General features: G+C 45.2%; 49 protein-coding genes (2 of these 49 running past the window's edge). 35 read left to right on the forward strand and 14 right to left on the reverse strand.

What is annotated here, in order from left to right:
• The 6 genes from MH215_RS13975 to MH215_RS14000 form a co-directional block, all read left to right on the forward strand.
• A protein-coding gene (locus tag MH215_RS13975; protein ID WP_239290932.1) for a xylulokinase crosses the window boundary here: on the forward strand, positions 1-444 show its final stretch. 1182 nt of this gene lie to the left of the window's left edge; 444 of the gene's 1626 nt are visible here — the last part of the coding sequence; its start codon lies beyond the left edge, outside the window; it ends in the stop codon at positions 442-444.
• 213 nt (positions 445-657) lie between these two features.
• The gene (locus MH215_RS13980) at positions 658-1353 is read left to right on the forward strand and encodes an L-ribulose-5-phosphate 4-epimerase (protein WP_239290934.1); all 696 of its coding nucleotides are present in this window, start codon (positions 658-660) and stop codon (positions 1351-1353) included.
• A gap of 308 nt (positions 1354-1661) precedes the next feature.
• On the forward strand, positions 1662-3086 hold the full coding sequence (araA, locus tag MH215_RS13985; RefSeq protein ID WP_239290936.1) for an L-arabinose isomerase: 1425 nt from the start codon (positions 1662-1664) through the stop codon (positions 3084-3086).
• A 263-nt stretch (positions 3087-3349) separates the two neighbouring features.
• Positions 3350-4411, forward strand: a complete 1062-nt coding sequence (locus MH215_RS13990) for an ankyrin repeat domain-containing protein (RefSeq protein ID WP_239290938.1) — start codon at positions 3350-3352, stop codon at positions 4409-4411.
• 47 nt (positions 4412-4458) lie between these two features.
• Positions 4459-5223, forward strand: a complete 765-nt coding sequence (locus tag MH215_RS13995) for an AAC(3) family N-acetyltransferase (RefSeq protein ID WP_239290940.1) — start codon at positions 4459-4461, stop codon at positions 5221-5223.
• Between the two features lie 439 nt (positions 5224-5662).
• Entirely contained in the window at positions 5663-7357 is a 1695-nt protein-coding gene (locus MH215_RS14000) for a histidine kinase N-terminal 7TM domain-containing diguanylate cyclase (protein ID WP_239290942.1), read from the forward strand.
• A gap of 205 nt (positions 7358-7562) precedes the next feature.
• Here MH215_RS14000 and MH215_RS14005 read toward each other — a convergent pair whose 3' ends face one another.
• The gene (locus MH215_RS14005; RefSeq protein ID WP_239290944.1) at positions 7563-7988 is read right to left on the reverse strand and encodes an SMI1/KNR4 family protein; all 426 of its coding nucleotides are present in this window, start codon (positions 7986-7988) and stop codon (positions 7563-7565) included.
• Between the two features lie 617 nt (positions 7989-8605).
• Here MH215_RS14005 and MH215_RS14010 point away from each other — a divergent pair.
• From MH215_RS14010 to MH215_RS14050, 9 genes are all read left to right on the forward strand, one after another.
• A complete protein-coding gene (locus tag MH215_RS14010; RefSeq protein WP_239290945.1) occupies positions 8606-10000 on the forward strand; it encodes a WXG100 family type VII secretion target in 1395 nt (464 codons plus the stop codon).
• Between the two features lie 17 nt (positions 10001-10017).
• Positions 10018-10509, forward strand: a complete 492-nt coding sequence (locus MH215_RS14015) for a hypothetical protein (protein WP_056703024.1) — start codon at positions 10018-10020, stop codon at positions 10507-10509.
• Between the two features lie 228 nt (positions 10510-10737).
• Positions 10738-11109 carry a hypothetical protein gene (locus MH215_RS14020; RefSeq protein WP_239290946.1) on the forward strand — a complete coding sequence of 124 codons (372 nt, stop codon included), beginning with the start codon at positions 10738-10740 and terminating at the stop codon, positions 11107-11109.
• Positions 11110-11394: 285 nt separating this feature from the next.
• Complete coding sequence (gene nikA, locus MH215_RS14025; protein ID WP_239290947.1) at positions 11395-12945, forward strand: nickel ABC transporter substrate-binding protein; 1551 nt, start codon at positions 11395-11397, stop codon at positions 12943-12945.
• Positions 12945-13892 (forward strand): nickel ABC transporter permease, encoded by a 948-nt coding sequence (gene nikB, locus MH215_RS14030; protein ID WP_239290948.1) that lies wholly within the window; start codon positions 12945-12947, stop codon positions 13890-13892. Before nikA ends, nikB begins: the two co-directional genes overlap by 1 nt.
• The gene (gene nikC / locus MH215_RS14035; protein WP_239290949.1) at positions 13889-14743 is read left to right on the forward strand and encodes a nickel transporter permease; all 855 of its coding nucleotides are present in this window, start codon (positions 13889-13891) and stop codon (positions 14741-14743) included. Before nikB ends, nikC begins: the two co-directional genes overlap by 4 nt.
• Positions 14740-15540 carry an ABC transporter ATP-binding protein gene (locus tag MH215_RS14040; RefSeq protein ID WP_239290950.1) on the forward strand — a complete coding sequence of 267 codons (801 nt, stop codon included), beginning with the start codon at positions 14740-14742 and terminating at the stop codon, positions 15538-15540. Before nikC ends, MH215_RS14040 begins: the two co-directional genes overlap by 4 nt.
• A complete protein-coding gene (locus tag MH215_RS14045; protein WP_239290951.1) occupies positions 15537-16328 on the forward strand; it encodes an ABC transporter ATP-binding protein in 792 nt (263 codons plus the stop codon). Before MH215_RS14040 ends, MH215_RS14045 begins: the two co-directional genes overlap by 4 nt.
• Positions 16329-16721: 393 nt before the next feature.
• Positions 16722-18227, forward strand: coding sequence for a malate:quinone oxidoreductase (locus MH215_RS14050; RefSeq protein WP_239290952.1), 1506 nt, complete (start codon positions 16722-16724; stop codon positions 18225-18227).
• A gap of 185 nt (positions 18228-18412) precedes the next feature.
• Here MH215_RS14050 and MH215_RS14055 read toward each other — a convergent pair whose 3' ends face one another.
• Together MH215_RS14055 and MH215_RS14060 are read right to left on the reverse strand one after the other, a co-directional pair.
• Positions 18413-21562 (reverse strand): ATP-binding protein, encoded by a 3150-nt coding sequence (locus MH215_RS14055; protein WP_343224582.1) that lies wholly within the window; start codon positions 21560-21562, stop codon positions 18413-18415.
• An 85-nt stretch (positions 21563-21647) separates the two neighbouring features.
• A complete protein-coding gene (locus tag MH215_RS14060) occupies positions 21648-22736 on the reverse strand; it encodes a hypothetical protein (RefSeq protein ID WP_239290954.1) in 1089 nt (362 codons plus the stop codon).
• 429 nt (positions 22737-23165) lie between these two features.
• On the opposite strand from MH215_RS14060, the gene MH215_RS14065 reads away from it, so the two are divergent.
• The gene (locus tag MH215_RS14065; RefSeq protein WP_239290956.1) at positions 23166-25280 is read left to right on the forward strand and encodes a TerD family protein; all 2115 of its coding nucleotides are present in this window, start codon (positions 23166-23168) and stop codon (positions 25278-25280) included.
• Between the two features lie 393 nt (positions 25281-25673).
• Complete coding sequence (locus MH215_RS14070) at positions 25674-27299, forward strand: rhamnogalacturonan lyase B N-terminal domain-containing protein (protein WP_239290957.1); 1626 nt, start codon at positions 25674-25676, stop codon at positions 27297-27299.
• 163 nt (positions 27300-27462) lie between these two features.
• Here the strand turns inward: MH215_RS14070 and MH215_RS14075 are convergent, their stop codons facing one another.
• Positions 27463-28080, reverse strand: a complete 618-nt coding sequence (locus MH215_RS14075) for a hypothetical protein (protein ID WP_239290958.1) — start codon at positions 28078-28080, stop codon at positions 27463-27465.
• Between the two features lie 199 nt (positions 28081-28279).
• Here MH215_RS14075 and MH215_RS14080 point away from each other — a divergent pair, with 199 nt between their 5' ends.
• The 6 genes from MH215_RS14080 (at position 28280) to MH215_RS14105 (ending at position 32310) form a co-directional block, all read left to right on the forward strand.
• The gene (locus MH215_RS14080) at positions 28280-29152 is read left to right on the forward strand and encodes an AraC family transcriptional regulator (RefSeq protein WP_239290959.1); all 873 of its coding nucleotides are present in this window, start codon (positions 28280-28282) and stop codon (positions 29150-29152) included.
• 182 nt (positions 29153-29334) lie between these two features.
• A complete protein-coding gene (locus MH215_RS14085) occupies positions 29335-29949 on the forward strand; it encodes a hypothetical protein (protein WP_239290960.1) in 615 nt (204 codons plus the stop codon).
• Between the two features lie 45 nt (positions 29950-29994).
• Complete coding sequence (locus MH215_RS14090; RefSeq protein WP_239290961.1) at positions 29995-30300, forward strand: hypothetical protein; 306 nt, start codon at positions 29995-29997, stop codon at positions 30298-30300.
• A gap of 149 nt (positions 30301-30449) precedes the next feature.
• Positions 30450-30710, forward strand: coding sequence for a hypothetical protein (locus MH215_RS14095; protein ID WP_239290962.1), 261 nt, complete (start codon positions 30450-30452; stop codon positions 30708-30710).
• A 15-nt stretch (positions 30711-30725) separates the two neighbouring features.
• Positions 30726-31244 (forward strand): hypothetical protein, encoded by a 519-nt coding sequence (locus MH215_RS14100; RefSeq protein WP_239290963.1) that lies wholly within the window; start codon positions 30726-30728, stop codon positions 31242-31244.
• Positions 31245-31329: 85 nt separating this feature from the next.
• Positions 31330-32310 carry an SMI1/KNR4 family protein gene (locus MH215_RS14105; RefSeq protein WP_239290964.1) on the forward strand — a complete coding sequence of 327 codons (981 nt, stop codon included), beginning with the start codon at positions 31330-31332 and terminating at the stop codon, positions 32308-32310.
• Positions 32311-32550: 240 nt separating this feature from the next.
• Here the strand turns inward: MH215_RS14105 and MH215_RS14110 are convergent, their stop codons facing one another.
• Positions 32551-33048, reverse strand: a complete 498-nt coding sequence (locus MH215_RS14110) for a DinB family protein (RefSeq protein WP_239290966.1) — start codon at positions 33046-33048, stop codon at positions 32551-32553.
• A 329-nt stretch (positions 33049-33377) separates the two neighbouring features.
• On the opposite strand from MH215_RS14110, the gene MH215_RS14115 reads away from it, so the two are divergent.
• The 6 genes from MH215_RS14115 (at position 33378) to MH215_RS14140 (ending at position 40119) form a co-directional block, all read left to right on the forward strand.
• Positions 33378-34079, forward strand: a complete 702-nt coding sequence (locus tag MH215_RS14115; RefSeq protein ID WP_239291345.1) for a dihydroorotate dehydrogenase electron transfer subunit — start codon at positions 33378-33380, stop codon at positions 34077-34079.
• Positions 34060-34992: a dihydroorotate dehydrogenase gene (locus MH215_RS14120; RefSeq protein WP_239290968.1), complete on the forward strand. Its 933-nt coding sequence runs from the start codon at positions 34060-34062 to the stop codon at positions 34990-34992. The genes MH215_RS14115 and MH215_RS14120 overlap by 20 nt, the downstream gene beginning before the upstream one ends.
• A 277-nt stretch (positions 34993-35269) precedes the next feature.
• Positions 35270-36424: a response regulator gene (locus MH215_RS14125; protein WP_239290970.1), complete on the forward strand. Its 1155-nt coding sequence runs from the start codon at positions 35270-35272 to the stop codon at positions 36422-36424.
• A 245-nt stretch (positions 36425-36669) separates the two neighbouring features.
• Positions 36670-37983, forward strand: a complete 1314-nt coding sequence (locus MH215_RS14130; protein WP_239290972.1) for a sensor histidine kinase — start codon at positions 36670-36672, stop codon at positions 37981-37983.
• The gene (locus MH215_RS14135) at positions 37958-38854 is read left to right on the forward strand and encodes a response regulator (protein ID WP_239290974.1); all 897 of its coding nucleotides are present in this window, start codon (positions 37958-37960) and stop codon (positions 38852-38854) included. Before MH215_RS14130 ends, MH215_RS14135 begins: the two co-directional genes overlap by 26 nt.
• Before the next feature lie 134 nt (positions 38855-38988).
• Positions 38989-40119: an SGNH/GDSL hydrolase family protein gene (locus MH215_RS14140; protein WP_239290976.1), complete on the forward strand. Its 1131-nt coding sequence runs from the start codon at positions 38989-38991 to the stop codon at positions 40117-40119.
• A 220-nt stretch (positions 40120-40339) separates the two neighbouring features.
• On the opposite strand, the gene MH215_RS14145 is transcribed toward MH215_RS14140, so the two are convergent.
• On the reverse strand, positions 40340-40879 hold the full coding sequence (locus tag MH215_RS14145; RefSeq protein WP_481857437.1) for a dihydrofolate reductase family protein: 540 nt from the start codon (positions 40877-40879) through the stop codon (positions 40340-40342).
• An 82-nt stretch (positions 40880-40961) separates the two neighbouring features.
• Here MH215_RS14145 and MH215_RS14150 point away from each other — a divergent pair, with 82 nt between their 5' ends.
• Entirely contained in the window at positions 40962-41867 is a 906-nt protein-coding gene (locus MH215_RS14150) for a helix-turn-helix transcriptional regulator (RefSeq protein ID WP_239290978.1), read from the forward strand.
• Between the two features lie 28 nt (positions 41868-41895).
• On the opposite strand, the gene MH215_RS14155 is transcribed toward MH215_RS14150, so the two are convergent.
• Together MH215_RS14155 and MH215_RS14160 are read right to left on the reverse strand one after the other, a co-directional pair.
• The gene (locus MH215_RS14155; protein ID WP_239290980.1) at positions 41896-42282 is read right to left on the reverse strand and encodes a winged helix-turn-helix transcriptional regulator; all 387 of its coding nucleotides are present in this window, start codon (positions 42280-42282) and stop codon (positions 41896-41898) included.
• Between the two features lie 201 nt (positions 42283-42483).
• Positions 42484-44541 (reverse strand): CAP domain-containing protein, encoded by a 2058-nt coding sequence (locus MH215_RS14160; protein ID WP_239290982.1) that lies wholly within the window; start codon positions 44539-44541, stop codon positions 42484-42486.
• A 257-nt stretch (positions 44542-44798) separates the two neighbouring features.
• Here MH215_RS14160 and MH215_RS14165 point away from each other — a divergent pair, with 257 nt between their 5' ends.
• Complete coding sequence (locus MH215_RS14165) at positions 44799-45026, forward strand: hypothetical protein (protein ID WP_239290984.1); 228 nt, start codon at positions 44799-44801, stop codon at positions 45024-45026.
• Between the two features lie 43 nt (positions 45027-45069).
• Here MH215_RS14165 and MH215_RS14170 read toward each other — a convergent pair whose 3' ends face one another.
• Positions 45070-45636 carry a GNAT family N-acetyltransferase gene (locus MH215_RS14170; RefSeq protein WP_239290986.1) on the reverse strand — a complete coding sequence of 189 codons (567 nt, stop codon included), beginning with the start codon at positions 45634-45636 and terminating at the stop codon, positions 45070-45072.
• Complete coding sequence (locus MH215_RS14175; RefSeq protein ID WP_239290988.1) at positions 45633-45932, reverse strand: hypothetical protein; 300 nt, start codon at positions 45930-45932, stop codon at positions 45633-45635. Before MH215_RS14175 ends, MH215_RS14170 begins: the two co-directional genes overlap by 4 nt.
• Positions 45933-46187: 255 nt before the next feature.
• Here MH215_RS14175 and MH215_RS14180 point away from each other — a divergent pair, with 255 nt between their 5' ends.
• The gene (locus tag MH215_RS14180) at positions 46188-46796 is read left to right on the forward strand and encodes a flavin reductase family protein (RefSeq protein ID WP_239290990.1); all 609 of its coding nucleotides are present in this window, start codon (positions 46188-46190) and stop codon (positions 46794-46796) included.
• Between the two features lie 190 nt (positions 46797-46986).
• On the opposite strand, the gene MH215_RS14185 is transcribed toward MH215_RS14180, so the two are convergent.
• The 3 genes from MH215_RS14185 to MH215_RS14195 form a co-directional block, all read right to left on the reverse strand.
• The gene (locus MH215_RS14185; protein WP_239290991.1) at positions 46987-48855 is read right to left on the reverse strand and encodes an AbfB domain-containing protein; all 1869 of its coding nucleotides are present in this window, start codon (positions 48853-48855) and stop codon (positions 46987-46989) included.
• A 358-nt stretch (positions 48856-49213) separates the two neighbouring features.
• Positions 49214-50659 carry a DEAD/DEAH box helicase gene (locus MH215_RS14190; protein WP_239290992.1) on the reverse strand — a complete coding sequence of 482 codons (1446 nt, stop codon included), beginning with the start codon at positions 50657-50659 and terminating at the stop codon, positions 49214-49216.
• Positions 50660-50898: 239 nt separating this feature from the next.
• Complete coding sequence (locus MH215_RS14195; protein ID WP_239290993.1) at positions 50899-53199, reverse strand: 5'-nucleotidase C-terminal domain-containing protein; 2301 nt, start codon at positions 53197-53199, stop codon at positions 50899-50901.
• A gap of 245 nt (positions 53200-53444) precedes the next feature.
• Between MH215_RS14195 and MH215_RS14200 the strand changes: the two genes are divergently transcribed.
• Entirely contained in the window at positions 53445-54407 is a 963-nt protein-coding gene (locus tag MH215_RS14200) for an endo-1,4-beta-xylanase (protein WP_239290994.1), read from the forward strand.
• Between the two features lie 173 nt (positions 54408-54580).
• On the opposite strand, the gene MH215_RS14205 is transcribed toward MH215_RS14200, so the two are convergent.
• Positions 54581-55912: a glycoside hydrolase family 30 protein gene (locus MH215_RS14205; protein WP_239290995.1), complete on the reverse strand. Its 1332-nt coding sequence runs from the start codon at positions 55910-55912 to the stop codon at positions 54581-54583.
• 124 nt (positions 55913-56036) lie between these two features.
• Between MH215_RS14205 and MH215_RS14210 the strand changes: the two genes are divergently transcribed.
• Positions 56037-56951 (forward strand): AraC family transcriptional regulator, encoded by a 915-nt coding sequence (locus tag MH215_RS14210; RefSeq protein ID WP_239290996.1) that lies wholly within the window; start codon positions 56037-56039, stop codon positions 56949-56951.
• A gap of 329 nt (positions 56952-57280) precedes the next feature.
• Positions 57281-57671: the 5' portion of a Fic family protein gene (locus tag MH215_RS14215; RefSeq protein ID WP_239290997.1), read on the forward strand. The gene runs 752 nt beyond the window's last position; the window shows 391 of its 1143 coding nt (coding positions 1-391); its start codon is at positions 57281-57283; its stop codon lies beyond the right edge, outside the window.

Consider the following 57671-nt stretch of genomic DNA (forward strand, 5'->3'; position numbering starts at 1 on the left):
AACCTGGCGAACTTCATGCGTACGCATCTGTTCAGTGCCTTTGGCGCACTCAAGATCGGTATGGATATTCTGACCGAGAAGGAGCAGGTAGCCATTGATAGCATTTTGGCACATGGCGGTCTGTTCAAAACGCCTGTGGTGGGACAGCGAATTGTAGCCGCAGCGATGAACGTTCCAGTATCCGTCATGTCCACAGCTGGCGAAGGCGGCGCATGGGGGATGGCATTGCTCGCTTCGTATCTGATCAACCAAGGTGAGCAGGAGACATTGGATATTTTCCTAGAGCAGAAGGTGTTCAAGGATGTAGAAGGTGTCGAGGTGGCACCGGAGGCAGCCGATGTGAAGGGATTCGAAGCATTTATCGAACGCTACCGGAGTGGACTCGAGATTGAGCACGCAGCTGTAGCGCATCTGGTAGAGAACGTTCAAAAAGACCGCTTTTGATTACGAAGGATGCCTAGTAGCATCATCAACATCGAATATGGGATTCAGCCGAAATAAGTGGATGCTTACGAAGCTTGTTTCTTCCAGAAACAATGTAGTTGCTCACGTAGCTCTATCTACGCTCTGCTACTCCATTTCTAGCTTCATCCCATCTTCTCGGTACTGAAAACCGACTTTTTGAACACGCACTGTTAGAGAACGGGAGGGAATAACATGCTAGAGCAACTGAAGGAAGAGGTATTTCAGGCCAATCTGGAACTGCCAAAGCACGGGTTGGTGAAATTCACTTGGGGTAACGTCAGCGCGGTTGATCGGGAAAGCGGTCTGTTTGTCATTAAACCAAGTGGAGTCGATTATGAAAAAATGAAAGCCAGCGACATGGTTGTCGTCGATCTCGACGGTAACGTAGTTGAAGGGGAGATGAGACCTTCCTCGGATACCGCAACCCATGCCGTTCTATATAAGCATTACAAGGAAATTGGCGGTATCGTACACACGCACTCCACATGGGCAACCATCTGGGCGCAGGCGGGTCTGGACGTACCCGTTATGGGAACAACGCACGCCGATACGTTCTACGGAGCTGTACCCTGTGCACGTTTCCTGAACCAGGATGAGATTGATCGTGGATACGAAGCGGAGACCGGACGCGTTATTATTGAGACATTTGAACAACGCGGACTGGATGTTATGGCAATTCCGGCTGTCCTGCTGCATGGTCATGCACCGTTCACATGGGGCAAAGACGCGAAGTCAGCTGTTGTAAACAGCGTAGTGCTAGAGGAGGTCTGCAAAATGAACCTGTACGCGCGCCAGCTGAACAATTTTGCGAAGGAACTGCCACAGGGCATTCTGGATAAACACTATCTGCGGAAACACGGCAAGGATGCGTACTACGGTCAGAAGTAATGTGGTTATAAGGGTGATTGGAAGTGTGTTCTAACTTCCAAGTGGTTTATTGTGGGAATGACTTGTGTTCAACTATACTTTTTACACGATAACGGAGAGGGCAGAAATAACCTGAAGAAGCGGAGCTAAAAGCTTTTATAAGAAAGCTACTTCGGAAGGATATGCTTCGCCTTTATCCCCGGATTTTCCCCTTTGGAGAAGGGAATCAAAAAATCTGGGGATAACAGCGATAGGAAGGTTGTTCTGACATCGGAGTGGCAAGTGTAAACCCATATGTTCAACTATAAAAATGAAATGAGGATGATTACATGTCAGCAACAGCAGCGAAAGAATTCTGGTTTGTCGTAGGTTCACAGCACCTGTACGGAGAAGAAGCACTGGGTGAAGTTAAAGCGAATGCACAGAAAATTACGGATGCACTTAACGCAAGCGGCGTGCTCCCGTACCCACTCGTATTGCAGGATCTGGCTGTAAGCGCAGATAAAATTACGAGCATTATGAAAGAAGTGAACTACCGTGACGAAGTAGCCGGTGTGATCACATGGATGCATACCTTCTCTCCAGCAAAAATGTGGATTCGTGGTACAAAATTACTGCAAAAGCCGCTGCTTCACTTGGCAACTCAATTCAATGAGAGCATTCCATGGGCTACGATCGACATGGACTTCATGAACTTGAACCAAGCGGCACACGGTGACCGTGAATATGGCTTCATCAATGCGCGTCTGAGAAAACAAAATAAAATCGTTGTTGGCTACTGGGAGCGCCCAGAAGTACAGCAACAAGTTGCCGATTGGATGGACGTAGCGGTAGCGTATAACGAAGGGTATAACCTCAAAGTTGCTCGCTTCGGTGACAACATGCGCAACGTGGGTGTAACTGAAGGCGATAAAGTTGAAGCACAGATCCAGTTCGGATGGACAGTGGACTACTTCGGTATCGGTGATCTCGTTCAGTATGTGAATGCTGTAACCGAGCAAGAGATCGATGATCTTATCGCTCAATATGCAGAACTGTATGAATTCGACTACGGCACGAACAGCAAGGAAGCATGGGAAGCAAGTGTGCGTGTGCAAGCAAGCTACGAAATTGCGATCAAACGTTTCCTGGACGAAGGTGGATATAGTGCCTTCACAACGAACTTTGAAGATCTGCATGGTATGAAGCAGCTTCCAGGTCTGGCGGTACAACGTCTGATGGCACAAGGTTATGGATTCGCTGGTGAAGGTGACTGGAAAACAGCAGCACTTGACCGTTTGCTGAAAATCATGGCTCACAATGAAAACACAGGTTTCATGGAGGATTACACATACGAGATGGCTGCAGGTCAAGAAGCAATCCTGCAATCTCACATGCTTGAAGTTGATCCGACACTTGCTAGCACGAAGCCAAGAATTATCGTATCACCACTGGGAATTGGCGATCGTGAAGATCCAGCACGTCTTGTATTCGACGGTAAAGCAGGCGAAGGCGTTGTGGTATCGATGGCTGACTTCGGTACCCACTACAAATTGCTGATCAACGAAGTGTCTGCATTCGAGCCAACGGTTCCAGCACCTAATTTGCCAGTAGCGCGTGTGCTTTGGAACGTGAAGCCTAACTTCCAAGACGGAGTGAAGGCATGGATTGAAAATGGTGGCGGTCACCATACAGTTGTATCCTTGAACCTGACAACAGACCAGATCATCACGTACGCGAAGCTCGTTAACCTGGATTATGTTGTTATTAAATAATGTGGTATTTATAAAATTATGAATTTATAATCGATCAACTATATTGGAGCCGGGGGTTAGCCTCGGCTCTTTATCATGCTATGACTTCGTTTAGTAGGTGGCTTAGGATTGGTTTAGTGTTATGTTGAGAAATCTAGTTAATTTTTATTCCCCTACGGCTAAGAGCACTAGGATGAGTTCGCTATAATAGTTCCTAGAAGGTAGTTTACTTGGAATGATTCGTGAAAAAGGCACAATACAATCGGAACGGAGAGTTATTTTCGATGGAGGATATACAGGAGTTAGTCAATGCGATAGTTAATGACCCAATATTAAGTGAGAAAACATATACATATTTAATTTTAGGTACTCAAAATGCATTTACGAGTGGGTACTATCGCATGATAGAAGATCAGTATTTCTCGTATGACGGAGATATGACGATCCATTTATTTGATAAGTACATCAACAAGAATACGGACATTATGCAAGGAAAGGGTGTTCTCTGTATTAAGGTGAGCAAGGGCATCTTGATGGAGTATGGATTAGTGAATGACATGAATCCTGAAATTTATGACATGGATGCTTTGGAGTTAACTATGTATCAGAGATATGGTTTGAAACCTGTAGAAGAAGATCGAAAGGAAGTCCTGCAACAATCGTTAAAGGCGGAGAAAGTGAAAGACACGTTAGTATTCGCATGTTACATGAACGACATGGAAGGAATCAGAACCTTAGCAGCTAATGCCAAGAAGTCCCATCTAGATAAAGTGCTTAAGAATCGTGGTACTTCATTGCAGTTTTGTAGTAGGCACAATAATATAGAGGCATTTCGGCTGTTAGCTGAGAAAGGGGCAACTGTAGGTAAACGTGCACTTACGCGGACACCTCTTGAAATTGCTTTTCAATATTCACAAGATATTGTGAATTATATTCAGTCTGATTTTCCAGAAGTTTATCAAAAAGAGGTGGGTAAAAAGGGATTCACTATTGCACGCCATTGTACTGATGAATATCTGTTAGAAGGCATTTTAAGGTCAGGCGGTGATGTGAATCAAGAGGGAAAGCCATTTCCGCCGCTCCATAATTTTGCTGATTATAATAATGTGGTCGCGATGCGATTTCTTTTAAATAACGGTGCTGATCAAGAAAGTAGAAACGATTGTAAGCAAACGGCGTTACATAGAGCTGTAAGTGCAGAAAATGCCGATGCTATCAAAGTGTTATTAGAATATGGTGTGGATCTATATGCTAAGGATCGAGATGGAACAACGCCTATAGATCTGGCTCAAGTATGTGTAGACCAAACAATCTTCAAAATGATGAGAGGTGCGCAACAAGCATAATTAGTTGGGTAACCATGAGAGTTATACCTTAATGAAGGAGGAAGGATATGCATACGAAAGAAAGTTTGTTGAAACAGCTAGGACAACTCGGTATTGATAAACAGGGAACACTGCTCGTTCACTCTTCAATGAAAAGTATGGGAGAGGTGGAAGGTGGCGCTGATACTGTGCTGGATGCGCTGAGTGAATATATGAAGGATGGATTGCTCGTTTTGCCTACGCATACATGGTCTACCATTAACAAAAGCAATCCATTGTTCCACGTGGAAACGTCTTCCTGTTGTGTGGGGATTCTACCAGAGTTGTTCCGCAAACGTCCTAACGTGGTTCGTTCTTGGCACCCTACACATTCTGTTGCAGCATTAGGTAAGGACGCACGGGCGTTCACACAGGACGATCATCTCTTCGATACGCCATGTGCGCGGGGCTCGGCATGGGGGAAGTTGCTTGATCGTAAAGCGACCATTTTGCTCGTGGGCGTGGACTTGAAACGAAATACGTTTATCCATGGTATCGAAGAGTGGGTGGACATTCCAGGCAGAATGACCGATGAGCATGAGATGTTGTACACCGTTTTGCCAGATGGAACTAAAATTTCGGTGCCTTCCCGCAGACATTGCGGATTATCTTGGTCAGAGCATTTCTGGAAGGTGGATGAGGTGCTGGTTCAAGAAGGTGCGATGCACAAAGGAAGCTTTGGCGATGCGGTCGCCAGCGTATGTGATGCTGCCAGAACAACCGAGGTGCTGACGGAGATATTGAGAGATAACCCGGATCTATTCTCGGACAATGAGCCGTTGTCACAAGGATAAATCCTTAATGAGGGAGGGCTGATCACCGGATTTTGCATGGGTAGTGGAAGTGCTTTGGTGAGCAGTGTTCAGATCTTTCCGAATTTATTTTGAAGCCTCTAAGATATAACAATAGTAAGGGTGGCCGCTCTGCTGAACTGGGGCGGTTTTTTCATGGAGCAGTCAGATTCATTCACAAAAGTGCAAAATAGATCAGCATTTCAATCAGAGGTTGGTCATACTTCCAGCGACTGGGCTACTCACTCTATCGACGGTGTGATAAAATATGGTTAATTTAACCAGTACATAATAGAAGTATTGTAGATGTATCTAACATAGATGTTTTTATTGAATTAATGAAGTTTGGAAACATATATTATGAAGTGTTTTTCAGATCTACTGCTAAATCTATTGCTGATTAACGATGTAGTCATTGTCGCATCCAAGAAGGAGAAGGCTCGTGAACCCACTAGTATGGTATGATCTTTTGTTATTTGTCCTATTGTTTGGTGTAGGTGTGTATGTATTTGCTACAGTTAGAATTACGAACTTACATAAGGTGTACTTTCTGTTTCACGGGTTGATGATATTGTGGCCATTCTGTCAGTTTGCGATCACGTTAACCGATGATCCCGGCTTGCAATTGTTTTACGTTACGTTGTCTTTCGTCGCTGTCTCTCTACTAGGGAGTGGCTGGTTATTGTTGACGATTTTCATTACTGGCTACGCAGAACGATTGAGTACCAAAGGGGCGTATCTGCTTTTTGTCCCAGCTTTAATTGGAGCAGTAGGTGTGGTCGCTAATCCTTGGCGTGAGTTTGTTGTTCCACTAGAGGGCGGTTATATTGAGCGGGCATACGGTCCTTGGTTTTGGGTCGTGATGGCTATTCTGGTGAGCTATTTCTTAGCATCCCTCGTCATTTTATTCCGCGCGCTATCCTCAGCTAAGACACCTTCTATGATCAAAAATCAGGTAAGAATCACCCTCAGGGGTATTCTGGTGTTAGCTGTTTTTGCAACGATTGATGCTATTCTGAATGTGATCTTGAGTCCTTGGTTGCCGATCATTCCCGGAATGACCTCGCTTGGCATTTTCCTATCCGATCTGTTCTTCGTCTATGTTATCAAAAGGTATAACGTGTTCGATCTGGTCTCCATCGCCCATGAGGATGTGATTAACACGATTCCTTACGGCATCCTCGTTCTGGATGAAAATGAGATTATTGTTGAAGCGAACAAAGCTTCCAGGTCTTTTATGGATATGCATGTGGGCGACTCATTTGATATGGAGGTATTTCTAAGTGGTGTTCGTGTAGAAGGCAATTACCAGAAGTTTCTGTATGAATATAGAGCGAAGAAAATCGTTCTATCGCAGCTAGAGGTGATTGTAGTGGGGAATAACCAGGCACACCATTTTATTATGCAATCGTCTCCAATTGTTGATTCGATGCTTGTGCCCATTGGTCATATTCTTACTTTTCAGGACGTCTCGCAGGAGCGCTATTATGTGAAAGAATTGAATTGGCAGTATGAGACACTTCAGGAGCGTAATCATTCGCTGGATCTGATCCGTCAGGAGTTGTCTGAGGCCAATCGTAAGCTGGAAGAACTGGTGCTGACCGACAGTCTGACGCAGTGTTACAACCGTCGTTACCTGACTCAGCATCTGAATCATGAGGTCATCACTAACATTCAGTACCGGATGCCATTCTCTCTATTACTGCTAGACATTGACCATTTTAAGGCAATCAACGACCACTATGGGCATGTGATTGGGGATGAAGTGCTCGTACGCACAGCGGAGGCCGTTAGACAATCCATTCGGAGTACGGATATCCTAACCCGCTATGGTGGGGAGGAGTTCATGATCTATCTTCCGCACACTGAACATGACTTAGCGAATGTTATCGCTGAACGCGTAAGACTCGCGGTGGAGTCGAATCTAGTACTGGTGAATCATGGGACTGCACAGGTGTCCACAACGATTAGCATCGGTATTCTGTCGATTGAGGATTTTGCCTATGCGCATGTGCCAGAGAATGCGGAGGGGTATCTGACGCAGCTCTTTGCTGCGGTAGACAAGGCGTTGTATCAGGCAAAGCAGAATGGGCGGAACCGGGTGGAGTTTGGGGTTTTGGAGCGGGGAGCGGTTTAGGAAGATATGTAAAAGACAAATGTCAGAAGACATTGTTAATGCTGTACTAATGTTTCAAAACTATAGACTATCTTTGAGGCTGCCTGTGATGATATTAGATCGTAGACAGCCTTTTGTTTTTCTCATGTACTAAATAAGTAATCTTGTACTTCCTTATGGCGGATTTAAAACAAGAGCCATACGTGTTACTAAAAAGCTTGATTATTTAATTAAATTGTTGGACGAACTCAGTAAAATTACTTGCCACATTATATACCGAAGGTTCTGAAGAAGATATCGTTTCTACATACACAATAGACGGTTGCCTAGTGTCATTGAAGTTGAAACAAAATAAGTTACTCTCTTTATCCATAGCAAAAGGAAAATGTTTAGAGAGAAGATTACCCTTTTGCTCATTATGTACATCCAAAATATCGAGTTCATCAAATGCGATAAAAGTTAAAAAGGAAGAAAACACCGCTTCTTTTTCACCAATATTTAACGTCGGCTCGATAGGCTCTCCACCGTGGTAATCTTGTATAAAGCTGATATATTCCGAAGGGAATCGAATCCCCCACTTCTTCTCAACGGACCTTACTGTATTAATATTAACGGGAGGATAATCTGTACTCCAGTTGTTTTGTTCTGCCAATTGCATCACTCCTTATAAGAGGGACAATAGTATTCCTTTACTCAGCTCCATTCATTGGACGCAGATAGAGCTAAGTAGCTCTATAGAATAGAAAAGTACTGCCTTATTAATAAATAGACAGCACATATATTAATTTCTAATTATGTTTATTCGCATTCAGGAAGAATAGGTTTTCTATTAGTCACGTCAAACCAATCTTCAATGTGATCACTTAAATATGGAATGTCTTATAATATATTCATGCATAAGAAGAGTAATGTCTAGACTAAATTAGTGAGTACTCTTCTTTCTTTTTTACCAAGAAACCTTAATGTAGCTTCGTTTACTCCAGAATCTTAAGGTTCCATATTTCAAACTTCTCCTTTTGAACCTTTGCAGAGAAAGGCGACTGTGGATCCAAGTCTAGGTATCGTGTGAGGAGGTGGCGAAGTCAAAGAGATGTCTACTGAAACGTTAGAGGGTTCCTGGAAGTAGTTATATGCATATAGGACCATAGAACCGATGAGAATCGCAGTTTGTGCTATTTTATTGGTAAAATCAGGATTTTAGCTGGATGTTTTACATACTCTGCTTCTGATAACATAGGATAATCCTACTTTATATGGGCGGAGAAGCGTATGAATACAATTAAGGTTACTCCTGAGCAACTACATTACGTATCGAATCAGGTGGATCAGGCTAGACAACAATTGGAAAGTATACGAGGTGAACTGACAAGACAGATCATGTTCATTCGGATGATGTGGACGGGCGCGACACAGGAGCAGTTTTACTATGAGTTTGAACGATCAAGCTCTACACTGGACAGAGCCCTAGAGAGAATGGTTCAGACCTCCAAGGAATTAAAGGATATTGCAACGCGTTTTGAGGATGCAGATGCTCAGAAGGTGAATCTGGGTGGTACAGCTGGAGCTGTCGGTGTAGCAGCTATGATGACCAATTCAAGTGGTACTACTTCAGATGACAAGGGCTACCGGATGGCACAAGTTAATATGTATGGTAGATTGGTATGGATGCCTGTCAATGAGAACGGTGTTACCGACCAAGCTTCCCTTCAGGCTTATCAGAAGGATCAAGGACACTTGGATTTTAATCAAATGCAGGCTGTTAATGTTGAACCACCTGGAGAAGATATTTATGCACTTCAAATTAAGGCGTTTGAGCTCGGTATTCATCCATTTTCGGGTGAGCCTGTTTCAGAGAATTATGCACAGCTTATGGTTGCTTCTCTGAAAGTAAGTCAGATATTCATGGGGATTCAAATGGTTCGTGGAAGTATCCCTGGTGGCAAAGGAAAGTATCGATTGCCTTCAAATAGTAAAGTTGTAATGGATATGAAGAAGAATATAGAGGCTGCCAAGGCGAAGAGAGAAAACCGTTTAAAGAAGCCCTCAGCTGGTGTAACTGATGAAGCCGAAGGTACTCGTTTAGGCAAGTATATAACTGACCCAGTTAAAATGAGAAAATATATAATACCTCCAGAAGATGGATTTCAAGCTTTTATTGAGAGAAAATACATTGATATAAGGAAGATAGGCCTAGATGATGTAGAAACAGTATCCAAAAACACAGGACTGACACAAACGGAAGTTTCAGCAATGAAAAAACACTTGTTTTTGACTGTTCACGATTTATCTGTAGAGGGTAAGCCTTATAAAAAGTTATACATGCAGGGAGATCAAGATATCGCTTTCGGTTGGCAGCAGGCACAGGTAAGAGAACTGACAAAAGCAGAAAAGGACTGGTTTAGGCAAACTGCGAATCATGAATTAAAAGAAAGCGATATAATGGAATTCGGTGTTAGGAACAGTAAGGGAGAAATTATTTCTGATCCTTTGCCTTTAAGAGATAAATCTACGTGGGACTCTGACAATAAGACATTTAAAGTTGTACCCTCAAAGAATGCACATGATAAGGCCGATGAAACTGACCCGAATCCTCGACCATTTCCAGAATATGATCCTGGAAATGATGTCAGAAAGCATCTTTTTGATGATCCAGATAAATATTGAACTTGAGGTGGACTATAATGAACTTACAAAAAGCAATAGAAAGAATTAATAATATAAACTGGGGGCGGGTAGGGAGCAACTCTTCAGAAGTAGTAGCTGATCTAGCACGCGAATATTTAAGAAGATTAGCTCTTTTTTACAAGGGAAACTCCACTACACCGGTACCTCCTTTTATAGCTAACATTGCCACTGTTTTGGGAGACGCGGAAGAAGTGAAAATTTCCGATTATTGCAACGTAGAAGCAATGGGGGCGCATGGCACTAATATTTACGTCTATAAAGTATTTGAACACTATGTACAATTAGCTAAGCTTGCTGATAAGAATCAAGCATATACACAATATCTAAGTGTATATGAACCATTCATACAAATTTTTGAAAAAGAGGGATTGGTCATACTTAAACCAAGAGAACTGAATGTAGTAGGGAGCGCTCATATTCCGTTAAATAGTTGGTATGATAAATTCCTTGAGATGAAACCGCTAGATTTAGAAGGGTTGAACACTTAGGAAATATTGTGGAGATACCATGAATACTTTTTCCAAAGGTATAGCAAGAATTAATAACACAAACTAGAGCAAGTGTTAGTAGATGAGTGACAAAAGAAGCGTAACATTGCCAGCTCTTCTGGAGGGAATAGTATCGACTTATCATTATACCTATCTTATAAAAATGACACTGAACAAGTAGCAGAATTATTGTTGAGTTCTCTGAAAGAATTTTCTCAGGAGACTCACATGAAATACAAAGAGGATTATTACTCAATTACGAACCCTAATTTCTCGGCGAGTGTACAAGACGATGATGAATTAGTGAGTTTTACGAGAGAAGAGCTTAATTTAAATATTAACTACTGTATCACTATTTCTGTTTTTTCACGTTCACCTGAAGAGGGGTTACAAGTCCTATTTCAAGCGATCAATACTCTAAAAGAGAGTTTAAACGGGGATATGGCACTGACTGATAGTGAATCTGGCGTAATCTTTCTCCGGTCTAACGGTCAACTTATCATTAATTCGCATTGCAGAGAGAACCCGGATATCTATGATTGGCCTTATGAATTACTAGATGGGAATTTTATTGAGAAGGATATGGCAGGGTTGATTTGAGAATTTACAAAAGGTTCTGCCCGATGCCTTCATTACTGAAGATACGGTACTTCATATATTCTAAAATCGTATCAAGTTATGGCTGAAAGTTAATAGGTGTCTTTTAATCACCCCTCAACCCCTCATATGTAACAAAAAACATGAAGAATCCGCTCTCATTAAAGAGACGGATTTTTTGGCATTTCACCACCAAACTATCGCTTGTCAAAACGTAATCATTACGATATGATAATACTCATTGTTTACAAATCATAATGATTACGATTAAGAGAGAGGGGCATTACCTTGAATATAAAGTCACCCTTGCTGGTGCTAGTTTCCCTGGCCTTGGGCGCTGGATTGTTGAGCGCTTGTGGATCATCTGAGTCTAGCCCTGCTGCACAGTCATCATCCATCGACAAAAACGTACACTTCCTATATAACTTCTCTACCCGTTCACTGGACCCTCATGTGGACTCAAGCTATGTACCGCTTCGCGCGGGTATTACGGAGACGCTGGTGCGTCTGGATGAAGAGAATCTGACGGTTGCCCCATGGCTCGCGGAGAGCTGGGAGAGTGAAGATGGTCAGCACTGGACGATTGACCTGCGAGATGATGTGACGTTCCAGAATGGTAAGCCAATGACAGGGGAAGCAGTGAAAGCCTCGCTTGAACGCGCGTTAGAAGAAAATGTAGCCATCCAGAATGCGCTCAAGATTGATACGATCGTAGCAGAAGGCGACAAACTGGAGATCACGACAACGCAGCCATTCCCGGAGTTTGCTTCCGAGCTAGTGAATCCGAACACGGCCATTATTGACGTGAGTGAGCCAGATATTGTGAACAAGCCGATGGGTACAGGCCCATTTAAACTCACTTCATTTACGCCAGGCAGTAAGCTGGAGCTAGACCGTTATGATGCATATTGGGATGGTGCTTCACCGCTCGACTCCGTGACATTCTCGTTTAATGAAGATGCGAATGCTCGCTCTCTTGCACTGAAATCCGGACAGGTTGATATCGTATATCGCCCAGAGGTGGAGAGTCTTGATTCACTGCAAACGATAGACGGCATGAAGGTGGAGTCCACATCGACATTCCGTGTGCATCAGATGACGATGAACATGGAGCGTGAGAGCATCAAGGATCTGAATGTACGCCGTGCGCTAGATGCACTTATTGACCGTCAGGGTATCGTGGACACAATCCTGTTAGGTTACGGTGAACCTGCGATTGGTCCATTCCTACCATCTCTGCCGTTTGCACCAACCTACACGGATGCTACAACAGAGTCTGGAGCAGACGTTGCCGTTAAATATCTGGGCGAAGCGGGATACAGATTACAGAATGGTGTGATGACCAAAGACGGCAAACCGTTGCAGCTTACACTCTTAACCTATTCTTCTCGTGCAGATCTACCCCTGATTGCTCAAGTGTTCCAGTCTGATGCGAAGAAGATTGGCATTGATGTACAGATTCGCCAGATCGACACACCAGAGGATTACATGGCGTCCAACCGTGATTGGGATATTGCTACCTATAGTAATCTAACGGCTCCACGTGGTGACGCTGGGTACTATCTGAACGCTACATACCATCCAAAGGGTGCGCTTAACTTCAGTGGATCGGAAGAGCCGGAACTGACGAAGATCATCGATGAGCTGAATCTAACCGTTGCGCCGGAGAAGCGTGCGGAGCTTGCTGAGAAAGCCGCAAATTACGTGCATGATAACGTACTGAATTCATTTGTATTGCATCCGGGAACTATTGTGGCTTACAACGGCAAGAAGGTTAAAAACTGGGTGACGACGCGCAGTGAGTATTACATGATTAGCAACAAGCTGGATGTGATGTAATGTTTCGCATTGTTCTGAGAAAGTTTCTAGAGGTATTCATCTTTCTATTATTCATCATGTTTGTGAGCTTTCTCTTCATCCGCCTTGCTCCCGGTGATCCGGTACTTACCATCCTGAATGTGGATGAACTATCCGTCAGTCAGGAGCAAGTCGAAGCGATGCGAGAGGAAATGGGATTTAACGACTCACTTCCGGTGCAGTTTGGTAACTGGCTGCTTGATTTCGTAAGGCTCGACTTCGGTGTATCCTATTCCACAGGTCAACCGGTAATGCAGACGTTAATGCGGGCACTCCCCGCTACAGCGGAGCTGACCATTGGTGCATTGCTGGTGATGCTGCTGATCGCTGTGCCGCTCGGCTCTCTGTCAGCACTGCATCGGGGTCGATGGATTGATCAGGTCAGCCGCATACTGTCCATCGTTGGGGCAGCGGTACCTAGCTTCTGGCTCGGCTTGATCCTGATTGACATGTTCGGCGTTCGCTTTGGCAGTCTGCCAACGATGGGTCGAGATGGATTCGCCTCTTTGATTCTGCCCTCTCTGACGCTGGGACTTGCGATCTCCAGCGTCTATGTGCGTCTTTTGCGCTCCAGTTTGCTGGACTCGCTTAGCCAAGAATTTGTGCGTTCTGCCCGGGCAAGGGGGCTATCCGAAGCCCGGATTTTCCTGCTTCATGCGTTCCGACACAGCTTGCCGCCGGTCATTACCGTGTTTGGCGTCAGCCTAGGCAGCTTGATTGGCGGGGTTGTAGTTATTGAAGTGTTATTCGCTTATCCAGGCATCGGCAAGCTTGTGGTGGATGCGATTCGCCAGCGGGACTATCCGCTGATCCAAGGTTATATTTTGATCATGGCGATCGTGGTATTCGTTGTGAATACATTAGTGGACTTATCTTACCGTTATTTGAACCCTGAAATGAAACTCAAGGAAAAGGAGGCTCTCCGATGAAAACGATATCCCTGCGTAATCCAGTCACAAAATCCAAAAAGCACAGCTGGCAGGCGATTATCGGCTTGTTATTTGTGTTGCTGGTCATCGCGGCCTCCTTGTATGCCTTTTTAGTTCTTAAATATGACCACACCCTCACCGATTTACGAGGACGATTGCAAGGTGCTAGTGCGCTCCATCCGCTCGGCACAGATCACCTTGGGCGCGATGTGTTGACCCGCCTGCTGCTTGGTGGCAGTCAGACACTCGGGTATAGCCTGCTTGCTCTTGGTGCAGCACTGTTAATTGGTATTCCGTTCGGCCTGATCGCTGGCTACAAACGTGGCTGGATCGATAAGCTGTTCATGCGAATTGCAGATGCGTTCCTCGCCTTTCCGGACACGATTGTTGCGATTGTATTGAGCGGACTACTGGGTGCGGGCATCGGCAATCTGGTACTGGCCATTGTTATTGTAAAATGGGTTAGCTACGCTCGCTTAGTTCGGAGCACCGTGCTCTCAGAATCGCAGAAGGATTATATTCGTGTAGCAAAAACGAATGGACTTTCGGATGGACGCATCATGAGGAAGCACCTGCTTCCCCATATAGCAGGTCATGTGCTTGTGCTGGCGAGCCTTGATCTAGGCAAAATCATCCTGCTCATTTCTTCCCTGTCCTACATCGGACTCGGAGCACAGCCGCCAACACCGGAATGGGGGGCCATGCTGAATGATTCGCGTCCATACTTCCAATCTCGACCTGAGCTGATGATCTACCCGGGTCTTGCAATTGTATCCGTTGTGCTGCTTGCAAATATGCTGGGTGATTATCTGAGAGATCGGTTCGATGTGAAAAAGGAGGTGCAGTCATGATTCTCTCCATTGAGGATTTGAGCATCTCCAGCCGAGATCGTACGATCGTGGATCAAGTTTCCCTCGCTGTTCGCGAAGGGGAATTCATGGCTCTGGTTGGACAGAGTGGTAGTGGCAAAAGCCTGCTCTCGCAAGCCATCGGTCAGCTCCTGCCGCCTAACCTTCACGCATCAGGACGCATTCTATTCGAAGGCAGCAATCTGCTTGAACAGAAGCCGAAGCAGATGCGGGCTCTGCGCGGAAGCCGGATTTCTTATATTTTTCAAGATTATCAGGGAGCATTTACACCTTTTCGCAGCATTGGCGGGCACTTCGATGAATACCAGAAGGTACACGGGGAAAAGTCTTCTGCGGTTCGCAAGAAACGTGCCGAAGAGGCATTGGAATCGGTGGGTCTGGATGCGAAGCTACTACGCCGTTACCCATTCCAACTGAGCGGTGGTCAGCTTCAGCGAGCATCCATAGCAACATCGCTGATGTTATCGCCTCGGCTGCTGATCGCAGACGAAGCAACAACAGCACTGGACAGCGTGTCTGGACATCGCGTGCTGGAGTTGCTTGCACGCAAACAGGCAGAGACAGGCTGTGCCATTCTGTTTATCACGCATGACTGGCGTCACGTTCGCCGCTATGCGAATCGCTTGGCGGTCATGAAGGAAGGGCAGATCGTTGAGTCAGGTGGTAAGCATCGTATTCTTGATCATCCCCAGCATGAATATACACGTAAGCTAATTGAGGCGGCTCCCGTCCTGAGTCGCTCGTTGAAGTCGGGTTTGAAGGAGGCTGAATTGGAATGAAGATCACGCCTAATAACTCAAATGATCCCGTACTTCGTGTGGAAGACCTCAGCCGCACTTATGCTGGCGCAGAACGTCCAGCAATCCAGAACGTTTCCTTTTCAATACAGGCGGGTGAGTGCCTGGGTCTTGTTGGTGAGAGTGGATGTGGCAAAAGCACACTTGCCCGCTGTTTACTCCGGATAGAAGACGCAGATCATGGCAAGATTCTGCTTGGTGGGCAGGACATTGCACGGCTAGCTGGACGCCGCCTGCGTCCCCATCGCCGCAATATTCAGATCGTATTCCAGAATCCATCTGCGGCTCTGAATCCGAAGCTCAAAGTTGCAGATTCACTCATCGATCCCTATGAGCAACTTGGTTCGGGTACGCAGCTGTCTCATTTCACTTATACATCCAAAGAGGCTTATATCCGCCGCTTACTTGAAGCTGTCGAGCTTCCGGGAGAGCTGGCAGAACGCTACCCACATGAACTGAGTGGGGGCCAGCGACAGCGCGTAACAATTGCACGATCCATTAGCATTGAGCCAGACGTCGTTGTGCTGGATGAGCCAACTGCGAGTCTAGATGTCATCTCGCAAGGTGCCATTCTCCAATTGCTGACCGATCTGCGCACTTCACTGGGGTTATCTTACCTGTTCATCTCACATGATCTGGCTGCTGTACACCGAATGAGTCAGCACATTATGGTTATGCAGGATGGGCAGATCGTAGATCGATTTGGTGCGGATGCGTTGTTCGCCGAAGAGCGCCACCCGTATACAAAGGAACTAATCTCGATTTTCTGAATAGAATAGATAGTCTAATGGGAATGAGCTGTATGGTTGGATGAGCCGCTTTGTGAAGTTTATAAAGCGGCTTTTTACGCACTCTTTTTTAATCAACGGGTCTGCGAACATCCCTGATTAGGGATAATAAATAGCGCTGGGGATAGGTGATGAACAAATAAATCTTTCAGCCCTATAACCGGGCTAACCATTGCACGCAAACTAGCGTATACTGAGGGAATAGCAAATATCTTGAAATTGCATATTTAAATTGCTCTATATTATTGATACACTAGATCAAGGTTATATTCATACAACAGAAGGTGCGATCCCGTTCGAAAATGGGCTTGCTGCAATGCCAAATCGATAACGCTTACATCCTTTTGGCAAATATAGGATATAAGGACGGTAAACATGAGCCAGGGACAAACGAGTACAGATGTTATCTTGATTGGTGCCGGAATTATGAGTGCAACTTTGGGAACTTTGCTGAAAGAATTGGCACCAGACTGGAATATCAAAGTTTTTGAGAAGCTTGCCAGTGCAGGGGAAGAGAGCTCTAACGAATGGAATAATGCCGGAACTGGGCATTCTGCGCTCTGCGAACTTAACTATACCGTAGAACGACCAGACAAATCCGTGGATATAAGCAAAGCCATCAAGGTGAATGAACAATTTCAAATCTCAAGGCAATTTTGGTCCTATCTCGTCAACAGCAATCTGATTCGTAATCCGCGGGACTTCATCATGCCGCTACCTCATCTAAGTTATGTACATGGGGAGAACAATGTCCAATTTTTGAAACGACGCTTTGATGCGTTATCAAACCACCCTTTATTTGAAGGCATGGAGTTCTCGGATAATAAAGAAACATTGGCGGAATGGATTCCACTGATGATGAAGAATCGAACTAGCAATGATCCGATTGCAGCAACTAAGATTGACTCTGGCACGGATGTTAACTTTGGTGCTTTAACGCGCATGCTGATCGAACATTTGAAAAAACAAAATGTAGATATCCGCTATCAACATAGCGTGAAAAATATGAAACGCACAAGTAACGGAGCATGGGAAGTCACTGTGAAAAATGTAAGAAGTGGTGCAACCGAGCGTCACACCGCCAAATTCGTATTTATTGGTGCCGGCGGCGGTAGCTTGCATTTGTTACAGAAAACCGGTATTCCAGAAGGCAAACACATCGGTGGGTTCCCGGTGAGTGGTCTTTTCATGGTCTGCAAAAATCCGGAGATCGTGAATCAGCATCATGCCAAAGTGTATGGCAAGGCTTCGGTCGGGGCTCCACCTATGTCGGTTCCGCATCTGGATACCCGATATATCGACAACGAGAAATCTCTGTTATTTGGGCCATTTGCCGGGTTCTCACCGAAGTTCCTGAAGACCGGTTCGAATGCTGACTTGATCACGTCCGTGAAGACCCATAACCTCTTAACGATGCTCGCAGCAGGTGTCAAAGAAATCTCATTGACTAAGTACTTAATCCAACAGCTCATGTTATCTAAGGAGCAACGTATGGAGGAATTACGAGATTTTGTCCCAGGTGCCAAAAGCGAGGATTGGGATATGGTCTGGGCTGGACAGCGTGTGCAGGTTATTAAAGACACTGTTCAAGGTGGCAAAGGAACACTTCAATTCGGTACAGAAGTGGTTACAGCTGCGGACGGCTCGATTGCGGCTTTGCTTGGTGCTTCGCCGGGCGCCTCTACTGCTGTTCACGTTATGTTAGAAATTCTTGCCAAATGCTTCCCGCAACATATAACGGATTGGGAGCCGAAGATCAAAGAGATGATTCCTTCTTATGGTGTGTCACTCGTGGAGAACATAGATCTGCTACAGGAGATCCATTCGGCCACTTCGAAGGCACTGGGTCTATCCGATGAGAAATTAGCTCTTCTCGTATAGAAATGAAGCACGAACGATTATATTTAGGCTGACGGACATCCTCAAAACGTAATACAGTGTTCTGTCGCCCAAGCCAAATAGCTAAGCCGGTATATAAACCGTGCTTAGCTATTTGACGTTGAGATCGTTATGTTAACAGATGCTACCTCCGCTATTGCACTCTGCTCTTAATGACGCTCTGCAATTTAACTCAGACGATCATCACGACGCTTAGGAATGGAGAAGGAGACGGTTGTCCCCTGCTCAGGTGAGCTGACGATGCTCAGACCTTGTCCATACATCTGAGTTAACCGACGATGTGTATTGGTCAAGCCAATACCTCCGGTTCGCCCTGAGCCCTGCTTAGGCCATGCCAACGCTCGCTCGATCTGCTCAGGCTGCATTCCCACGCCATCATCTATAATCTCAATGAGCGTAGCAGTAGCTTCGTGACTGATCCGGATGTGAACTGTTCCTCCAACGACTTTACTTAACACACCATGTCGAACTGCATTCTCAATAAGTGGCTGAATGGTTAATGGTGGCAGGAATAGGTTCAAATCATCGGGAATATCCCAGACCACGCTCAGCCGCTCTTCGAAGCGTTCCTTCTCAATATAGAGATAGGCACGGGAAAGGTCTAACTCGTGTGAGATCTCAACCATTTTCTCCGAATTGACGAAATGGAAGCTCGTCTGCAAATATTCAATAAAGGCATCGCCTAACTTCTGCATCCGCTCTGTATCAATCTCACTCAGAACCATAATGGAATTCAGCGTATTGAATAGAAAATGAGGCTGAATCTGCGCTTGTAAGTAAGCAGCCTCCATACGGAGCCTTTCATCAATCGATTGCTTGAGTACAATTAATGATCTAATCCGGTGCTTCATCTCAACCGCATCTACAGGCTTGGCAATATAGTCGGTAGCTCCTGCCAGAAATCCAGTGTAGATATCCGCAGGCTCATTACGTGCTGTAAGAAGTAGAATAGGTAACTCCGACACGGATAGACGCTCTCGCACCTTCTGTGTTAGTTCGTACCCAGACATCTGAGGCATCATCACATCCGTAATGAGAAGATCCCATGTTTTCGTATCCAGTAGTTGCAGTGCTTCATTCGCTGAGGCTACGAATTGGACATGGTAAGGTTCATCGGCAAGCATTGCGCGGAGAACACGCAGATTGACGGGATCATCATCAACCGCAAGAATGCTAGCCATAGGTTGGTCAGAATACGGCGAGCTTCGATGTGTGTTTTCTGGCGCAGGTGGAGCCACGAGTATCGGCTCTACCATCAATGCATTTTCGCTCGTGATCGGTTTCTCGGTGTGATCTGGCTGAGCTGGTTGTGAGGACTGGTTTTCTGGTGGGAACAAAATAAAGAACGTGGTTCCTTGCCCCAGAATGGATTGCACACTTAACTCGCCACCATGCAGCTCAACAAGCTGTTTGCATATGCTCAGACCTAGACCGATTCCACCGCTCACCCGAGCTTCGGGCGTACCTTGTTCATAGGCTTCGAATATTCGCTTTTGCGTCTCCGGGCTCATGCCAATTCCCGAATCGGTGACCTGAATAAGTACCTGTCCCCTAACTTCACTAGCGGAGACGGTTATTGTACCTTCTTCCGTAAATTTCAGAGCATTGTGAATCAGGTTGTATAGAATCTGAATCAGTCTTCGTTCATCTGCCATCAACCGAGGCAAGGTATCTGGAACGTCCATAACCAATTGAATGGGCCTGCCCTCAGCCATAAATTTGAACATATCGACGACGCCCGTCACGACAGATGCAAGCCCAAGGGGCTTTTTATGCAGCGTAATCCGATTTTCCTTCAGTCGAATGACATCCAGCAGATCATCTACCAGCTGTGACATCCGGCGACCAATCGTAATGACCAGATTTAGATTTTCGACATGGTCACTAGAGAGTGAACGTTGATCAGTAACGGCGATGCTCTCTGCAATGTTAATAATCCCATGTAGTGGTGTTCGTAGCTCATGTGCGGTATTAGCGAGAAATTGATCCTTCTGCCGATCTTCTTCTTTCAGTTGTTCATAGAGACTTTCGATCTCGGAAGAGTTACGGAAGTATTTTTTGAACCAGTACGCAGAGAACCCAAAGATCGCTGCCAGCACATCGATCGGATAATATACATTGGTAACTTCACTGATCGAGTTCACGAGCCCCCACAGCACACTAGATAGGCTACAGGTTGCGGCGAAGAGCAGAAAGGTCGCGTCACTGCGCTTTTGAGCGGCCATTTTGACAAATAGATAGACAGACCAAGCGATTGGAAATAGATACAGCGCATTGGAGAAGCCCAGTTCAACCGGATAATAGATGAGGTGAACCGGAGCTACGAGTAGGAACGCACAATAGCTTCCAAGCAAGCCAGCATATATACGGAACATGATTTCAGCTCGGGAGCTATTCGAGAAGCTACGAGCCATCATTAGCAAGAAAAATGAAAATAAAGGATAGGAAAGAGCCTTTGCTTTGACCATCCAGGTGAAATTGAGTGGTAGCCAGCTTAATAATAATCCATCATGATCGGAGACCACCGTCATTGCTGCAGATAGAGTCAGCAGGGAGAAGATGAGCAGCCCTCGTTGTTTACGATTGAAGAAAAACATTAAACCTGCATACAGACTATGCAATAGTAGCGCGGCAAAGGTGATTTTTTGCAAATCAATGGAGAGCCCATGTTCACTTGCTATAGCTTCCTCTGTACCAAAATAGACTGAGCGTATAATTCCCCCGTTAAACGGGTCATCAAAGTTAGCTGTGCGTACGATGATCTCAAGCTCTGTAGCGCCATCGAGATTATAAGCAACAGTGAAAGTTGTCCTTTCTGGTTGATAGTCTTGGGCTTGGGCAGCAGGATGTCCGTATTCAGCGACCACCGTGCCGTTAAACTCGACGATGGAGGAAGCCTGAATTTTCTGCGCCCAGAGAGCGACTTCCTTAATCGAAGGGTCGAGAAGAATACGTAACCGATAGGTTCCATACCCATATGATTCTGAATGAGACATCGCACTACGCCAATCACTCGGAACGTTAATCGTTGGGGCGGATTGGTCTAACGGTAACGTATGCTGCGTCAAGAACTCACTCGGATAAAACTCCCATTCGCCGTCCAGCGAAAGAATGGGAGCTTCGGCAAAATTCCAACCGCGAAGATCCAGCACACCATGCTCAGGATAAGGTTGTTCTGGCATGGCGAAGGACTCGGCCCATAACCAGCGGAATCCGAGTAGAACGGACAGGAATAGAATCGACATGACGACATATCGAGGGATGAGTTTACGAATGAACGGTTTCATAGCTGAGATAAGTTCGACATATTCCTGCAAAATCCTGCATGAGATACATAGGCCGCCTTATTTTGAGACAGATATTACAGAGGCACAGATTGTGAAGATATAGCTTCTAAGCGAGCTATGATAAATAGATGCTTCTCGCTTCCTCGCCAAAGTGTGCAATAACATCCGGGTAGGTGCTAATGTCGATCTGCTTCAATCGCATGATTCTCTGAATGAAGATGGTATCCGTAAACATTTTATTAATGATGACCCCGCACCAAGTCGGTGTGCTGCCGAAGTAATCTACCAATGTGTGAATCTCATCAAACTTGAAGTGCAGAATGTAACATACATAGTTCTGGAGCAGTGTGGTGAAGCAATGTTCGCGGTACAGCGTGGAACGATTTTCAGCTAGGAAACCTCTCATGATCTCGAATAGCGCCGAGGCATCGTCTTCGTATAGCTGTAGCATCAAATCCACGTTGTTAATCAGCTCTACCACCGCTTCCAGTCCTTCCTCTGAAGGTATGAGTAGCGGTGATGACTTGCCCTCAATGATGCGTAATAGCTCCAGTGTGAGGTGTTTGCTGGCTTGGATGTCGTCAGGATTGATGATGAGGTCATCACTATATTGATCCCCATGTGCACTGTAGTGGTCATGAAGTGCTGTGAAATAATGCTCTAATGAGATGTTCGTTTGGGTATGGACTAAGCGCTGGTCATTGAATGAACAGGCATAGAGTGTGTCCTCGTTCACGGGATGGGCGTAGAGATAGAAAAAGAAGAAAAAGTCGCGTAACTGGTGTTTCTGTTCTTCGCTAAATCGTGATACCACACTACAGTGAGATAATTGAAAGAAGCTATAACTTTTCATCCTATCATTCATGACGTTGTAGTCATTCGTCGGGCGGATCGTCAGTGTGCTGTTGATCGTGAATAGTAGGTGATACAGGATGAGTTCATCATAGACATCAATCTGGTTGAACCTCTTGGCGAGTACCGGCTGCCAGTCTGGATTTACAACATAGCGGGCGTCTCGCGGTTGTAAATCGTACATCCAACTGGTAAAAGATTCCTCCGGTTCACGGATAAAAGATAACTCTGCGCAAATATCCTCATCCAAGCTGTATCGGAAGGCTCCCAACGGAGCAGGCTGCATATCCTGTTTGAATTTGATTTTAAAATATTCATAAATGAACAACTGAATTCGTGGCTGTATCTCCATTGATCATATCCTCGGTTCCTATAGGAAGTGTACTGTCTTTCTAACTACATCTTCTGGTAAACGCTGTGCATTCTGTTCGTTATTAGGAACGATAGCATTCTGATGGATATTGTTCAAGCAGTGCATCTTGCCATTCCAAGATCATCTCAAGTTCATTGCGTCTGATTTCAAGTCGTAATACTTTTGCCCTGTTGGAAGTTCATGGAATCTGAGATGATGGGTTCACCAAAGGTTCGGGTTAAGAACTTCCGACCTTCGGCCTTCAGGCTATTGCGATCCTTCCTTCTACCATCATATTGAGATAATAGGGTCGCAGCTCTCCTGAAGGATTTTATGTCAGAGAGGAGGCGTCCAGGCTATTACATTCCTTCCTTCTACCCCTAACCTTTCATGTTATTTAGGGATGTGGCTTTCCTGGACTCTTTAATCATGAACAATACAATCTATTTGCGTAGAGCAAACAAACTTATAATTGAGCCGAGCGAATGCGAAGGGCAGAGACAGCTATCCAAAACGATTCTGGCGACAGCCCTCAAAAATGTGGAAGCCCTTGGATACACCTTCTCCAATGAGTTGATTCAAGTGGTAAAGCAGTTGTCCAAGGAGCAATTTGAAGCATTATATACACAGCTTATCCGTGATCTAAAAGTCATGGTAGGTGCCCATGTGGCGTACAAACCGATGTATCCAGGGTTCCCCCTGCAAGTGATGGAGGAGAATGAGGCAGATTTATATCTGAACGCCATCATCTACTATCTGACCCATGTAACCGCAGAGCATCTGGACCAATCATCGGTGGAGAGACCACCTTTGTTGGAGCATAAGAAGCTGAAGGTGATTGGTCTTGGTACCAAGCAAGCGTTCCAGACGCTAATTCGCCAGATGATCGAAGCCAAAGGTTCCATTTCGCAGACAGACAAGGAAGATATCGATACAGTGCTGGAACATGCAGATGCATGTGAAGTGGATGCCATTCTACCTGCCGAAATTCCGTTCAAAGAAAATGTAGGCTTCGTGGTTGCTTCATTATTGAAGCACGAACAGGCCAATATGGAGCGAATCGGTCTGTACTTTAAAACAGCAAGTGATGTCCTCCGCCTGGCGGTTGCCTGGTCGGATGGGGATGTGAGCCTGGCGCTGGCTTCGCCATTCCGTAAATTCAAACGGCGGGAGAGACGTCTACTGCTCAGCCTGCTAGAGCAATGTGGCTCAATTACAGAGGATATGCTGCGATATAAGGATCGCTGGATTCGTCTTGGCGAAATTCTACATCCTTCGGAATATAAGCATCGATATCCGCGATGCCAAGAGGCTTTTGATATTTTGCGTAATAATAAACCGTATTCAACCTTTAACGGCAGCGTAGAGCTTGCTTTTCAATACCGGAATGTGTGGAGTCTCATCGATCTGTTATCACAGCGTCCGGGTGAATTCGCGAGAAGATTAGATCACTTGCTACGGATCACTGAGGATGATGCGTATGTCGTGCTGGCATTCAGCGAGGTTCTACCGCAGGTGTCCACGGCTGTGCTATTACAGGTGAAGCAGCACTTCACTCAGCGTAATGAACCGCAGGATCTGCGTGTCTTTTTCCCTAAAGGCAATGTTGCAAAGGCATTCGCAATCTCGGATGAACTGCCTTATATCGATGAAGCGATCTGCCGTGATGTTGTGCAATTATGTGAACAGGAACTGGTAACGCGTTTTGCTACCCTTCCTCCACTGGGGAAGACGTATGTTGATCCAAGATTGCACCATTATCTGGTGCCCTTCTCCCAGAGATCGGCGAGCAAGGCATTGCATACGATTGTGCGCGGAAGTCGTGTGCCAATGGACGAGGGAGATACGATTCGTTTCTTCAACTGGTGGAGAGAAGGAGTAGTGAATGGTCAATCGACAGGGCGTGTGGATATTGATCTGTCCGCCGTAATGTATGACGAGAACTGGAACTATGTGGAGCATATTTCCTACACGAACCTTCGGTCATCTAAGTATAAAGCCGTTCATAGCGGGGATATTGTGGCAGCACCACAAGGTGCATGTGAGTTTATTGATCTGCACATCCCGTCGATTGTGAACTATGGTGGACGATATGTGGTCGCTACAATGCTATCCTTTACCAGTCATCCCTACTGCGATCTGCCGGAATGTTTTGTAGGTTGGATGATGCGGAAGAAGCCTGGCTCAGGTGAAGTCTTTGAACCGACTACCGTATCTAACAAAATTGATGTCACCGCAGATACGCAAATTGCGATTCCTGTCATTCTAGATCTGGTAGAGCGTACCGTAATCTGGACAGATCTGGCCCTGTCCCGACATCCAGAGCTGAATAACAATGTGGAAGGCAACCGGAAAGGCATGGTGCTGATGGGCAAAGCCCTTACGACGCTGCGCAAACCAGCTCTACATGATCTGTTCCTGCTCCATGCGAAAGCTCGCGGTGAGCTGGTGGATACGATGGATGATGCAGATACGATCTATTCGGTAGAGCAGGGGGTTACCCCTTATGATATCGAGCTGATTATGGCGGAGTATCTGGCCTAACTTATATAATTTCTTCAGGGCTGTCCTTATAAGTCATACATATGACGAGGGACAGCTTCTTTTTTATAGATTTTTAAAGGATAGATGCAGCATTTTCATTGCGATTTTATGTAATATAATGGTATTATATTGTTGAAATTGTAAAATTACTAATGCAAATGAATGGTATAAGGAGGAGGTGGAAAATCAAGCGACACATGAAATTGAAATCTACTCAATATGCAAACACATACTCACACACAAACACATACTCACACACAAACACATACAAACATCACATGCCAGTCATTATGGACATGCTCACATAAGCTATCTCAATATGAGACGGAGAGAAAGTTTCAATACAATATAATGTAAGCGCTTTATAAATTAGGTTCAAGGAGGGATTTACTCATGGCGAAATGCTTCGTGAAAAAGTCGCTTGGCTTGTTTTTACTTATCGCTTTAATCGTTACAGCTAGTATATATCCAGCATCTACCGGACAGGCGGCTACGATATATGTGAATGATACTGGCTCCAGAATTGAAGTGAATACGGGTTCCGGGTTAGTCTACGTGGTGAACAAAACCAATGGGGACATCATATCAGCCAAAATGAACGGTACGGAGCTAAATAGCAACAGAGGGTCGCATATCGGTTCGGGTCTAGGCTCCTCCGCCAATGTAACTTGGAATACCTCTCCTTCAGGATCAACGGTGTTAATCACGGTATCCACGAGCACCCTAACCCACTATTATGCTTCGCGTGGTGGAGAGAACATTATTTACATGGCAACGCATACCACGGCTCAACCTTCCATTGGGGAATTACGTTACATTTTTCGCGGTAATGGCAGTGTCCTGACAGGAGTTCCTGAGCATTCAAATAATCGAGGCAACACAGGAGCTATTGAGAGTCAGGATGTATTTGGTTTCGCGAATGGTCGAAGTGCTTCTAAATATTATGGTAATGACCAGGCCAAGGATTTATCTGTACGCGGGGTTACAGGGAATGGTGTTGGTGTATTTATGGCCTACGGCAATCGAGAAAAGAGCTCTGGTGGTCCATTCTTCCGTGATATCCAGTTTCAAAGTGGGACAGAGACAGAGGTGTATAACTATATGAATTCTGGACATGCACAGACGGAAGGTTGGCGAGTTGGTTTGCATGGACCATACGCTTTGATTTTTACAACAGGTGGTACGCCTAGTGTTCCCGATTTTAGCTGGATGTCTGGCTTGAATCTGCAGGGCTGGGTATCGAGTCGAGGAAATGTGGTGCTGAATGGTCTGTCGGGAATGGATACGGGTTATGCTTACACTATCGGGTTCGCCAACAGCAATGCCCAGTATTGGGTGGGGACGTCTGCAAGTGGGGCAGCTGCCAAATATGGCATGATTCCAGGAACATACACCATGACAGCCTACAAGGGAGAACTGGCTGTATATGAGGAGACGGTTACGATCACAGTAGGACAAACGACGACTCTGAATACACGTACCATTAACAATGATCCAAGTAAAGCCTCTAGCATCTGGCGGATTGGTAACTGGGATGGTACACCACGGGAGTTCCTTAATGGACAGACAATTCCGATCCGTCACCCTTCCGATAGTCGCAATCCTAGCTGGGGACCGGTTACCTACGCTACGGGGAGTGCAACCAATCGCTTCCCGGCAATTCAGTTCCGTGGCGAAAACTCTCCGACTGCAATTACGTTTAACTTGAATGCGTCTCAAGCCGCCACTTCTCATATGCTGAACATTGGTATTACTGCGGCATACAATAATGGCCGACCCAGTATCACGGTTAACGGGCACACGTTATCCAACCCTGCCGCATCTTCACAGCCTAACTCTCGCAGTTTCACCATTGGTACCTATCGTGGAAATAACACAACGTTCAGCTGGAATGTTCCAGCATCTTACTTCGTGAATGGTTCCAATACGATCACGATTACACCGATTAGTGGTTCCAGTGACTTGGGTAACTGGTTAAGTGCGGGTTGGGTCTATGACTGTGTTGAGTTGCTGAATTAAGTCAAAAGCTCAATGTAATGGAAGATATAAAGGGGTAGCTTACGGTGGTTTTCATAACCGGGTGTAGGCTACCCTATTTATCCTTGTTTTTCTATTGGAGCGACAGGATCGGGTGTGGATGCGTACATTACATTGCCCTGAATCAGAACCACGTGAAATATAATCAGCGAATTAGTTCGATGACTTTAGCTATATTTTCGTTTAAGGATGACATCGTCGTCTCATAGTCTATTTTAATAATGAAATTCTCAGGATAACTCGTAATATTGTATAAGGTTGTACTTTCGGAAGAGCCAGAAGCGATCTGATTGGTGATCTCCTCTAGTAATGCATGAACCTCGTTCCAATCGGCAGGGAAGTCTGCATTGTTCTCTTCAACATCGAAATAGTCTCTTAACTCGTAGACCATCAGGTACAGATTTTGATTCGTTTCGATAATGCGCTGTACTTCGTTCGTATACTCACCATGATCCATTTTCTGTATGATCAACTCTAGATACGTATAATGGTCTGCGCTCATGCCAGATATAAAGCCATCGGAGAAGAATTGAGCTTCATTTCGTGTATGTGCATTGTTCAGGTTCACCAAAAACCTATATATATTCTGAACATGAGCTGAATAATCCGAGTATATGTTCATTTTAGTTTCGTAGATCGGTTGAAGGGTGTTATCCTTTGGCTCCGTGTTGTTTTGATTAAATACATAGAATTGAATTACGTTAGAAATAAGTACTGCAGCAACAATGATGAAGATGTACTTTATTGCATTATTTTTTCTCAATGGTCGTTCTCCTTACATAAATATTTACATGCTTATACATACAACGCATCCAAGGATTAAAAGTTATGATATTTCTACAGAATGTATCGCACTCCATTAACTAACCATATCAGATCGAGCCTACAGAATGGTGCAAGTAAAGTCGGATGTGAATAGAGAGGTTTTGTTATGCTTCCAATAACGAGGGAGGGATGATGATATGGATTCGCTAACGCGCTTAAATGAAGCTCTGAATTACGTTGAAGAGAACCTGCTACACACTGTCGATATGAAAGAGGTTTCCCGGATCGCCTGTTGCTCGGAGTATCATTTTACACGGATGTTCTCTTTTCTTAGCGGTGTCACATTCTCAGAATACATTCGGCGTCGGCGACTGACGTTAGCAGCGATGGAACTGAGTCGAAACGATAGCAAGATCATTGATATTGCACTAAAATACGGTTACACTTCGCCAGACGCATTCACTCGGGCTTTTCAAAGCATACATGGTGTTACGCCTTCTGAAGTACGGGAGCATAGTCCATCGATCAAAGCCTTCCCGCGGATGACATTTCAGTTAACCATTCAAGGAGGAAGCGAAATGAACTACCGTATTGAGGAAAAAGAAGCGTTTCGAATTGTAGGCATTAGTGAACGGGTGCCGATCATATTCCATGGTGTGAATCCGCACATTGCTGCGATGGTTCAGCGTCTTACGCCGGAGCTAATTGGTACCATTAAAGGCTTATCGGACGTAGAACCCCATGGAATAATCAGTGCTTCGATTCATTTCAGTGAGGAACGGATGCAGGAGCAGGGAGAACTAGATCACTATATTGGTACAGCCACAACACAAGAGGCACCGGAGGGTTTGGCACAATTGAAGGTACCTGCCTCGACTTGGGCGGTATTTACCGCTGTTGGTCCATTCCCAAGCACACTTCAGGAGATTTGGGGACGAATCTATACAGAGTGGTTCCCTTCGTCGGATTATGAGCTGAGTGAAGGGCCGGAAATACTTTGGAATGAGCATAAGGATACCACTGATCCGCAATATAGGAGTGAGATTTGGATACCTGTACAGAAGAGATGAGATCGTTTGTTGCCCGATGTGTACATTAGCAGGAGAAGGTGTTCCATGTGTAGAATGGGTGTGAGATTCGTTTATATGTCGGCTAACTGACGTTGATCGCGCAAAACCAATCTAGGGCGTGTCTGAAAACTGCAAAAGACGCAGATGTTGAGGCACGTTCTACACAGGAGGCACCTGAATCGATGAAGAATAGTGGTTTCTATAAACTTAAGTTTCTAATGACACCAGAAGAAATGAGAAGCACATTGGAACTCTTTCAACAGAAGGAATGTCAATTTACTCTTTCGAATTATGCTGCGACCACGCATGATCTAGATCAAGTGTGTGAAGCTTATGCAACCTATTATCAGTATTTTACAGCACAAGAGAAGCCTAACTACCACCCTCATTGGGTGTATTCTGTTGCGTGCAATCTGGACCAACGCATCTCTGGATTTTTTATGAAAAATGAAGGATATAGCTTCCCAGTTCAAGAACAGTGGGCAGAGGATGAATTCCCGTATATCTTGCTCTCGTTGCCAAAAGGCTTCCAAGTTAATCTCCAGGACGAACAGGGAAACTATTATATTTATGAAGATATTCGGGAGCATCTGCCGTTAACATATGCGTTATTTGAAGAGGCTTCACAATCGATCAAAAAAATGACCAAGCCACTTCGGTTCAACGTGTACGCGGGGGTACCATCAGATGTGTTACAGGAGCTGAAGCCTCCGATACGGATTAGCCCAAGTGCAGCCCAAGAGATGGGCACCTCCTGGTTCTTTGAAAAGTATATAATATCCATGAGCGTGAGGTGAGCTATAACGCGGTGTGGAGCATATTCAAGGAAGGATGAGAGCCTAGTGAAACAGGTAAGGCTTCTTGTAATACTGTTATTGTCCGCTGTTATGATGAGTGCCTGCGGCGAAACTACGATGACGACCAGTGCGATTATCTCAGTGGTTGCTAAAGATTCATCTGACTCTGACTACTGGATTGACGTTCAAAATATAGACGACCCCGACCAAGAAACGATCAAACTGCATATAAACGACGAGAATACATGGAATCTTATTGAGATCAATCAACACTACACGGTTACTTACATGCGGGATAAGGGCTCGACCGAGGGGGATTTATCAACTATTAAGAAGTCGGAGTCGGAATAATTCAATGTCACAGGTTCATGTGCCACGATTAGAAATGGGGGTATTAAACGGAAGCCCTGAATCTTCAACTAGATGAAGCATGCATCTCATCATTACATATATCGCAAGAACAACTAGAAGTAGTAATTCAACGATGGGATCAGACCAGAATGAGCATAATGATTGCTCACTACACCAGGTTATACGAATATAACTCATTAGGCAGAGAGATCAATACTGTTAATGTACTGCGTGAATCAGAACTGCTTGAGATTGAAAAAAGAGAATTGAAGGAAATGGATCATGATCCAGAAGAATACGTGAATCTAGTCCACCTCCAGTTCATCGGTTTTAGCGATCTTCCTCTATTAGATATTATTGTCGACCCATCAAGAGTGAAGGTAGATCAGATAATGCAGACGAGAATTTAAAATGGGGGTCATAGGATGTTCAATATGAATTTCGACATTGGGCAGATCCGAGATTACTATGACGCAGAGCTACACGAATATGATTACAACTATTTATTGAGTTTAGGTGTGAGCCGTCATAATGCCAATTTTATGATCGAGGTTGGTATACCCGCACAATTAGATATTTTTGTATTCTATGAATTAGTCCATTTTCAGAAATGCACCTTTGATGGTGAGTCTTTTATCCAAATAGGCCATTATAGTTTTAGTCAGTATGGGCTATACCTTAAAGAAGGTAGTAATGGACTGTACGCAAGCTCTTCCTTCTACGAGCCTCATGTATATAAGCTGAACCAAGATATGAAGACATTCTTCTTATTTCATCTCGTTAGGAACGAAGTAGCGATGCAAATGAGGCAGGAAGGCAAATATACTACATATAACTATGCTGATGAGTTACGTGAAATATATAAAGAACTTGATCCAATTGCAATGAACGATGTTGAAGGGTACTGGTCACATCTGATTGAGGATTACGAAACTGGATTATGAGTTCTTGCTTAACTGGAGACGAGCATCTGGAAAGTGGTATAATTTTCAACAAGTTGTTTAACGTGAATGAACGGGGAGGATAACCATGAGAGACGATCTGTTGGTTCAGCTAGAAGAGTGGCATGAAGAGGATAAATATCAGAGCATCGTAGATGCAGTTCAAGCGATTCCTGCGGAAGAAAGAAATTACGAGTTGGTTAACCATCTGGGGAGAGCGCTGAATAATATGGAGCGTTATGAAGAGGCGGTTGAACAATTCCTTACGGTTGCCGAAGAGGGCAAAGACGACGCTTTATGGCATTACCGGATTGGTCTAGCCTACTACTATCTAGAGCAATATGGTCGTGCAGAGGAAGCTTTTGAGAGATCGGATGAACTGGAACCTGGAGATGAGGACACCCTAGAATTTCTGGAGTGGATTCGAAACAATGACAGTGATGAATCCGATGAGGAGACAGAAGCTGAAGAAGAGTCTGAACCTGATCATGAGTCTGAACTTGATTCGGAGTCTGTAGAAGAGATTACAACCTCTGCGCCTACAGTGACAACAGTTCAGCTTAATGAAAACTTCGATCCGACCCACTTCTGGAATGATAGTGAGCAGGCTTTGGAGCAATATGTATCTAATCCGCCAAGCGAAGGTCTCATTGCTTCGGTAGAAGAGGAACTGGTATTCAGACTACCGGAGTCCTATGTTGAGATGATGAAAAACCACAACGGAGGCGTGCCGAATAATCGATACTTCCCAATGGGTGCAACAGATTCAGGTGTGGAAGAATATATCGAGCTGAAAGGTATCTTAGGGATCGGCAGAGAAAACCCAAATTCATTATGCGGTTCAGCAGGCAGCTGGGCTTTAATTGAACAGGGTGGCTATCCAGAATTCGGCGTGGTATTGAGTGAGTGTGCTTCTAAGCCCGGAGTAGTTATGCTGGATTACCGTTCAGCAGGCAATGATGGGGAGCCTGAGGTCGTTTATGTGGACAAAGATAATCAATATAAGGTGACGACACTTGCGCCAAACTTCGAGACCTTTGTTCAGAGCCTTGTGAATCGAGAGGTCTAAAACCCCAAGGTAAGGGAGAGGTCAACTGGAGGGACAAGGATTCCGCATCCCTGAGAGTGGACAAGCTCCAGTGTGAGGGGTTAGGCAGCATTGTGAAAATAAAGATCGAGGACAGTGCCTTTAAATAGGGCAGAGTCCAGTATAAAGTGAACTTAAACAAGTCAAAGCAATCTAAAAAAGCCGTAGCAGGAGTGAATGCTCCTTCTACGGCTTATTGTCTTATCTACGCTCCACGCGGAGTTATGCTGGATAACCGCCTCCAGGGGGTGGCCATGCACCATAGAAACGACGTAACAGCACAATCTCTCCTAGATGATAGGAGTTGTGTGATGCAATGTTGCGCAGCAATCCAGCGATCGTCTCACCTGGGAAATACGGCAATGTGTCATCCAGTTGAGCTGTCTTTGCAATAGTTACCGCCTGATCAATACCAGCTAGAAAAGCCTGGATATCTGCTGTCCACGTCGCTTCATCCTGCGGTCCTGTCTCTTCAGGCCAGCTCTCCATAACATTGGCAGGAAGCTGTGGCTTCTGTCCCTCGATATGTGTCAACATGAATTGTTGCCAGTAGTGCATGTGTTTAACGAGCTGATAGATCGTGTACGGCATATGTTCATGAACGCGCCCGGCGAGCTCCACGCTGATGTCGGGTAGAGCACGAGCAATGGGTAGATGCCCACGTTCCCCGACGAGTGATTGTACCAAAGCTTGTCCAAACGATTGATTTGTATCCGGCATGCGGAGTCATCTCCTCTAATTCTCTAATTAAGTTTGTCACCTTAAGAGTAGTATACAATTAAATTTTGCAAAATAAAAATAGGGAGAAAGAGCCACCACACAACCAGTGTTTCAGAATGATCATATTGAAAGAAATAGTTTACCGTTAGTATGGATCTAAATTAGACAGGTCATGCTACACAACCGATGGGATGAGTAATATGAATGCGCATCGCGTTATGATGATCCAGCTGCAATATTTAATCTATGGTTCACAATGTGAAACCTGTCACGTACTTTTTGCCCCGTTTGCGATATAGTGAGTGGTTAATGGAGGGGTTATATTGGCTATGGCTATGATCATTTCGAATAAAGCACTTGCTCCGCACATCTATGTGATGAAAGTACAGGGGAATTACAGCGGGAAGATGGGGCAGTTCTACATGCTGCGCATTGGCATGAGTTATCCATTGCTACCTAGGCCAATCAGCATTTATGACATCGGAGAACATGACATTTCTTTTTTGTACCGCGTTGTTGGAGAAGGGACACGGCAGTTATCGAAGCTATTGCCTGGTCAGGAGATTAAGCTGGAGGGTCCGTTCGGGAATGGTTTCCCACAGGTCGAGGGGAGCTTGGCTCTCATTGGAGGTGGTATGGGCACAGCCCCATTACTGCTGGCTGCTAAGCATTACCCTCATGCTCATGTCTATCTGGGATTTGCGGAGCAATCCTTCGGTGTTGAAGCCTTTCAGGCTGTGGCAGCTTCTGTGCAAGTGAAGGTTGGTGGGAGTATTGTGGAGCTGGTTAATCCAGCGCATTACAAGTATATGTTCTCCTGTGGCCCGACTCCCATGCTTCAGGCTCTTGCGCTGCAAACAGTAGGGAGATCTTCTCGTTTATACATTTCCGCGGAACGGCATATGGCTTGTGGCATTGGTGCGTGCTTGGGTTGTACAATTCGCACCCGTACAGGTAATCGTAGGGTCTGTAAGGAAGGGCCTGTATTCCCCGTTGAGGAGGTGGAGTTGGATGATCTCTATGGCATGTAATATCGCAGGTGTGTCTATGAAAAATCCGATCATTATGGCTTCAGGTACGTATGGATTTGGACGTGAATATCAGGAATATGTCGCGCCTGCCCTATTGGGTGGCATCGTTGGTAAGGGGTTAACCTTGCATCCGAAGGACGGTAATCAGGGTGTGCGAATCAATGAAACGGCGTCTGGCTTGCTCAATAGTGTAGGTCTGGAGAATCCGGGGGTCGTTGCCTTTTTAAAAGATGAACTGGATGAGATGACTCGCTGGGATACGGCAGTAATTGCCAATATAGGCGGTGCCAATCTGGAGGAATATGTGCAGGCTGTTGCCCTGATTACGGAGAATGCACAGAAACGGCGTACTATGAATCGCAGGGGAGTGGATATGCTGGAGCTGAACATCTCTTGTCCCAATGTGAAGCAGGGAGGGATGCAATTCGGCGTTCAGACAGAAATGGCGCGGGAAGTGGTGCGACAGGTGCGTAACGTAACAACACTCCCGCTGGTCGTTAAGCTATCGCCTAATGCAGAGAATATTACAGAGATGGCGATCATGTGTGAGAAGGAAGGGGCAGACGGCGTATCCCTAATTAACACCTTTTCAGCGATGAAAATTGATATCCGCCGTCGCCGGAATGTATTTGAGAATACGTACGCAGGTCTCTCTGGGCCTGCGATCAAGCCGATTGCGCTACGAATGGTGCATCAAGTGGCTCAGGCGGTATCTATCCCAGTGATCGGCATCGGCGGAATTAGCTCTGTCGAGGATATTATTGAGTTCACGATGGCAGGTGCGGCAGCGATTCAGATTGGAACCTATAATTTCGTTCAGTTGCGGGCAGGAGCGGAATTGGTAGAAGGTCTTGAACAGTGGATGCAGCGGGAAAAGGTGAATTCGTTGGATGAGATCCGAGGAATCATATAAGGGACGAAGGGCTTCTATCCTCATTTAGTTCATATAAATGTAAAGCTGTTGTTGGTAGGCATACCGAGGACAGCTTGTTTGGCGTGAATTCATATGGATTCATAGACAGATCATTTGATGGATAGTATTGCAGATTTATAGACCCTGACCTATATTAAATAATAACAATTGTAAACGTTAAAAAATAAAATAGCGGATTGAATATGAATAAGAGAACTGTAAATTTTTGTGTTATGATAATGTATCTCAAGACTTCGGAATCAAGGAGGAAGCTCCTGTGAAGGTCATATTAGTTGACGATGAACGTTTAGCATTGATCGGTCTTCAGAAAATACTAGAGAAAGAAGTTAGTGGGGTTGAAGTTCTGGCTACCTACTCTGATCCAACAGAGGTAATGACGGGGGTCATGATACAGCGCCCTGATGTGGTGTTTCTGGATATTCACATGCCAGAGATTGATGGTCTAGAGCTGGGCAGGAAGATTCAACAGGCAGCACCTGATATCGAGATTATTTTTGTGACCAGTCATGATCAATATGCTGTGCATGCATTCGATTTACAGGCCTTAGATTATGTCATGAAGCCAATTAAGAAGGATCGTTTCCAGCAGACGTTAAGCCGGGTAAGGGAAAGATTGAATTTGAAACGGGAGCAAAAGGGAAGGGATACAAATACACCTCTCATTTGTAGTTTTAATCAGATTCAATTCAAGCTACCTGGTCAGGAGCCCCAGACGGCCAAGTGGCGTACAAGTAAAGCCCAGGAGCTCTTCGCCTATCTGCTGCATCACCGCAATCAGATTATCCATCGAAGTACCTTACTTGAGCTGTTATGGCCAGAGCTGGAAGAGGATAAAACGGTACATCAGCTCTACACTGCGATGTATCATGTTCGCCAAACCCTCAAGGCTTGTCATATGGATATGGTTACGATCCAGAGTGGACACCTGGAAGCTGGGTATCGTCTCGAATTAGGCGAAGCGCAGCTCGATAGTGAGCGGTGGGAGCAGGAAGTCAAGCAATGGAAGAGCGTGGATGCGAGCACGGTGGATGCTTATGAGCATGTACTTGGGTTATACAAAGGTACGTATCTGGGCAACTATGAGTATATGTGGGCAGAGCCTGAACGGGAAAGATTACGGTATCTGTGGTTGTCTCATATGAGACAGCTTATCCACTATTATCAGCAACAAGAGCTGCATGAGAAGGTCATTGAGAATACACGCCGGATTCAGCAGTTGTTGCCTGATGAGGAAGAGAGTTATTTTATCCTTATGAAGTTATATGATGAGTTAGATAATGATTATGGTGTAGAAGAGCAATATCGCCTGCTAACGACTAGAATGGAACAGGATTTAGAGATTCCGGTCAGTCAGAACATCAGGGAATGGTACGAGGATTGGAAGCAGGGTTTAACGAAGATTCGAAAATAGTATCAGGGCTCATCGCCGCATCTCGCAAGATCGAATATCGTATCAACACAGATCGTTGTGTTGTCATATATGCTTAAGACTTAAGACCGGAATTCACTTTTCTCGGTCTTTTTTTGATGGTTAGAAGATGGGTTCCCTTATTTTAATTATTTCTAATGAACGTCCCATATGTTAGTATATTTAACATTAGAAGCGCGGAGTGTAACAATAAGCGCTAATCGTTGTAATAGTAGGTGGAGAGATCGATGCGTAACTGGGTCAGAAATGAAAACGTGCAAATGACGGCCATCGCCTTGGCTACAGCTATTGGTGCACAGTTCAAGATTAATCCTTTTCGGGAAGACTATTTTCGCATCGGTCTAGGTGTCAGCATTTTTTTGTTTTTGCTGATGATTATGCCCCACTTATCCTATGTGAAGACAGGAATCCTGACAGGTATTGCTAATCTGATCTTTCAATCTGTAGATCTGCTGAATCATGTCAGTACGATGCCGATCTTAGAAAGTATGCGTGATAATGTAGGTGCAGGCATGTACTATGTTGTATTCGCTTATGGCTTAAGTAAGATTAAACATCGATTTCATGAGTTCCAGCCACTGGTTCTTGGTGGAATGATTACAATTATAGACTTCTCTTCCAATCTGACGGAGCTTCTGTTGCGCGGGATATTTAACGGTACGAACATTTTCTATATGAAGGAATGGTTGTATTTGTTGATTGTGGGAGCTCTGCGAAGCTACTTCGTTATTGGGTTATATAATAGCTTCGCGGTAAGGCAGATGCGGCTTCTTCATGCTGAACAGGAGAAACGGATGGAACAGATGATGAGTGTGAACTCAGGGTTATATGGTGAAGCCTTCTATCTGAAGAAGGCGATGAATACCATCGAAGGCATTACGGCGGATAGTTATGAGCTGTATCGGGATCTGCGAGAAAATGAGATGAATGAATATAGTCAACGGACGCTTGGCATCGCGCAGCAGATTCATGAAGTGAAGAAGGATTCTCAGCGTATTTTGGCAGGCCTGCTTAAGGTGTATGATAGTGAAAAGGCAGTTCATCTTCAATTATCCGAAATGCTGCACTTCGCTGCCAAGGGCAATCGGAAATATGCGGAGATGTTGAATAAACAGATTACGATTGAGAAGCAACAGCAATTCGATTGTGAATCTCCATATTGTATTCCTCTACTCACCGTGATGAACAACCTGGTTGCGAATGCAGTAGAGTCGATTGAGACGCAAGGAACCATTCAGATTCATGTGTACGAACAGGAGATGGATGTGGTTTTTGAGGTTACGGACTCAGGCAAAGGAATTCCAGAATCGAAGCGGCAGATTATTTTTGAACCGGGGTATACGACCAAATACAATGAGGTAGGGATTGCTGCAACAGGCATCGGTCTATCTCATGTGCGTGATATTGTTCAATCCTTGGAAGGTACGATTACAGTAGATGTGCCTGAAGGTGCTAAGGGCTCTAAATTTGTCGTGTGCATTCCAAAAGTGAGTTTGGTAAAGGAGGCCGGGGCCGATGACGCTTTCTATTCTGATCGTTGATGATGATATCGTAAGTAGAAGTATGTTAGAGGATATTATTGAGGAATGTGGAGCAGGTGAACTGGTAGGCACGGCAGAGGGGGGCATCGAAGGGGAGCAGATGATCATAAATCTGAGACCCGATGTAGTGCTTATTGATCTGCTAATGCCTGATCAGGATGGCATTGAGACCGTTGCCAGACTCAAGGCACTTGGCTTCGCAGGTAAGTTTATTATGATCTCACAGGTAGATAACAAAGAAATGGTAGGTGCAGCTTACCAGCAAGGGATTGAATTCTTCATCCATAAGCCCATTAATCGTGTGGAAGTCGAGCATGTGCTCAAAAGGGTGAATGAGCAGTGGAAATATGAGCGTTATGTGCTTGAGATCCAGCAGTCCCTCACCAAATTCAACATTGTGGAGACACCCCCTATTGCGAAAGGACGCACTGTTCGTGATATATCGAGAGTCATACTGATGGATCTAGGTATTCTGGGTGAGAGTGGCAGCAAGGATGTTATCGCATTGATGGAATATGTCATTGAACAAAAGCAGGCTGCGGAGTGGCCTTCGCTCAAGGAAATGTACGAAGCTGTTGCACAGACGTATAAGCCGACAGCCAAAGAGGTGGAGAAAGAAAGCAAGGCGATGGAACAGCGCATACGGAGAACGGTTAATGCGGCGTTGACGAATATGGCTTCGATTGGCCTGACCGATTATAGCAATCACAAGTTTGAGCATTATGCATCGCTCTACTTTGACTTTCAGGATGTTCGGATGAAGATGCGGGTGATGGAAGAGGATCAGCCTGGTGATAAAGGCAAGGTCAACATTAAGAAGTTCCTGCATGTGTTCTACATGGAGACGGTTGAGAAATTAAATGGCGGCTGAACCTGCTAAATAGCGGTTCGGTCTTTTTGTGTTGGCTCATTAACTGTAGTAACAAACTTGGTATAGTTGTCTGGGCATTTTTGGTATGATGAGAATACTGGAGCAGAACAAAGTCCAAGAAGAAGGGTTGTGTGATGATGGAAAATACGAAGTTACAGCACTATGCATTACCTGATGTTACTCATCTGAAGGTTCACGGGAGAACGACGGAGAGCAGGTCGCCGCTGACGTTGTTTTGGACAGGTAGCGCGGTGGAACTGAACGTGACAGGGACAGAGCTATGGATCGAAGTTGACTCTAAATATGATGTGTGTGAGCCGTGGATTAGTGTTCTAATTAACGACGTAGTAGTAAGCCGCCAGATGTTGGTGCATGGACGGTACTGGGTGTGCATTTTCAGAGGAATGAACGAAAGCGTTACCAAAAACGTGCGAATCGTAAAAGACACCCAAGCCATGAGTGGTGATCCTGGATGCGTATTACAGATTCATGCGTTGAAATCGGATGGTGTATTCCAGTTGGTGGAGGATAGACCTTATAAAGTGGAATTCATCGGAGATAGCATCACATCAGGCGAAGGTGCTATTGGGGCTCAAGCCGAGGAAGATTGGATTCCGATGTGGTTCAGCGCGATTCAAAATTATACGGCGATGACGGCGGAAGCTCTTCACGCAGATTATCGCGTCATCTCTCAGAGCGGCTGGGGCGTTATGACGAGCTGGGACAACAATCAGAGCGCCAACATTCCACAGTACTATGATCAGGTGTGCGGTCTATTAACCGGGAAGATGAATGAAGCACTGGGGGCGCATAACCCGCATGACTTCAATGCATGGCAGCCGGATGTGGTGGTCGTTAATTTAGGCAGCAATGATAGCGGTGCCTTCCAGACACCAGAGTGGACAGATCCGAACACAGGGATCACGTATAAACAACGATTGAATGCCGATGGGACGTACCATGAAGAAGACGTGGCTAAGTTCGAGCAAGCAGCATACCAATTCTTAATTCAGTTGCGGAAAAATAACACGAAGGCACACATCGTCTGGGCGTACGGCATGCTTGGATTTCCGATGATGCCTGCTATATATCGCGCGGTGGATACCTACATGAAGGAAACGGGCGACCGAAATGTGTCGGTCACTCAACTGCCAAATACAACGAGTGAGACGGTAGGTGCCAGAAGTCATCCGGGGTTGCTATCCCATAAGCGGGCAGCCGAAACCTTAACAGAGCATCTGAAAGGTATACTGCACCATTCCTAGTTTATCGGACGAAACATGGCATAGGGAAAAGCAATAGAGATGAGGCAGGAATCCTCTTCTGACGAGATGAAGTGAAAGTAAACAAGCCCGTCATCTTAAGCGACGGGCTTGTTTGCTTTCTTTAGGGTGATGGTATATTCACTTCAATTTCGACTCATATCCTCAGTTAATTGACGTGACGTAGTGATTTGATCCTGAATGCTCAACACGTAAGAATGCATTAATGCTGTACGTCTGCTGCCTCATAGCGGATCGCAATGATCTGCCCGAGCGTCTTGGTCTCGATGGTCTTCCACAGACTCGCTACCGTTCCTTTGGGGAATAACGGAATGCCTTCACCCAGAATTTTCGGGATAATGGCTACTTCAATCTCATCCAATAGATGCTGCTCCAGCACCGATTGAACCAGCTTCCCGCCGCCAACAATCCATATATGCCCTGGTGTTGACTCCTTCAGCCGAGCGATTAACTGCTCCACTGGCTCATCCGTAAATTCAACATGTGGAGCAGGAGGCTGCATCGAGCGGGACATGACATATGTTGGGCGGTCTGCATACATAAAATCTTCTGCTAGTGTGAGCACCACCTCATAGGTATCACGTCCCATAACAACAGATCCAATGTCTTGATAAAATGCGGCATATCCATTATCAGTTCCATCGCCCTCCACATCCATCAACCAATCGACAGAACCATCTAATCTTGCGATATACCCATCCAAACTCATTGCAACATACAAGATTACCTTTTGATCTAACACACGTATCGCTCCCTTCTTTTAATTTTATGATACACTTTAACTATGACAAAACTTGACGTAATTAAAGGTGGAACATTAAATTATGAATAATCGCAAACTTGCCATCATGAGGCTGATGGATTCCAGGCGAAAATTTACCGCTCGTGAGCTGGCTGAGCGGTTCCAAGTGTCTATTCGTACGATTCAACGGGACCTGGATGCGTTGCAGGCAATGGGCTTTCCTCTATATACGGAGGTAGGTGCACATGGAGGGTACCAGGTTCTGCCGAATCGGTTACTACCACCCCTCCAGCTTCACCAGAACGAGGCTTTAGGTTTATTTCTCATGCTTGAATATTTAGAAAAGGTACCGGATTTCCCTTATGGGTCGGTGCGAGAACATCTGGCAGAGCAGTACTTTTCAAGTCTCCCTCAGGATGTACAGGATCTTGTGATGCGAATGAGAAAACATATTACCTTTCTTCAGCCACATTCATCGATGCACGCTCAGCCAATGACAACTACAATGTTGGACGCAGCGGTGGAGAAGAGAGGTGTTACCTTCCAGTATTCTTCCCGTAATGGGCAAAAAACAGTAAGGGTCTTTCCAGTCGGCATTTATTATGATCGTGGGTACTGGTACATGCCTGCATGCCATAAGGAGAGAGTGTTGCTATATCGTGTGGATCGCATGAGTGATCTTGAGATTACGGGTGAAACGGATGAATCTATCCCGAACCTGCATGATTGGCTGAGTGCGGAGGATGAGCGGGAACGTGTTGAGGTTGTGCTACACTTTACTGATGCGGGTGTAAGGCAAGCTTCGTCTGATGTCGTATTAAAGTCTGTGCAGGATAAGGAATGGAAGGGTGCGATTCCCGTAGATGAGTTGCCATATACAGCGCGTGGGCTGCTGGTCTATGGGCCGGAAGTAAAGGTCGTGGCTCCAGTAGAATTGAAACAAATGGTGCGTAGTATGCTGGAGAAAAGTCTGGGGCAGTACCTGTAAAGAAGAAGAGACGTACAGAAAAAGGAGACTACAGGTAGTCCCTGACTGTGATGGTGTATGGCTTATCTCCCTTATTACCTTGTGATTCTTCGACGTTGTGCACACCCCATTTGCAGATTTCCTCAAGGATGGGCATTAGGCTCTGGCCTCTACTTGTTAAGGAGTACTCTACCTTTGGCGGGGACTGGTCGTACTCTACCCTTTGAATAACACCTTCACTTTCAAGATCACTTAATTGAGCGGTTAACACTTTGTATGTAATGCCAGAGACACGCCGCTTGAGTTCTCCGTATCTGGTGACCCCGTGGAAGGCGAGTTGGTACATAATTTTCATCTTCCACTTCCCTCCAATAACAGACAAGGTATAGTCGAATGGGGTTAAAGTATCTTTCTTGGTTGTTGTAGATTCGTCCATTTTGCTCAGACTCCTTTGAGAAGATATATGGAATTTGTAAACCGATATTAATTCTTATGAACAGGGAGAACAGCATCGTATTCGTTAGTAAAAAAACAACAATAATTCAGGCTCACTCCACTTTCATCAAACGAAGTGAGGTGAGCCTGAGGTCGCTCCAGACGCGAAGATGCAAATGGTTCAGGAATTATGAATCATGAATTAGAATTGACCCATATTCATTTTTCCTTTAATCACAGTCAAGCCATAGGTGATTGAAGGAGCATACATATACAGATTTAATTGTTGAGGTGAGTAAGGTCCAACCTCTGTATGGAAGTTTCCATTTTGATCAAACTGAACGGTTACTTCCTCAATATGTTTGGAGATGGGTCCTTCTTGCACTTTAATGTTAATGCTCTGTCCTTTTAACTTAAGGAATTTGCCTTCTAGAACCAGTCTTCCATCAGGACGATATTCAGCGAAGAAGCTCTGATCGGTATATGTGGCTGGTTTAATGTACACTTCTTTTTTAGGCATTTTAGGAAGAGTTAACGGATCTGTTGGGATCGTGGGTCTTCCCTCCAATACACTTATTCCGTTGTACAGATACTTAAGAATCTGGAGTGCTTCTGCCCGAGTCACTGTGTCGGAACCTTCGTAACCAGAGTAAGACAATTCCGTTTTCCCACGTACGTAGTCGTTTGCAAGTACATACTGAATTGCGTTAGATCCGGCAAAATGTTTGCCATCTGCGGCAGACACAATCTCCGCAATTTGCAGACGTGTGATAGCCTTGTTCCTGGATGCTACCTTGTTGATCCCTGCAAGTGGGTAGTTTCGTTCCTTCGCAATCTGATAAGCTGCATCCACTAATGTCTTCTTCGGAGCTTGATAAGACTGGATATCAATACGGTAGGCTTTTAATAGCATCATCCAAAACTCTGCTTCGGTTACGGTCGAATTCGGCTGGAGCAATCCATTGCTTGCCGGGCTTACAATACCTAACTTCAATCCCCACTCCATATCTTCCTGTAGAGGATGGCCTGTGGCATCAGTAGGTAACTTGGTTAGTGAACTGTTATAATTTCTCGTTTTCCACTTCGGATAGACTTTAACTTTTACTTGTGTTGTTTTACCTTCTAATGTGGCTTTCACAGTGTAATCGCCCGGTTGTATTGCGCTGATAATTCCAGCAGTAGACACCTTAAGGCCTTTGGCATTGCTGCTTATGTAGCTTAATCCTTCTGTTGCTTCATCAAAAGCATTATCATCATAATGGCTTGTCCACTTCAACGGTTGCTGTTCACCTTGATTGAGAGTAACTTCTTCGGTAAAAGGGGTAATTGAAGTTAAATTAGTTCCTTTTCCAGTCGTGAAAGACCACGTCTTGTTCTTGGAACCCGTTGCTTCACCCGTGGAGTATGTGAGTGAAACGGTATACGTCTGATTGCCTTTTAATACAGACTTGGGATAGATAAATAATGTTTTGCCATGTAGCTGTTCGTGATATGGAAGTTCGTTTCCTCGGCTATCTTTGATCACAACCTGGTGACTGATCATTTCGAGCTGAGCGGCTGCGGAAATAATATAACCCGAGAATGTTACGCCGAACTGCTTGAGCGGATTCGGAATTTCATTGCCATAGAATCCTACCGGTACATTGGTCTGTTGATCATAAGGATATACAGCCATCGTTCCCTCTTCTTTGGTCATCCAAGGGCCTGCGAAATCTGCGACAGCCGTTCCATCGACCAGACCGAACCCAGCTTCTACAATGGTAGGATCAAGAACGATTTCCCGATGATACGCAGTATCTAGAAATCCTTGTAGAGCGGCTGAACTGCTCTTCTGCTTGAAATGCATAGCTTCGGAGTAAGCATAACCCTTTGGAGCGACATAGCCAGCTGCTTCAATCCGGTTCTTCATATTTTTTCCTGTAAACCCAGGCATGCCTTCCACTTGTAAATGAGAGCTTAGGTCAGGTGCCTTGCTTTTGTTGGTGTTGTAATAAGTAGCATGAGACTCGGCAGCGCGTGTAATGATTGGATTCAACTTGAGTGGCGGTACGCCTACCTTAGCACGAACTGCGTTGAGGAAATCGAGCGCATCCAGTTGATCCTGCGTGTACCCGGTACTGTCGGCGCTCGCATGGGGCACAACATGGGTGCCAAAGGCTCCGGCTAATAGGCTAAAAAGAGTCAGAACTGTCGTGACGTATGCAATCTTGGTGATGAAGCGCCTACGCTTGGTTAAAGATGATTGTCTGTGAATAAACAAGATGTGACCTCCTTCGATTAGATTAGGATAAAATTCGACATAGTATTTGTAAATCCTGCCATATGTACTAAACAACGTATTTGTCTGCTGTGTTACGTGGACTTCTGGTTACTACGCAAAATAGATGAGTGTAAATGAGTTATTCAGAGCATTCGTTGTGACAGATCCTTTTCTCATTAAGATCACAAAGGTAGTGATTATTGTTAACAAATGTAAATTACTATAAGTGATACAATATAATGTTAAAGGAGATGAGAATGGTGAATTTGAATAAACTAAATACAATAATCTCTTTCATTTTAATCATCATGATGGCTGTCTTTCGTAACAACGTTGCGGCTCTCATCTTCAGTGTGGTCATGATTGCACTGATGGGGTACACCGCGTTCCGTGTGAGAACGAAGTGGAATATTGGCTTCGCCATATGCCTAGGTGTAATTCTTGTAATCTGGAATGTGTACCTTGGGGTGGTAGCCTATACTTAAAAGAGACCTGCCTCCCTAACGGAGATGAGTCTCTCTGAACTATCTATAGCAAGCTGCCCCTATAATAGTGATACTCGGTATTCACTTCAAAACCAACACTTCGATAGAGGTTCAAAGCGCGCTCATTCTCCGTAACAACAGACAGGCGAATATCCGTAAACTCTTGCTTTTTCAAGAGATCGGACAGAATGGTAAGTACAGCGCGACCCAGTTTTTGTCCTTGATAAGCAGGTAAGATACAGAAATTATGAATAAACGCAGTTGTTGTATTGATGGAGTTAACCCGTACCAATCCTACAGGCTGTTCATCCTGATATGCAATATAGGTTAATCGGCTGGGTTCATTCGTTTGCATAAAATATTCACGAGTCCAGCTCTCTGAATCGCCGAAGGCTTGGGATGAGCAGGTGATCAGAAAATCCCAATCTTGAGCTTCTGCTACATGCAATGTAAGTTCGGGCAGCTCATCCATTGGAGAAATTTCACGCACAAGCTGCATGACGTACTCCGCACGATCATACACTGCACCAAGTGATTCAGCCGTGTGGATTCCTGGAGATAAGCCCTGAGGAATACGGTAACTGAGCTGATGTATACCCTGTGGTGTCATGTCGAGAATGGCTTGTTGCAGTAGGCTGCGGAACACACCTTGGCGACGATGCTGTGGATGTAGATGGCATTTACACTTCCGGTCTCAGGGTCAGAAGCATACCAACTGAGGAGTCCAACCAATTCGCTGTCGCGATAACAGAGGAGCGCGTGATCCCCATCTTTTTTACTAATATGGTCAAGATCTGCCTTAAGATGTTCGGAATCCAGTTGTTTACATTGTTGTTCGAGCGAGATAATCGCATCAATTTGTTCCTTGGAATGATAGATCATCGGAATGACTTGATAGGTTGACATACATTCACACCTTTTTATTGAGAGATACGCACAGAAACGCAAGTTAGAGTTCGCTATGCTCCAAAATAGATTTTAATTGAAGTTAGAATCATCTAGATTTATCTAAGATGATTCTATGGTTTGATAGAGGTACGTACTTTAAAGTGCGTACTTTTTTTATAGTAGACAAGTGTATATGCTTATACCAACTATATTTGTCCCCTCAGTCTTTGTAAACCGAAGGATCTGCTGAGGGAGAGGGAAGGGTGAGTGTAATTGGGAAAGGATCATCCACATGAGTTTGCAGCAGATGATATCACGGTTGATGAAATGTATAAATTAATGATTGGTTCGGTGGTGCCCCGACCGATTGCGTGGGTGTCTACAAGAAGTGTGGAGGGGGTGCTTAACCTCGCGCCGTTCAGTTTTTTTACCATTGCTTCGCGCAATCCACCAACACTGCTCTTATCGATTGGGCCTGGAGTAGATGAGAGGCAAGGCACGATCAAGGACACGCTGGTCAACATTCGAGAGACAGGGGAGTACGTTATTAATGTCGTTCCTGCCGCGCTTGCAGCGTCCATGCAGCGTTCGTCGGCTCATGTACCATCAGAGGTTAATGAGTTCGAACTTGCAGCAGTTACACCTCTGCCGGGGATATGTGTGCGTGTGCCTTCGGTGAAGGAGTCTCCTATTGCCTTTGAGCTTACGCTGGATCGAATCATCCCGGTTGGTACAGATCATGTGATTCTTGGAAAAGTTGAGCATGTACGTGTTAATGCGGAGGCATATGCCGGTAGTTATAAAATAGCGCTAGATAGCTGGCAGCCTTTAGCCAGCCTGGCTGGCGATTATGCCATGATTACACCAGCATTCTCGGTATGAGAACGAGTTGAAGAATGTCATCTCATAGCGGGTGAAACGAAGAGAAGAAAGGCTCCTTTTCAGGCGGGTGTGCCTGATCAGAAACCTTTTTTTGCAATGTCTAGAGGGTTACTCTTGTATCCTCATGTGTAAGGAATGACCTTCATATGCTACGGATGTATCTCTAAATACTATTTGTACCACTAAACGGCTAGAAGTTAGTACGGGTAAACGTGGCATCACTCTTCACAGTGGAACTGCTGGATGCATTGATGGCATCGAGTTGCAGTACATAATCATAGTGCCGGATATAATAGCCGGGCTGACTGTAGGATTGCAGTGACACTTTGCTACTGTCCGCCCAGCCGGGGCTGCTCAGAAACGTTGCATCGCCCTTATAATCAGCGTTATTGGTATAAGCTTCAAGCACAATTTTGTTGCTGGCATTCCGCTTCAAGAAGTAGCCAGGGAAGTTGATGGACTCCAGCGAGATTCCTGTGGAGCTGGCAAGACCAGGTACAACACGGAACTGGGAATCCAGTATCGGTGAGACGTTGGCATCCACACGAGCTGCATAATTCGCATGACGGATATATCGATCTGGATAGTTGTGTGAACTGAAGCGGCTATATCCGGTGGCATCAGGGGTAGCAGGTCCCAACATTTTGACCTCGTGTAAGGTTGGCGTATACCAGTTGCCAGGATTGTTCCACAAGACGGCATTCACCATATTGATTCGTACATAACGAGCAGTGAAATGCACCGCATCGGTTGTGAAGCCATAGGTCAGATTGTTGGTGCGATCTATTGAGGCGTAATTAACACCATCGTTGCTGATCTCGATTTTATATTTGTAATACCCTTCAGAGCCTTTATACATAAACCAAGATGTGTCGATCTCGGTGATGGTCTTCGGAGCGCCGAAGTCCACCTGCCACCATGCAGGCCAACTATTGGATGAAGCCACCCATGAAGTCTGGTAGTTGCCGTCATTCACGTTGGATGCAGATGAACCGGAGGCTGTCGAAATGGCAGTAGCTGTTTTTCCTTGTGCGTGATTGACGAGAGCGGGTGGGGTTACTGTGCCTGTAGCTGCATCAATGTTCCACGTGGTGTACCACTCCAGCGATGCCGTTCCGTTCGAATCATTCAAGGTGAGCGGCAGCCAGATATGCTTGTGTTCTCCGAGGTTCATTGGATTCCAGCGATCTGCCATGTAGATATACGATGTTGTACTGCTGCCTGTGATTGTGGCGATATCATGGATCTGCGAGCCGAAGGCCGATGGATTGCCATATGGTGTGAGCGCGGTCCATGGCCCTGTCATAGACGTCGCTGTCGCGTAAGCTCCTTGATTCGGATACCAGCCCGCGGCTTGGGAGGTGAAGAGGTAATAACGGTTTCCTTTCTTCACAACGGCAGGTGCTTCGCGATAGGCATTCTCGAATAGCCATCCCTCGAAGGATTGAATTCCGGTGTAACTTGCATTCATTTTGAAAATAGCCATCGTATCATTAGCCCCGCCATTCTTGCGGGAAGCGGTAACCAGATAACCTGTGCCATCCGTATCCACGAATACGGTCATGTCACGGGATTCATAATCGAGTGGACGGAAACTGCCTTCATACGAAAATTTGCCATTGGGTGTATTGCTTGTTGCTACCGCTACACGCCCAAGGTTGTAATCCGTACCGTTCTCATAATGTGCCCATAGTACATATTGGGAGGTGGCGGCATTATAGATGACTTTGGGACGCTCGATTTTGCTAGATGCCAGCTCCGTTGCAGAATCCTTCGTCAGGATCGCATTGCTGAATGTCCAATTCTTCAGATCCGTGGAGGTGTAGACGTTAACACTGTCGAATCTGCCGCCTACGGCATGTTCACCATACAGATAATACGTCGAGCCTACCTGCAGAATGTTGCCGCTGTTGGCATGGATGGGGTTGCCCGCCGTATCCAGCCAGTCGGTTCCGTTGGTTATCGTGACACTTGCTGCGCTTGTTCGTTCTGGATGAAGACCAAACAGAGTGAACGTGAGCGCTAAGACTAGACACCAGACAGCTTGCCTTTTACCCATTACATACACCTCCCGATAGTATGAAGATCGATATAGCGCTTTCAATTATATTCTAGTTGGGCTACACTCCATGACAAGTGAACAATACATCCAATAATGAACAAAGCGACATTTTATCTAGAACGAGCAGGAAGAGCGGGTATGGACTGAAGATGATGTCCAATGGCAGAGATAGCGGCATTGTATTACAATAATGCGTACTAAACTCGATTTAACGGAGACGGGTACATATCATACTGCATCACCAGCTATATAAAGCAACACTGTACCACCATTACATGACAATAGGGATAGCAGGCTTGATATCAAGCTCGCTATCCCTATATGATTTTGTATCTATTCTAGACGGTGAATAAATTTACTTCTTGCCCTTACGAACCTTGAGTTGCATCTTTTTAATCGTTGTATTTTGCATAAGCTCCAGTACGAGTGATCCTTTGCCATTCAGAATCTCCACATCCGTCACATTATCCAGAATCGTAATGATTCCGATGTCGTCAGCAGTAACGCCTTCAAGCTTGGCGATGGTTCCAACGAAGTCGACAGCACGGAGTTTTTTCTTCTTCCCACCATTGAAGTTCAGCTTCATAATCTGCTGATTCAATTGTTCGCGCTTGTCTTTTTTGCGCTCAGGTACAATCTTAAGCCGCTTCTCGAATTCTTCTCTGCGGCGATCCACAGCATCTTCAGAAGGAGCCTTAATCACAGGAATCTCGAATCCAATATAGGATTCAATCTCAGCAAGGCGTCTGCCATCCTTCGGCGTGATGAAGGTAAAGGCTTTACCCGTCTGACCTGCACGCCCAGTACGGCCTGTGCGGTGAACATAGCTTTCCTTTTCGAGCGGAATATCGTAGTTGATTACATGTGTGATATTGGTAATGTCGATACCCCGAGCAGCTACATCCGTCGCAACTAAATAACGGAATTGTCCACGTCGGAAGGCATTCATGACCTCAATTCGCTCATCCTGCTCCATGCCGCCATGGATGCGATCTGCCGGATAGTCGAGGTCAGCCATCACTCGGAACAGCTTATCTACATTCTCCTGCGTGCGGCAGAATACGATACAGCTATCCGGATTTTCCACGATGAACAAGTCTTGCAGCAGCGCAGTTTTGTTCACTTCAGAAGTATGAATAACCGCATGTTCAATCGTGGCTGTGGTTAGTCCGCTTGCCTTGATCTCAATCTCCACCGGATTGTTCATGTATTTACGGGATAGATTGGCTACATCTTCTGGGAAGGTTGCGGAGAAGAGCATTGTTACACGCTCCTGAGGCAACGCCTGAATAATAGCCCCCACCGTCTCAATGAAGCCCATATTCAGCATCTCATCGGCTTCATCAATGACCAGATAGGCGATTCGATCCAGTGGCAGCGTTCCGCGTTCGATATGATCCAATACCCGTCCGGGTGTGCCGACAGCGACATGAGTTCTTTGTTTTAACTCGGCCTTTTGGATATGAAAAGGCGATTGTCCATATAGTGCTGTTGCCTTAATACGTTTGAAACGGCCAATGTTGGTGATGTCTTCGGTAACCTGCAATGCCAGCTCGCGGGTGGGGGTTAGAATCAACGCTTGCGGTTTATTCTCGTTCCAATCTATCTGTTCACAGAGCGGAATGCCGTATGCAGCCGTTTTACCGCTACCTGTCTGGGATTTAACAACCAGATCTTTATTCTCTAGAGCGACTGGAATAACTTTGGATTGTACCTCTGTTGCGGTCTCGTAGCCTAGGCTGTCCAGTGCTCGTACAATTTCTTCTCCAAGCTGAAACTCACTAAATGATTGCTTGCTCATTATTAACCTCTTTTGCATTAGTTTTGAATACTACATATTAGCATTACACCGTACTATTTGCGTATACCTTCTTATTATACTCGATATGTTGGAGCGTTAACGGAATATTTGATGTAATTCAGATGTAATCGTTAAAAATTAAACGAAAGAAGACCCCCTGCTCAGGCAGAGGATCTCCTATAATGTACAAAACTATATCTGTAGTGACACATTAGGCAAGTGTCACCACGAACTTACGATTACTTCAACATACTTACATACTTGCCGTATACATAAACGACACGTCCATCTAGTTTCACTTTCAACCAGCCATATTTCTCTGTGCTAATTACTTCAAGAATGGTTCCTTTAGGTACAGCCGTGACAATCTTGGCTTGGGATGAAGCGCCAGCGCGAACATTCAGGTAAGCTGCGGTTACTTTGGCTTGTTTAACCTCGTTGTCTTTTACCGTATCTGGCTTCGCTGATCCTGGTGTTGTAGCAGGTTTGCCTGGTTTAGCTGGTTCTGGTGTTGGTTTCGGTTTCGTTGGTGTGACAGGCTTCTCCGGTTCAGGTGCAGTTGTACCCTCATCGTTTTCAGCTGCCGCTTTGCGAGCTGCGTTCAACTTCTGATAGAACTCACCTTTGGTTGTTATGCCCGAGAATTGTGCTGAATCTACGTTTGCTTTGGCAGAGAGGGCATCAATCTCTTCTTGCGTCACAGCATCCAGAATGTTAATGGAGGCAATGTTGGTGTACTTGCCATCTTCTGTGTTAGGCACAGACATTACGCCCTCATTGATAAGCTCTACAATATCTGCACGCGCTGGTGCAGTGAGGTCAACGCCAGTGATGGTCCAGTTGTGCTGAATCTTCGGTTCATAAACACCGTTCATGACATCTTGCAGGTAGGCAATAGACAGGTTACGAATGGTACCTTGAATCTCGCCGAATGCCGAAGCATCCTTGGAGGACCAGAGTTGCTTGAACGTACGTCCTTCCAGTGCGCCGCCTTTCGCAATTAACGCTTCCATTCGATAGGCATTCATGCCGAGCTTGAGTGTATCCTGTTCTTTAACTGCTTCACCATTGCTGTACTCGAGGTTCGTAATTCGGCTACCGTATGGCTTGGTGAGATCAATCTCATAGGTTACGCCGCCGAAGAAATCATTCGTACTGTACTTGGAAGCACGGCGCTTCGGATCAAAGCTAATCGTTACATCTCCTGGGCGTGTCGAGTTAAAGTACCCTACAGACCACTCCATGTAATCCTTCAGGTCACGTCCCGTTACTTCATATACAGTGACTTCACCGAAGGTGTATTGATAGTTGAAGGCGATGTCTTTTTTCTTGATCGGGCCAATATCTAGCTTGGCTTTGTCGTTATCAATCTGGTGTGCAACCACATCGGCATCGCTGTAATGAATCATGACTTCGGTGAAGAAGTCGGATAAAGGGGTCTCCTGAATCTGCACAGCAGGAATGCCTTTGATCTCATCGGCAGGTACCAGGTCGGTTCCTTTTAATTCAGCAACTTCGATGTTAGCATCTGCACGAGCGAACTCGTGGAACGGGTGCAGTGTCTCTTCAAGTCCTGCATCAGATACCTCATAGGTACCATCTGCTGCTTTTACAGCGAGTGCCTGAGCCTCTTTGCTTTTCAAAACAACGTTGTCGCCGTCTTTCTCAAAGGTCAGGTCGATTCGTGAGATATGTGATCCATATTTGTTCGGTTCGGAGATCAGTACGCCGTTTACCGTTTGTGATTCAATTAAAGTATGCATGTGTCCGGCAAAAATAGCTGCCAGCTCGGGGTTCGCATTCGCGATATCGGTTACCCCGGTTCCCGGATTGCCATTCTCATTGTCGAGACCCATATGCATAAGTCCAACCATGACATCTACTTTGCCTTTAAGCTCAGCAATGGCTTTTTTGGTCTCTTCGACAGGGTCTTTAACAATAATGCCATCCAGGTGATCGGTGCCTTTCTCAAACTCGGTAATCATCGGTGTGTTCATTCCAATGACGCCCACTTTAATGCCATCCTTCTCAATAATCGTATAAGCAGGCATGTAGCGGTCGCCGTTTTCTTTGAAAATGTTACCTACGAGAGGTTGTCCGTTGAATTGGGAAGAAATCTTCTCCAACACATCCAGACCAAAGTTAAACTCATGGTTACCCATAACCCATGCGTCATATTTCATCTCGTTCATTGCGACCATCATGGGAGATTGTGGTTGATCATTGAATAGCTCAGCAGAGTTATCCTGAATCATATCCCCTGCATCTAACAGAATGGTATTGGGATTCTCTGCACGTACTTTTTTAACGATGGTATAGAGCTGTGTCATACTTCCTGTTGGGTTTGGGCCGTCGAGAGCGTAGTCCCATGGCATAAAACGCCCATGAATATCGGATGTGCCGAGCAACGTAATTTTGGTTTCTTTTGCTGATTCGGCTGCTTCAGCCGGGGCTGAAGTGAATGGAGCGAACAAAATGGAGGTACATAAGAGGAATGATAAAGACCATCCGGCGAAACCTTTCGTTGAAAATTTGCGCATGTTGTAATCTCCCTTGTTATCTAGTGTATGTAAAGATATGTGTCATTTTATACTAGATAAACATGAAGGGAATGTAAACCCGTATGTAACAATTATGTTCGATTAGGATAGGGTGAGCCTGATCACCGATAAGGGCAAACGATATACTTTTCAAAGCAAATAGTATAGTTTGTAGGTATTGTAAACCAAATTTATCCAGTAAGATGATTTTGTAAGCGCTTAACAAAATAACCAAGGAGGAATACATGTTTAAATCCAAGTGGTTCAAGACAGTGGGCACGCTCGCATTAGTAAGTGTGTTGGCTACGTCCGTAGCGGTCGGTAGTGTGAGTGCTGGTCTGGCAAAAGGAAGTAAGTTTCTTGGAAACATTATCGCAAGCAGCATTCCCTCCAATTTCAGCCCTTACTGGAATCAGGTGACACCGGAAAACTCCACCAAATGGGGTGCTGTAGAGGGAACCCGGAATTCAATGAACTGGTCTCAGGCAGATATGGCTTATAACTATGCGAATAATAATGGCTTCCCATTCAAATTCCATACGCTTGTCTGGGGAAGTCAGGAGCCTGGTTGGGTAAGTGGTCTCTCGGCTACCGATCAAAAAGCGGAAGTGCTCCAATGGATCAAGGCGGCCGGTCAACGTTATTCCAAAGCTGCTTTTGTGGACGTGGTCAATGAACCGTTACATGCGAAGCCTTCGTACCGCAACGCGATTGGCGGGGATGGAGCTACCGGGTGGGATTGGGTGATCTGGTCGTTCGAGCAGGCTAGACAAGCCTTCCCTAATTATAAGCTGCTCATCAACGAATATGGCATCATCAATGATCCGAACAAAGCAGATCAATATATCCAGATTATCAATCTTCTGAAAAATAGAGGACTGATCGATGGCATCGGTATTCAAGGACATTATTTCAATATGGATACAGTATCGACTAGCACCATGACAACCGTTCTGAACAAGCTAGCGGCAACAGGGTTGCCGATCTATGTGTCTGAGCTGGATATGACCGGTGATGACAACACGCAATTGCAACGCTATCAGCAGAAATTTCCGATTCTCTGGAAGCATTCCGGTGTGAAGGGCATTACGCTGTGGGGATATAATCAAGGACAGACGTGGGTGAATGGATCTCACTTGGTGAATAGCAATGGTACGGAACGTCCGGCCTTGCAGTGGTTGAGAAATTACCTGGCGAACAATCCTTAAGGTGTCGTTTAGGATGGGTTTAAATCATATTTAGAGGCTAACAATGAAGAAGAAGGAGCCTTATCTTGATGTCACAAGATGAAGGCTCCCATTCATTTATCGGTATATCTTATCTGTTTATAATTTTCTTCAGCGCTCAGTATGTCAACGGTCATCGATTACTCGATTAATGGTTACCCAATCACAATGCTATTGAAGGAGTCAGCTTCCAGCTCACATGTTAGTGTCTGTTCTTCATAGGCAAGATGAAGCTCGCGCTTATCCTTGAAGGGATTGTTGATGACAATCACTAGAAGACCATCCTCATTGCGGAAAGCGACTGCTTTACCAGCCCAAGCTCCTGAAAGTCCTAGTCTCCGGGCACCTGGCGCCACTTGATGAGCAAAATGCTTCATTACATAGTACTCCGGATTGCGAGTGAGTTCCTTCAGCTCCGGATTAACCGTAATCATGGAGTTCTGCTCCCACCCCCAAGTGCTGCGGCCTTTTGGTTCAAGCACCATATTCCAGTAGATGTAGGCGTTCACCCCGTTACTGAAATAATGCTGGTATAGATTGAATACATATTTGGCATAGTTCCAGGAGTTGGTCCCGTCACCACATTCATTTTCGGTCTGCATATAACGAAGCTCGGGATAGCTTGCCACGGTACGTTGAATCGCATTTTTACCTGCCCATTGGTAGCCGACACCCTTAATATAGGCGTACGCTTTAGGGTCGCTGAGAACAAGCCCCGCATATTCATCAAAATCATTCGTTTTTTTCTTCATCAATTCTTCCCATGGATCGGGTGCGTTGATCGTTCCTAACCAAATTTCCGTATCCAAGCCGTGTTTGTTAAAAGCAGGGCCAAGATAATCGGCGATAAATTCACGGAGCTGTTCGCCTGTCCACATGCAGGAAGGGAATTTCTGATCAGCAATGACTTCGTTCTGAACATGAACCTGGTGAATCGTAATACCCGCCTCGTGGTAAGCCTGTACGAATTTCACAAAATACAGCGCATAGGCTTCCAGAATTTCCTTCTCCCAGCGTAGTGTGCCATAGTTATACGCTTTGGGTGTCTTCATCCAGGTTGGTGGACTCCAAGGGGAGGCGAAGAGTTGTAAGTTCGGATTATACGTGAGAGCTTCCTTAATGTACGGAATGAGATATTTGAAGTCGCGTTCAATTGAAAAATGCTCCATCGCCACGTCCCCATCGACCTCGTTGTGGCTATACCATTGCTCTGCATAATCACTTGCCCCAATCGGGAGTCGGCAGATGTTGAATTTATGTTCACCTTCAGGGTGAAAGAGGGAATGAAATACTCCACGCCGCTGCTCATCATTCAAGTGGGATAGGGCCATATAGCCCAGCTCATTGAAACATCCACCGAATCCTTCAACAAGCTGGTGCTCAGCACCACTCAGTGTTAAGTTAGCGCTTTCTTTTGATGGTATAAAAGAGATTTCTTTCCATGCAGTATCAGGTGTCGTAGAGTACCCTTGTATGGTTAGTGACATCTAATGTTCCTCCTCGCCTAAACCTCGGTTATGGTGTACAGTACAGTCAGTATAACAAGTCTTCTATGAAATGAAGATACACTGATCCGCGTAAAATTTGCCCTAATCCAAGGTGGTGAAATCCATGATTATCCCAGAACAATATCGTTCCTATTTATCTCGAGAGAGTCGCTGGCTACCCGCTACCGATTGGAATGTGAAGCTATTTGGTGCGCATATGCAGCAGGTGAAGCAAGGCTGGCGTGTACCGACAGAATCTCATCTGGCCTTTGAGTTGATTCTTATTCTGGAAGGGATACAGACGACGAGTATGGAGAATATTCACTACGAACTACATCAAGGGGATATTCTGCTTATTCCACCAGGCTGTAGGCATACGAATGAATGTAATCAGGAACAAGGTTTAACCTACTTTATCGCTCATTTTAATGTGGACGAGGTGTTGTTTCGGCAAGAGATGAGTCAGCATGTGCAATGGTTATTTCCGAATGGCAGTGAAGATAATCAGCGCATCAAGGATATTATGCTAAAGTGGGTAGGGCTACTTAACCGCAATGAAGAATATACGACACCCGATCTGTTTCGTATGCAGGCAGGTTTGCTGGAGATTCTGGCAGTTTTAGCAGAACATAGCTCTTCACGTGCCAAGGAGGCTGTCTCTCCGACAGTAGCTCACTATGCGAAGCTGATTGCTGAGGCGATTAAGAGCCAGTTTAATGTGGATCACATTCGAGATGGTGGATTAGGAGACAAGGCCATTCGAATCGAGGAAATTGCATCCTCACTTCAGATCAGTACAGGGTATGCATTGGAGACATTTCAGAAAGTGTATGGTATCTCTCCGCGTAAGTACTTGTCCGACCTGAAGCTTCATGAAGCCAAACAACTCATTCATCAGCCCGACCTAAGCCTGACTCGGATCGCCACGATGATGGGGTATTCTTCACTTGCTCATTTCAGCCGGCAATTCAGACGTTGGACAGGCATGAGTCCAAGCGAGTATAGACAGACGATTGGCGGTATTCATTTTTTTGAATAATCTATCCAAATGAGCTTTTTTATTTGCATCATATTTATAAAAAGAACAGCATTTGAACTTTTAATATTAAGTTATAGAGATTGAACTGTAATCTACGCTAACCACTTTGAAGGCAGAATAACCTTCAGTTACTCAAAAATCTTTCAGGCGAATATATCCTCTCCATGTTTTAATCGTCTAGTTCGGTCTATGCAGCAACTTGACAAAGAATAAATGGGTCAGTTTAATCTTGTAAAGATGTGTACATAATAAGTGTAATTGGGTATAATAAAAAGTAGGATGTTTTATTGATTTTACTGTGTTTTTAAGTGTAAAAGGCGGTGTAATAAATGACCTATATATTTGCATATGAGCATTTCAATACCTCGGAAGGAAAATTAATCTTTAACCCGAATATAAATCCCTACGATTATGATATTCAACAACTGATTTTAGAGGCAGAGAGAAATATAGGTGCTTTAGCAAGGCTTGGCCTGAAAAGTCATCCTCTAACGCCTACAATTTTACGTAACTCACTTGTACGAACAGCACATTTCACTACTAAAATTGAACAGAATAAATTGGAGTTCAGAGAAGTATTACAACTTTATCAGAGTTACAAAAAAAAATCCCTGACTGTTAAACAGAAAGCGCAAATTGAAGTTAAAAACGTCTTTGATACGTATGAGTATATTTATAGCTTAGATCCAAACAAAGATTTCTCGGATATGGATGAACCTG

The organism is Paenibacillus sp. ACRSA, from assembly GCF_022346845.1.
Taxonomy (GTDB): domain Bacteria; phylum Bacillota; class Bacilli; order Paenibacillales; family Paenibacillaceae; genus Paenibacillus.

What these genes read in the sequence shown, in the direction of transcription:
- MH215_RS13980 (WP_239290934.1), top strand. Translation starts at nt 658, where the DNA reads ATGCTAGAGCAACTGAAGGAAGAGGTATTTCAGGCCAATCTGGAACTG.
- araA (WP_239290936.1), top strand. Translation starts at nt 1,662, where the DNA reads ATGTCAGCAACAGCAGCGAAAGAATTCTGGTTTGTCGTAGGTTCACAG.
- MH215_RS13990 (WP_239290938.1), top strand. Translation starts at nt 3,350, where the DNA reads ATGGAGGATATACAGGAGTTAGTCAATGCGATAGTTAATGACCCAATA.
- MH215_RS13995 (WP_239290940.1), top strand. Translation starts at nt 4,459, where the DNA reads ATGCATACGAAAGAAAGTTTGTTGAAACAGCTAGGACAACTCGGTATT.
- MH215_RS14010 (WP_239290945.1), top strand. Translation starts at nt 8,606, where the DNA reads ATGAATACAATTAAGGTTACTCCTGAGCAACTACATTACGTATCGAAT.
- MH215_RS14015 (WP_056703024.1), top strand. Translation starts at nt 10,018, where the DNA reads ATGAACTTACAAAAAGCAATAGAAAGAATTAATAATATAAACTGGGGG.
- MH215_RS14020 (WP_239290946.1), top strand. Translation starts at nt 10,738, where the DNA reads ATGAAATACAAAGAGGATTATTACTCAATTACGAACCCTAATTTCTCG.
- nikB (WP_239290948.1), top strand. Translation starts at nt 12,945, where the DNA reads ATGTTTCGCATTGTTCTGAGAAAGTTTCTAGAGGTATTCATCTTTCTA.
- nikC (WP_239290949.1), top strand. Translation starts at nt 13,889, where the DNA reads ATGAAAACGATATCCCTGCGTAATCCAGTCACAAAATCCAAAAAGCAC.
- MH215_RS14040 (WP_239290950.1), top strand. Translation starts at nt 14,740, where the DNA reads ATGATTCTCTCCATTGAGGATTTGAGCATCTCCAGCCGAGATCGTACG.
- MH215_RS14045 (WP_239290951.1), top strand. Translation starts at nt 15,537, where the DNA reads ATGAAGATCACGCCTAATAACTCAAATGATCCCGTACTTCGTGTGGAA.
- MH215_RS14050 (WP_239290952.1), top strand. Translation starts at nt 16,722, where the DNA reads ATGAGCCAGGGACAAACGAGTACAGATGTTATCTTGATTGGTGCCGGA.
- MH215_RS14060 (WP_239290954.1), bottom strand. Translation starts at nt 22,736, where the DNA reads ATGGAGATACAGCCACGAATTCAGTTGTTCATTTATGAATATTTTAAA.
- MH215_RS14065 (WP_239290956.1), top strand. Translation starts at nt 23,166, where the DNA reads ATGAACAATACAATCTATTTGCGTAGAGCAAACAAACTTATAATTGAG.
- MH215_RS14070 (WP_239290957.1), top strand. Translation starts at nt 25,674, where the DNA reads ATGGCGAAATGCTTCGTGAAAAAGTCGCTTGGCTTGTTTTTACTTATC.
- MH215_RS14080 (WP_239290959.1), top strand. Translation starts at nt 28,280, where the DNA reads ATGGATTCGCTAACGCGCTTAAATGAAGCTCTGAATTACGTTGAAGAG.
- MH215_RS14085 (WP_239290960.1), top strand. Translation starts at nt 29,335, where the DNA reads ATGAAGAATAGTGGTTTCTATAAACTTAAGTTTCTAATGACACCAGAA.
- MH215_RS14095 (WP_239290962.1), top strand. Translation starts at nt 30,450, where the DNA reads ATGAGCATAATGATTGCTCACTACACCAGGTTATACGAATATAACTCA.
- MH215_RS14100 (WP_239290963.1), top strand. Translation starts at nt 30,726, where the DNA reads ATGTTCAATATGAATTTCGACATTGGGCAGATCCGAGATTACTATGAC.
- MH215_RS14105 (WP_239290964.1), top strand. Translation starts at nt 31,330, where the DNA reads ATGAGAGACGATCTGTTGGTTCAGCTAGAAGAGTGGCATGAAGAGGAT.
- MH215_RS14110 (WP_239290966.1), bottom strand. Translation starts at nt 33,048, where the DNA reads ATGCCGGATACAAATCAATCGTTTGGACAAGCTTTGGTACAATCACTC.
- MH215_RS14115 (WP_239291345.1), top strand. Translation starts at nt 33,378, where the DNA reads ATGGCTATGATCATTTCGAATAAAGCACTTGCTCCGCACATCTATGTG.
- MH215_RS14120 (WP_239290968.1), top strand. Translation starts at nt 34,060, where the DNA reads ATGATCTCTATGGCATGTAATATCGCAGGTGTGTCTATGAAAAATCCG.
- MH215_RS14130 (WP_239290972.1), top strand. Translation starts at nt 36,670, where the DNA reads ATGCGTAACTGGGTCAGAAATGAAAACGTGCAAATGACGGCCATCGCC.
- MH215_RS14135 (WP_239290974.1), top strand. Translation starts at nt 37,958, where the DNA reads ATGACGCTTTCTATTCTGATCGTTGATGATGATATCGTAAGTAGAAGT.
- MH215_RS14140 (WP_239290976.1), top strand. Translation starts at nt 38,989, where the DNA reads ATGATGGAAAATACGAAGTTACAGCACTATGCATTACCTGATGTTACT.
- MH215_RS14150 (WP_239290978.1), top strand. Translation starts at nt 40,962, where the DNA reads ATGAATAATCGCAAACTTGCCATCATGAGGCTGATGGATTCCAGGCGA.
- MH215_RS14155 (WP_239290980.1), bottom strand. Translation starts at nt 42,282, where the DNA reads ATGGACGAATCTACAACAACCAAGAAAGATACTTTAACCCCATTCGAC.
- MH215_RS14165 (WP_239290984.1), top strand. Translation starts at nt 44,799, where the DNA reads ATGGTGAATTTGAATAAACTAAATACAATAATCTCTTTCATTTTAATC.
- MH215_RS14170 (WP_239290986.1), bottom strand. Translation starts at nt 45,636, where the DNA reads ATGACACCACAGGGTATACATCAGCTCAGTTACCGTATTCCTCAGGGC.
- MH215_RS14175 (WP_239290988.1), bottom strand. Translation starts at nt 45,932, where the DNA reads ATGTCAACCTATCAAGTCATTCCGATGATCTATCATTCCAAGGAACAA.
- MH215_RS14185 (WP_239290991.1), bottom strand. Translation starts at nt 48,855, where the DNA reads ATGGGTAAAAGGCAAGCTGTCTGGTGTCTAGTCTTAGCGCTCACGTTC.
- MH215_RS14190 (WP_239290992.1), bottom strand. Translation starts at nt 50,659, where the DNA reads ATGAGCAAGCAATCATTTAGTGAGTTTCAGCTTGGAGAAGAAATTGTA.
- MH215_RS14195 (WP_239290993.1), bottom strand. Translation starts at nt 53,199, where the DNA reads ATGCGCAAATTTTCAACGAAAGGTTTCGCCGGATGGTCTTTATCATTC.
- MH215_RS14200 (WP_239290994.1), top strand. Translation starts at nt 53,445, where the DNA reads ATGTTTAAATCCAAGTGGTTCAAGACAGTGGGCACGCTCGCATTAGTA.
- MH215_RS14205 (WP_239290995.1), bottom strand. Translation starts at nt 55,912, where the DNA reads ATGTCACTAACCATACAAGGGTACTCTACGACACCTGATACTGCATGG.
- MH215_RS14210 (WP_239290996.1), top strand. Translation starts at nt 56,037, where the DNA reads ATGATTATCCCAGAACAATATCGTTCCTATTTATCTCGAGAGAGTCGC.